Below are 41,265 nucleotides of genomic sequence, written 5' to 3'. Positions count from 1 at the left end.
GTTGCCGTTGCCGTTGCCGTTGCCGTTGCCGTTGCCGTTGCCGTTGCCGTTGCCGTTGTTACATCGGCCCATACCATGTGCGCAACACGGGAGAATAAGAAGCAGAATCAGTCGATCAAATAGCTGTCGTCCATATGCGGATCGGGCGAGAAGCGGGGGCCAGTATAGCGAATTTCCCCGACTTGCAAAGGCGGCGCATCAATCCGATCGAGCGCCGCATTGGCGGCGTTGCATTGCACGAGACTGAGATAGAAGCGATATTTGTCGAGCGTGTTGCGCGGCGCATGGAAATTGTCGACCGTTGCCCGCGTCAGCGCCTCGACCGCGTCGACGATCGGCTGACGCCGCACCCGCGGACGCAACAGCGGGATGATGTCGAGCGTGCGATCCTCGGACACGACCAGCGCCATCCGCGCGACGCTGCCATTGCCGACATAGCGCACCGCGGAATTGTAGCGCGCACCGCGCGACGGAGTACACTCGGCATTGGCTTGGCCGTCGAGGATGACGCCGATCGCATGGCAGATGCCAGCGGGGTCAACGAGGATCGTGCCATCGATGCGCGACGCCCGCGCCATCAGCTCGGGCGTGAGCGCCACCGGCTCGATATGCGTCCCTTGCAAGTCGAGCCGCGCCGCTTCGCTTGCCGCGTCGTCGGCGATAATCACCATGCTGCCATGGTCCTGCTCGCCCATTTGATCGAGCACCGCCCGATGACTCGCAATGGCCGCATCGGTAATGCCGGGAAAAAGGCGCTGCAGATTCTCGGCGAACCGCTCGGTGGCGATAACTTCCTGCGGCAGCCTGGGCTCGCCGAAGCGCGTCCGCAGCAGTAGCTGCTCGCCGCGGCGGAATTCCCATTCATGCTGGTCGAGAAAATCGACGCAGAAAGGCTGGGTGGCGAAGTTCGGCACGCGGGCGAGACCCCAGATGGACTGATAATTCGCCACCAGCACGGTCTCGCGTGTCGCCATTTGCAGCAATTTGCGAACCCAGCGGGTCTGGCTGAACGGCACCGCCTTTTGCAGGCGCAGGACATAGTCGATCGCCGGATCATTGGGTTTGGCCAGTACCAACCTGCCCAGCCCCTTCGTCCCTTCATACATTAGTTGAGACAGCTGGTTGAACGCGCGGAACATGTCGGAATGCGCGAATTCGCCCGGGATCACCGGCACGCGCAGGAAGGATTCCGCCGCTTCGCGAATCAACTCGTCGGCAGGCCGCATCTCGCCGCTTCCGCTTGCGCTTCTCCCCGGATCGGGGCCGGTTAGTGCGCGCTCCGCATCGGCAAGGACGGCGCGGATGCAGCGCAGCAAGAAGCTGGCTTCCTGCTGCTCGCCCATCCAGGTGTAGGGAAATGGAGGAAAGGGTTCGAACGGCGCTTCGGGAAGCTGCAACACACAGACGACATAATGGCCTTCGACAAGTGTCGGGGTACTGCAGAATATGCGCAGGCCGCGCCCGGCTTCCGCTATATCGAGTGCAGCCTTGACCTCGCTGCTGATGCACGCGCGCCGGATATGCTCCGGCTTGTCGTTCATGCTCTGTTCGTCCCCATACACTAGATGCTGGTCGGGGTGGGCCCGCCAAGCCTGCTCGATCTTGGCATGGATATCGGGGAACATTACCGGCGACCAGCGCTCGTCATCGGGCTCGATACAGAGCGGATGCTGGTCCTCGACACCGTCGCGGCGCACCCCGATTAGGAGTGCGACCGGCTCGACATCCAAGCCGATACGTTTGAGCACTTGCTCGGCGCGTAAGCGCAGCGAAACTCGAAAATGGCGCTGATAGCCCCACATGAACTGCTCGATCACATGCTGCCTCATGACGTCCGCGACTGTGGCATTGCTCAATACTCTTCCCAGAAGCGCGCCAGCGCGGTGAGAAATGTCTCAAACGCGGCCTCGCGCCAGCACACGGAGTGTCCCTCACGCAACAGCCAGTGGATGCCGTTGGCACAGGTCAGCAGGCTAGGATCTGCGTTGCGAAGCCAGCCCACCGCGCATGCGACCATATCCTGATAGCTGGCGCCGAAGCAGCGGTCTGGCACGTTGGAGAGCATGCCTTCGAGAAAATAGGAGGGTGCCAACCCCTCGGCCACATAGCCACGCTGCACCATCGCGTTGCGCAAATTCTTGAAGACGCGGACGCTTGGCTTGAACCGGCGATTGCTGCTGAGGTTCTTCGCCACACAATTATCGGCATGCTGGCGCGGGTAATTCTCAATTCGCGTGGCGCCCGACCAGAAGCAGATGCCCTTGCGGTAATCGTCGCTATGCGGGCGCGCGTACGAAAAGAACTCGCGAAATTCTGCGCAGGCAAGGACATCGGCATCGCGGCGCCCGCCGCCGGCCGGTACATAGATCGCCTTGCCGCTGGCATCGACGCCGCCACCGAATTGCGTAGCGAGCCAGGCGGCGACCTCGCCCTTAAAATCGGCAAGCTCATAGCCGGCCGCGTACCAGTCGGCGGTGCGCCTAGCGCGATCCTCGGCGCTCAGCGCGTCGGTGTCCTCGTAAAAGGTCGAGGTCAGGCAAATAACCACATCGACGTCGCTATCGGCATAGATATTGGTATCGTTGCCATAGGAGCCTTGCAGGAAAATATCGAAGCCGTGTGCAGCGAAGGGCGCGCGCGAGTCGAGCAGGGCCTCGCGGATCCGGCGATAGGTGTCGGCCGACTGGACCGTGGAACCCTGGTGCGACCAGGTCTCGAGTTGCGCCTCGGGGATCGCCATCAATTTAACTCCAGAAGCGAGCGCAGCTCGGCCTCGCGCTTCGCAAAGGATTCCGCGCCCGAGCGGCGCAGCAGGCTAAGCTTATCGAGGTCATGCTCGAACATGTCGGTGGCGAGGTCGGGGCGCTCGAACGTGTCGCTGATGCGAACCGTCGCAACGTCGCCGAACAGGATCTGGCGCAGCTGCTCCATTGAAGCGGTGTTGACCTCAAGCGTCTTCTGGAGGAGCTGGACGCTGACCAATTGTCCCAGCGCCCAGCCCAGCGCGCTTCGGCTAGGCTGCGGATATTGTCCGACCCCGACGCTGACGACGCGCAGCGCCGAGCGCGCCTGACCCTTTACCTTGAGACCGTCGGCGATCGCGTAGAGGGTGGGATTGTTGGCGCAGTAGCCGCCGTCGATCAGCAGCAATTTGTCGCCCTTGGGATTGGTCAGCCGCTTCTTCTCGAAAAAGGGATAGGCCGAGCAGGACGCTTCGACGGCATCGGCGAGCGTGCAGCCAAAGCCCGGCTCGAAGCTGGCTTGGCGGCCGTGCGCCTGGGCCGGATCGGCCTTGAAGATCATTGGTCGCTCGGTTTCCCAATTGGTCGCAACGATGCCGATGCCGGTCTTCAAGGCGTCAAACTTCTGGTCGCCGAACACCGAGCCGGCAAGGTCGCGCAGCGCCTTGGTCTTGCCGCCCTTGGTCCGAGCCTTCATGATGGTCGGGACATTGTCGCGGTAGAGGCTGTGGATGGTGTCGACTGAATAACCGAGCGCCAGCAAGGTGGCGATGATCGATCCGGTGCTGGTGCCGAAGATCAAGGGGAAGACGTCGCACAGCCGCTTGCCCGCCATCGCTTCTATCTCGCGCAGCACGCCGAGCGTGTAGAAGCCCTTGGCGCCGCCGCCATCGAGGCTCAGGATGCGAAAGGTGGCGGCGGAGTCGGGGATCTCGGTCATCGCCCCTCCTTATAACAGCCCGGCACCGCTCGGCGATCTTGCTCAGCCATGCGAATCGACCGCGACGATCTCGCCGCTTGCGCTGTCGAAGGTAACCAGCACCACACCGTCGATGGGCTTGTGCTCGAGCAAGGGCTGCAGCCGTGCTTCGTCGATCGTCCCGGCATGTATGTCACGGAGTAAGTCGAGAAACGCCTCGACGCCCGAGGCTGCGTCATCCTGCGCGATCTCGGTCGAGAGGATCAGCTTGAAGCTCAGGCCTGAGACGAGCTCGCCGACGATCGAATAGGCCAGCGAATATTTACGCGCTGCGGAGATTTTGCCTGACGAGCCGATCGCAGCCACCCGGACGCTCGCCAAGCGCGCGTACATCGATTTCGCGGTCTGTTTCAATAGATCGTAATGATCCTCACCGGCCTTCTGGAAGAAATCGGTGAAATAAGCGGTGCCGATGCACACCATCACCGCGGTCGGCAGATACAGTTCAAGCCCGGCAAAGGGCCCACTCGGCACACGACGCGTGACGACGCGCAAGCCTGGCGCTGCGAGCTTGTCAATATCGGCATCGGCAAAGCCTTCAGGCAGCACCACGCTGGTCAACACTGCAATGTCGGGTTTCACGTCTGGTGCGTCCACCGGGTAGTTCCTCCACGCCCAAGCCCCTCAAGCGCGGCACGCCGCAAGGCGGCTTACGGCGGTCGGCAGGCGAAAATCCGCATATCACGCACGCCACACGAAACAAAAAAGGAACATGCATTTTTGCATCTGATTCTCGCGGCTTCGTTCAAATCGCTTGTCGATCGGCCACCGCAGAGAAGGTCATCAGGCACGGCATGCGCCATCTTTTGCGCACATTCTGCAAAGCGGTGTTACTCGTCTCCCATTCTCCTTGGCACCTCAACCGAAAGCGTGACCTAGCGTTCCGTGGGAAAGTTCGCTCTTGAAGTTATCGTTATTGTGTATGAGCGACAGCAATTAGAGCGCGTAGCTTCTATTGCGAACTTCATGAACGAACGTCCGCTTTCGCCCTCTGGGCGCTCGAAAGCGAACCGACCGCACCCCTGAAGATTTCGGGCGCCGGCAGGCGTACGGAAGTCCGGGAGGCCCGAACCCGCGGGCCGCAGGCGGCGCGCTATGGGGATTTCGGGTTTGGCCTGGTTTGAGGGCCGCGCGCGACACCGCGGATGTCGCCATCCATCGAAGCGGGCCGGCCGAATTTGAGGGTCCGTAGTCGTCGCGAAAGTGCACGGTGCGCATCGTGCGGGTCGCGACCTTGGTGTAGAAGGCGGTCGTGTCGAGCCGGGCATGACCGAGCAGCGCCTGGATGACGCGGACGTCTACGCCGTCCTCGAGGAGGTGGGTCGCGAAACAGTGCCGCAGGGTGTGCGGCCCGATGTGCTTGTCGATGCCCGCCGCCTAGCCGGCCCCGACGACGATGCGGTGGAGCGGACGCGTGCTCAGCGGCTTGAGATAGTGCTGGCCGGGGAACAGCCGGCCGTCGGGGTGCATCACGCCCAGCTGCCGTCCCGCCTTCCACCATGCCCGGAGCAGCGAGAGCAGGCCGACCGGGAGCATGGCGTTGCGATACTGCCCGCCCTTGCCCCGCTCGACCCGGAGCAGCATCCGCTCACTGTCGATATCGCGCACCTTGAGCGCCGTCACCTCCGACGCGCGCAGACTCGAGCCGTAGGCGACCGATAGCGCCGCCTGATGCTTGAGGCAGGTGGTGGCCGCTAGCAGCCGCGCCACCTCGTCCTGGCTCAGCACCACGGGCAGCTTGCGGGCATGCCCCGTGCGCACCAGCCGACGTGCTAGGTCCGGCCGGTCAAGCGCCTGGGTGAAGAAGAACCGCAGCGCCGACACCATGCTGTTCATGGTCGGCACCGGCACGCCCAGGTCGCGCTGCTCGACTTGAAAACGGCGCACCTCCTCGGCGGTCGCCGTGTCGGGCGGCCGACCCAGGAACGTGGCGAACCGGCCGACGTCGCGGATGTAATTGCGCTGCGTCTCGCGGCCGAACCGGCGCATCTGCATCTCGTCGATGAGGCGCTGGCGCAACGGGCTGGCGGCAACGGGGCTGAGGGTCGTCATGGTGAGGCTCCTTCTCGTGGAGCCCCGATGCTCTGCCTGTGGCGAGCAGCGCTCAACCGACGCGCTACACCCGCAATGTCACCTCAACTCCGCCCCACACGGCCCTCCCGCGCAGCGGGTTCGTGCTCCCACCCCGGCAGACGCTCAAGCCCTCTCCCCTGCCCGCTGAACGAACGGCGGCTTTCGCCGGCCGGCGCCCGAAAGTGGACGGCAGCTAACCACCCGACGCAAGCTCGTCGGCATGCCGGACGCGCGTCCCTCGCGTTGTCACCCTCGCAGGGTCGCACCGCGCGGAGCCGGCGCCATAGCCCACGCCCCTGTGTCTTGCCTGCGGCGGCCGCATCGTAAGCCGGACGGCGATGAAGGGCCGCGATTTAGCCCTCCGATTTTTGGAGCTACGCAGTCTATTTCACGTTGTCGCCGGACTAAAGCGATCTGAGCAGAAGCTCATCCATCGTACGCTGCGTCCACTACCGTTGCCTGCCCAGACAAGGGGGCGCCGACCACCGGCTCAGCGACTGCGCGAACCGACTGCCTGTCGCACCCGGCATCGGTGGTCTTCCTCCGGTCATCCGGCGTCGTTTATGCAAGCTCGTTCAAGGTCCCGCGATGGTTGCGAGCATGTTGCCTTCGGCGCGTCGCTGACTGTCGCGTTGATTCGCGCGGACGATCCTGATCTCGAGAGCCATATCGGCTCAGCGCACGACATAGGCGTCGTCGAGACGATAGCACGTCCTCAGGCGTTCAAGCGCCTCGCCAAAGGTTTCGTCTCCGACTGCTCTCCGCACACCAGCCAGCCACCGTGCCGAAGCGTAAGGATGTCGGCTTATCCACAAACCTCGTGCGAGATCGGCCGCCGCAAGCAACAACCATCCCACGAGCGCTACAAGCAGTACGAGCGCCGACGTCCTATCGTCGAAAAGGTCACCGTCAGCGAAGCTATCAGCATCAAGCCGGAAATTGGGAGATGGATGATCCCCGGCATGCTGCTGAGTGGCCCCACCTCCTAAGCTGCGAGTGCCCGGTCGGCCGCTGTCACGCGGTCAGTCGCGCCAGGAATCATGACCGCCTCCAATGCTGTTCCATGAGCCGCTATCGTGCCAATGCGACGGGCTGTCGTGAAAGCCTGGAGACGCACTGTAGCTTGCAGAATGCCAGTCGTCGTGACGGTGCGCAGACAGGTCGGTACCGAAGGGATTGCCGAGCACATCAACGCCGCCGATCCCGCCGGTCATCGGCAGGCCGTTAGCGGGGTTGATAGCAGGTTCACTGGGCGCCGAGAGGCTCGGCGAGGCATGCCAATCGTCGAACAATGAGGTGATCCGATCCAGCAGTCCCATGGGTCAGAAATCCTTCACCAATGAGTTCGCAGTGACGCCCATCTGACGCCAACAACGTCCATCCAAGGCGGCCGGGTTCGCGCTCGCTGACGGAGATCGTCGCTCGACCTCTTACGCAAAGTTCGGGTTCACGTCGTTCGCCGTTGCATCCAACCTGGAGGCAAGCGCCGAGCTCGTCGCAGCGTCCAACATGTGCCCGCCGGATAGTGATGTCTGAGCCACGCAGGCCTTCCTCTGACACGATCGCTGATCCAAAGAACACGGGGCCGAAGCGGGATCGCCAGCGATCTTTGATCCTGCAGAGATCGGACGGCCGATCTGCTATGCTGATGATATCCTGACGGCCAGCCGGCGAGCGGCATACCGCCTCGCACCCAGTCGCTCGAGACGGCCTTCCGCGTCGAATCTTGAACGCGAAGCGGAAGCCGCCGTCGCCAGAAGCGGTTCAAAGCCCGTGAAGGCGCCGGGCGAGCTTGGCGCCCTCTAAATTCCGGTTTTACAAACGTCGTCGCACGCCATTTGCGCTCGCTTGTCGCGACAAAGCCGGCTTCAGTGAGCGTCGCTCGCGCGTGCCGCTCAAGCCCTCAAAGTGGCTTCTAGCTGCAGCTCCCACAGCAGCGCACGTGGGCCAAACCTTTCATCGAAGGCTTTGAAGGCGTTCGGGTACCGCCATGGCGTATGGAATAGCAGCGGAGCGACTGCGCTTTAAGGTGCTCCAGGCGATCGCAAGTACTTCGGATCCTTGTGATGGCTATTTGATCCCCAAAGCGGGCCAAAGAGGGAACAGGCCGCGTTGGAGAGCGCTGTGGAGCGGCATTGAGGCGCGCTGTCCCGCGCGCCTAAGCCCCTGCAGAAAGGCGATAATCAGGCCGTATTCGACGCTTTGTACGTCCGCCCTATTCGCGCGTACCATGTGCTGAATTGACAGCACACCCTACGCAAGCTTTCAGAAGTGGGATTATCGTCGCGAACTAGCGAAACCTTCACTTCAAAGCGTGCCACTTATCTCTCCAATTCTTGCTAATCTGCCGCGCGGAAGCGCCATCGTTCCGCATTCGACGCCGGAACGTGCTCAAGCCCCTTCCATACCCGCTGAACGAACATCTGGTTTTCTCATCCGGCTGCTCGATTGCGGACGGGCAGCTATCCACCCCGAAACCGCCACTTTCATTCACGGAACTGATGTCCGCGAACAGCAGCGACGCCCTCTAGGATACCATCGACGACAAAGGCCGGTGCTTCATGCGGCAGCCCGTGCCCCGCTCGCGCAGCAACGTTCTGGCGCGCGTTGGTCGACAGCGAGAGGAATTGCTTCTGCATGCGCTGGGTCGCGTCTTCCAACCGAACAGCGATCGGCTCCGACAATCCAGGCACCATGCGAAAGCGTGGGCTATGCGTCAGCACGATCACCGGCTTCTTACCTAGCGAAGTCAGCTGGTGCGCCTCGCGGGCGCTCGCTCGCATGTCCAAGCGCTCCTCGTTCTTGCTCGGATCCGTTTGCATGCCGGTGAGGAACGAGCGAGCCTCCGTAACCGCCTTTTCCTCGCCCGGCGCCGGAGGAGGCAAGAGCGCGAGCCATGTCGCGACCTGATCGGGATGCGTCGAGGACACCAGCACGAGACCGGCCGTTTCAGCAGGGTACTGCGCAGCGAATACCTGGGCATGGAGCCCGCCGATCGAGTGGCCGACAAGAAGGTACGGGCCCTTCACCTCTGCTGCTGACAATGCGGCATGCAGATCGTGAGCGGCGTCTGAGCTGGAGCGTGGACCAGCCGGAGCCGGATCGCTGGTCCCGAGACCCGCCCGGTCATACAAGCAGACGCGAGTCACTGATCCCACTTGCGCAGCGATCGCCTGCCAACCTGGGTCTTCGACCGGCGCCGTCCCCATCCCAGCGTCGATCACCACCGTCGGTGCTCCCGTACCCGCGCAGGAGAGACGGATCGAGCGGCCCCCGACATCGAAGCGCCCGTCAGCAGGCGTTTGCGGAGCCGCCACTACCTGGCCAAGCGCGCTGCAAGTGATGCAGGACAAGAGCACCGCGGCAGACAGGGCACGCATGTAAGCCTCTCACTCAGGAACGATGATGTAAGCCTGCTCGCGCTCCAATCACAACGTCTGATTGCCGGTTGAGCCAGCTGGCAACTTACCAACCTCACCGTTCAACAAAAGCACGCGAACCGCTGGACTTCACCTGCACCCAGAGCGACAGCACAGCTCGACTCAGGCGCTGGTGCGGCCGGGTCGCTGCCCCGCCGACACGATCGCCGGGGCTGTGGGTGGTGGGAGCGGCACTGGCGCCGCTCTCCTCGAGAACGAGGACCCACCATGCCAAAGCTCACCGACACCCACACGCTCCTGCTCGCCCATGCCGCACAGCGCGACAGCGGCAGCCTGTTCCCCCTCCCCGAGGCGCTCGCCGGCACGGCGCGGACGATCAAGGCGATCGCGGCGCTGCTGCGCCAGGGCCTCGTTGCCGAGCAGGAAGCGCGTGTCGCGGCCGAGATCGCGCGACAGGATGACGACCGCCGCGTCGGCGTCTTCATCACGACAGCAGGCCTCGCCGCCATCAACGCCAACGATGGTGACGGCGCCGCAGTCAGCGACGTTGCGAGCGACACCGATGCCGCCACGCCGCGCACGAAGGTGTCGACGGTGGTGGCGCTGCTCGAGCGCGACGAGGGCGCGACGCTGCCGGACCTCATCGCCGCGACGGGCTGGCTGCCGCACACCACCCGTGCCGCGCTGACGGGCCTACGCAAGAAGGGTCACGCCATCGAGCGCGCCCGCCGCGACGAGCTCACCTGCTACCGCATCGTGCGGAGCCGCTGACGATGGCGGACGATCAGATCGCGGCGCTGGAGGCACTGTCCTCCAGCGAACTGCGCCAGCGCTGGACCGAGGTGACCGGCAGCGCGGTGCCGAAGGTCAGCCCCAAACTGCTGCGGCTCGCGCTCGCCTGGGAGCTGCAGGCGCGAGCGCAAGGCGGCCTCTCGCGCGAGACCACACGCGAGCTCGACCAGCGCAGCCGCGGACACACCAGGACGGCACGACCGTCCGCCGGCATGCGGCTGGCGCGCGAGTGGCAGGGCCGCCTGCATGTCGTGACCGTCGGCGAGGATCAGGTGGTGCGCTGGGATGGTCGCGAGTGGCGTTCGCTGAGCGAGGTCGCGCGCGCGATCACGGGCACGCGCTGGTCGGGGCCGGCGTTCTTCGGGCTCAAGAAGAAGGTGGCGGCATGACCGCGCTGCGCTGTGCCATCTACACCCGCAAGTCGAGCGATGAGGGGCTGGAGCAGAGCTTCAACAGCCTCGACGCGCAGCATGAGGCCTGCTCGGCCTACATCCTCTCGCAGGCCTCACACGGCTGGTGTGAGGTCGAGACGCGCTACGACGACGGCGGGCTCTCGGGCGGCACGCTCGAGCGCCCCGCGCTGCAGCGTCTGCTCGCCGACGTCGCCGCGGGTCGCATCGACATCATCGTTGTCTACAAGGTCGACCGTCTTACCCGTTCGCTGCTCGACTTTGCCAAGCTGGTGGAGGCGTTCGACCGCGCTAACACCAGCTTCGTCTCGGTGACGCAGTCGTTCAACACCACCACCAGCATGGGCCGGCTCACGCTTAACATGCTGCTGTCCTTCGCGCAGTTCGAGCGCGAGGTCACCGCCGAGCGCATCCGCGACAAGATCGCGGCCAGCAAGGCACGCGGCATGTGGATGGGCGGCACACCGCCGCTCGGCTACCGGCCGGACGGTCGCAGCCTGGCGGTGGTGGAGGAGCATGCCGCGCTCGTGCGCCACATCTTCGCGCGCTACCTTGCGCTCGGCACCGTGCGGCTGCTCGAGGCCGAGCTGAAGCAGCACGGCATCCGCGTGCCCGCGCGCGCGACCGCCGGCGGTAAGCCGCTCGGTGGCGGCTGGTTCTCGCGCGGCGCGCTGTACCTGATGCTGCGGCGGGTCACCTATGACGGCCGCATCGCGCACGGCGACAAGAGCTACCCGGGCACGCATCCTGCCATCATCCCCGCTGACACCTTCGCGCGGGTGCAGGCGATGCTCTCCGACCACGTACAGGGCAATCGCAGCGCACCGCGCGCCAGCAACCCCAGCCTGCTCGCCGGCATGATCCTGGACGACGCAGGCGAGCCGCTGGTGGCGACGCACGCGACCAAGGGCAAGGCACGCTACCGCTACTATGTCAGCCGGGCGCTCCACACCGGCGCCAGCGGCACAGGCCTGCGCGTCCCCGCGCGCGAGATCGAGCGCGTTGTCGCCGAGCGGCTGGCGACCCAGTTCGACGACCCGCTCGCACTCACTGCTGCGGCGTGGCTTGATGTACCAGCCGACCGCTTCGCGAGCCTGGCGGAGCGCTGCGGCGACATCGCCGCCAAATTGCGCCGCCTGTGTCCGAGCAGCATCGAAGCGCTGGTCGCGCAAGTGCGCATCGCGGATGCGCGAGTGCACGTCGACTGCCGCAACGACGCGGTCGCCACGCTACTAGGCTGCGAGCAGCACGAGGACGCTCCGGCCCAGCTGACGCTAACCGCCGAGGTACGCCTCACCCGCTCGGGCACCGCGATGCGGCTGGTGCAGCGCGACGGCAGCGCCAGCACTGCCACGGTCGACGCCTCGCTAACACGCCAGCTGCTGCTCGCGCGCGCCTGGTGGAAGGAATTGCGCGGCGGCCAGATCGACATCACGCGGCTGGCCACGCGCGAAGGCCTCACCGCTTCCTATGTCACGCGGGTGCTGCGGCTCGCCTTCCTGGCGCCCAGCGTCACCCAGGCGATCCTCGCCGGGCGGCTGCGCGCCGGCGTCAGCGCGGCCACGCTCACTGCTACCAGCGGCGTGGATGCGAGTTGGCACACGCAGGAGGCGCGGCTGCTGCCGACGCCCGCAGGCGCCGGCACGCGGTGAGCCTAGGAGCGGATGCCCAGCGTCTTGCGCGCTGACGCCAGCGCGGCCTTGCCGCGCTTCCCCGCCTTGGCGACGACCTCCTCGGCCACCTGCTCGACGGCGGCGCCCGCCTCCTCGACAGCGGTCACCGCCTTGCGACCGAGACCGATCTGCTTGGCGAGCGCGCGGCGGCCCTCGCTGTAGCCCGGCGCCACCATCGGATAGTCGGCCTTGAGGCCGAAGCGCGCGCGGTATTCGTCCGGCGTGAGCCCGTGAGCGGTGAGGTGGCGCTTCAAGCTGGCGTAAGGCTTGCCGTCGATCATGCTGATGATGCGGTCCCGGTTGGCGAGCGACTTGCGCACCGACACCGCGGGTGTGTGCTCGGACGTCGCCGGCACGGCCTGCTCAGATGTCGGCGCCGTCAGCGACAGGACTGCCTCATGCATCGACTGTAACATAGCCGGCACGTCGCTGGCGCTCACGCGCGTGTGCGGGTTGGCGAGCCACGCCATCGTCACCGCGGCGGCCAGGCCGACGGTGTCATTCTGTTCTTCGCCGCTCATCTCGTTATCCGAACTCATCGCCATTCCTTCGTCGTAGCACGCGCACTGCTGGTCGGTCACGGACAACTTGGGCCAGCTTGCACCAGGCCGTATCAGATCAGGAGCGAGTGTTAACCATCACTTCGCCTGACGGCGTCTACAACATCCGCGATGGTCGTGAGTTCATTTACTAGGCGGCGCAGGTCACCGACGCGCTCCGGTGCCAGAGGATCGAGCACGACCTTGGCCGAAACATCCTCCATCAGCATCCCGGCAGCCGTCATATAGCTGCGGATCAGATCGTCGTTCACGCGCGCCCTCCTGCGTGGCGACAGAGCCGTGGGTGCGCGCAGAAGTCGAGCCGCAGCTTTCAGCCGCGGGGGTCAGCCGAGCAGGTCGCTCGCCGTGAGCGTGAAGGGCGCAGCGAGCTTCTCGACGACCGTGATCGTCGGGTTGCGCGCGCCGCGCTCGATGTCGCTCACATAGGTGCGGTGAACGCCGGCACGGTCGGCATAATCCTCCTGGCTCCAGCCCTGTTCGAGCCGCAGGCGACGCAGATTGGCGGAGAGGCGCTGGCGGACGTCCACGAAGGTCTGAAGAGCGCGATGTCGACGAACGATCTACAGACGATGAGAGACATTCCAGTTGATTTGACGCCCGTGTCGAGCATGACGTCGGTCACTGATCGTCGACACACAGGTCGACGGCAGCAGGGAGTGTCATGACCCAGTTCATCCTGTTTATCGACGACGTCGGTGCCGAGTTCACCAAGGGGCGCGTTACCCGCCGCGACGTGACCGCTCTCTACGAGTGGAAGGCGATCCAGTTCGTGCCCGTCGAGGTTCGCCCGCTCGAGGTGACAGCCGAGGGCGGTGCGGGCAAGCGCGCGGCCGGCGGCTTCCTCCTGCTGGGTCCCGTCGGTGCTGCGGCCGGCGTGCTCCTCGGCAAGGGGCCAAAGGTCGTGTTCGAGTTCGTGCTGCGCGACGGTACGACCCGCAAGGGCGTGGTGCACCAGCGCCAGTATCCTGCGCTGCGGCGCCAGGTCGCCGCCGTCCAGACGTACACGCCCGGCCAGCTGCGCAAGCAGCTCGCCACCGTCTTGATCGTCCTGCTGCTCGTGCCACTCTGCATCGGCCTGGGGCTGGTCGGCAGCGTCGTGCTCCTGGCGCTCATCATCGGCGTGACGACGCTTGTGCGCTACCTACGCCGCAGCGACACTGAGGTGACGGCATGAGGCGGGCGGGAGCCGCCGCGCTCGCGCTTGGCGCGCTCCTGAGCGGCTGTGCCGCCACACCGTGGGACTTTCCGGTCCCGACCATGATCGGCGACAAGCAGGGCGTGTCGATGACCGGGTTCATGAAGACCGACAGCGAGGACGAGGTACGCCGGCGCCTGACCGAGCGCATGCGCTGCCCGCATGGTCTCGAGTTCGCCTCGCTCACCACCCGGCGCGCCGACAACAAGCTCGGTACCCACATCCTCCAGTATCAGGCGGTGATGCGGTGTAGCGATGCTCCCCCCGCCTGATGTCGCGCAGCACATGCGAGAGGGGCCCGGTCGCTGATGCGACCGGGCCCCTCTGCCCTCCTCAGCGTGGACGCGGCGGATCAAGTCGGCTCGTCGTACTGCCGTCCCACGGACGATGGCGATGCTCCTGACGAATGGGGCGGCCGCTGGCGCCATATTCCGTCACGACCCAGCGCCAATGGATCTTCTGATGGTTGATGAACTGGCTCATGCTGTCGACCTGGTCGTCGTGCTTCCCCAGCGGAAAGGCGCGTAGCTCCTGCCGGAAGGTCTCGAGCCACGGCGCCTCAGTCGGGAGCAGGATGTGTCCCGCCTCGATCTCACCGAAGCAGCCGGTGAAGCGCGTCTCCTTGTCGACGGACACGTTACACATCATCGGGCGGAACTGGCCGCGTAGGCGGATTTCATGGCCGAGCGGGATACCGGATCCCGCCTTCTCGATGAGCACGCGGTCGGGCTTCCAGGTGCGCCACAGCCGCATCACGGCATCGCGCAGGTCTGGAAAGTCGAGACGCTGCCGAAAGACATCGAGCAGGTACCACCGATCCTCCCTGAAGCCCCATGTGGTGCAGACCGAGAAGTCGCTCGTCGGCGCGGCGCTCATGCCCGTGTCCCAGCTCTGTACGACCTTCGTGAACCATGTCCGCGCAGGCGTCTCGTCGAAGGTCTTGAACCACTCCATGCGGATCGAATTGCCTTCGGGCACGACCGGGTTCTGCTGGTACTGCGCCGAGAACACTGCCGGTCCCAGCTCGCGGCGAAGTTCATCCAGTACCACCTTGTCCTCGCGCACCGGGTTGAGCAGGTCGCCCACCACGCGGCGATGCACGCGCCCGACACCGATCGGTACCTCCTCCTCGCGCTCGGCGATCGCGGGCAGGTTGAGGTGGCGGTAGCCGCGCTCGAGCAGCATCGCGGGCAGATCATCCTCGTGCAGCCGCTGCTGGATCGAGAGGATACGCCCGCGCTGCTTGTCGTTGAGGCGCGTCAGCAGCGTGTTGCCGAACCAGCCCTTCACCTCGTCTCGCGCCGCCACGCTTCGGACCTCGTCCGCCTTCATGCAGTCGTCGACGATGATGAGGTCGGCACCGAAGCCGGTCACCGAGCCGCCGACCGACACACCCTTGCGCACACCGCCCTGCGTGGTGACGACCTCGAGCGCGCGGTTGCCGCCGTCGCTGATGCGGGTGTTGGGGAAGAGCTGCTGGTACCATCGCGCCTCAAGCAGCGTGCGGCACTGGGTGGCGTGCTGCCGCGACAGCTCTTGGCTGTAGCTCGCCACCATGATCTTGAGCGCTGGGTTGCGCCCCAGCGCCCATGCCACAAACGCCACCGAGGCGGTGACCGACTTCAGGTGGCGCGGCGGCACGGTAATGACCAGCCGCCGCTCCTCACCGCGCTCCATCTGCTCGAGCGCATGGCACATCGCCTGGATGTACCAGCCGCAGTCGAGCGGCCGCTCGCCGGGGTGCAGCGTCTCGAACGCTTTCACGAGGAAGAGGCTGAGGCGCTGGCGGCGGGCCGCCGCCAGCGCACTGTGCTCAAGGAGGGTCATGACGTGCCTCCTTCACCCGGTTGCAGCTCCGCCAGCATCAGCTCGCGCAGCAGCGCGAGGCTCGCCGCGTCGGCCTCGCTAACGTCCTGCGCCGGCGCGTCCTCCGCTGCTGCCTGCGCTGCCACGGCCGCTTGCGCGACGGCATACTGCCGCAGCAGCTGCTCCATCGCTTTGGTGTTGCCCTTCGCCGCCACCTCGATGAGCTTGCGCAGCAGCACCTCGATGCGCGCTACGTGACGCCGCCCCGTCGGCGTGTTGATCGGGATGCGCTCGTCGAGCAGCTCGCGCACGAGCGTGTTGAGGTTTTTGGAGCCCTTGGCGCGGCCCTTCGGATTGCCCGACTGACCCTTCTGGAATTGATGTTCCTTCGGCGGCTTGCCGTAGCCGACGTCATAGTCGGCCTGCCGCGGTGGGCTCGGCGGGCTCGGCGGGCTCGGCGTGGGCGCCGGTGGCGGCGCGCTGACGGGCTTGGGAACCGGTCGGGTGCGGTGGCGTGCCGGCGGCAGATGATCATGCGGCGACATGGCTCACCTCCATCTGCTCGCGGACCATCTCTCGCGTGTTGGCGTCAACGAGCGCATCGACGCGCCGTTCGGCTGCGACCTGCGCCCAGCTGCGTCCATCGCCGTCGAGGGTGGCGCTGCCGCCGGTCATCTCCTCCCAACGCCGCACCGCCACGTCGATGTAGCGCGGCTCGATCTCGGTGCCGTAGCCAACCCGGCCGGTCCGCTCCGCCGCGAGCAGCGTCGTGCCCGAGCCCATGAACGCGTCGAGCACGATGTCGCCGACATGGGTCACGTCGCGGATCGCGTCGGCCACCAGCGCGATGGGCTTGACGGTGGGATGGTCGGCGAGATCACGGTCGCGACTGGCACCGAAGCTGTTGGCGCCGGCATATTCCCACACGTTGGTGCGATAACGACCGTTGGCGCCGAGTTCGACGTTGTTAATGTGCGGCGCACGCCCTACCTTGGTGATGGCCACCAACTCATATTTTGAGCGGTATAGCGAGCCCATTCCCCCGTTGGACTTGGCCCAGCAGCACAGGTTGAGCATCGTCAGCTTGTTGTTGTCGATGGACGCGAGCAGCTCGCGCAAGTGTCGCCAGTCCATGCAGATGTCGACCACGCCGCCGTCGCGCACATGCGGCAGCATCGCGGCGAGATAGTCGGTGAGGAAGGCCGTGAACTCGGCCTGCGTCATCTCGCCTGACGCCTGTGCGAACTCCTGGTGCTTGGCTTTGCCCAAGCCACTGACATGGCCGTTCACCTTCACGTTGAAGGGCGGATCGGTGAAGATCATGCCAGCCTGCTGATCGCCCAACAGGCGCTGCCACGACGCTGCTTCGAGGGCCGAGCCGCAGAGCAGCCGATGGCGTCCGAGGATCCACAGGTCGCCCGACTTTGCAACAGGTTGCAACGGCGTCTCGGGGATCGCGTCGGCGGGATCATTGTCACCGTCGATCTCGGCTTGCGCCGTCAGCAGCACGTCCATCTCCGCAGTCGACCAGCCGAGGCTCTCGATCTCGATCTCGTCGAGTGCGATGATCTCCTCGAGCTCGGCGGCGAGCGCGTCGAGGTCCCACGTCGCCAGTTCGGGCAGGCGGTTGTCGGCGAGCCGGTACGCCTTGACCTGCGCCGGCGAGAGGTGATCCGCCGAGATCGTCGGGATCTCGCTCAAGCCCACCCGCTTGGCGGCTTCCACCCGGGCGTGACCCGCAATGATCTCTCCGTCACTCGCGATGAGCACGGGCACGTTGAAGCCATACTCGCGCATCGATGCGGCGAGCGCGACGAGCTGGCGTTCGGGGTGTTTGCGCGCGTTGCGCTTGTACGCGACCAGTTCGTCTGGTCGGCGGTAGGTGATGGGACCCAGACGAGCGAAGAGGTTGCTGCTGTCGGGCTGTCGATGCGTCTTTCCTTTGTGCGACATGGCGCTGGCTCCAGTGAGCGCCGGCCAAGCACGAGCTCGCACGTCTCCCAAGCCACTGTCACCAGCGACCAGGTCAGCGTGGCCCTCGTGTCGGGCAACGGCGATGATGTAATCGGTGATGCCGCTGACGTTTACGTCGCGGACTGCCCCTGGGCCGATTGGCTTGGCCGGAAACTGGGTATGTCGATTGGACTTGACAAGCGCCGGATCGACAAAAATCCATCGAGTCGATCGAACAGGGTACCGCTATCCCACATCGCCGGCTTTCCAGCGTCAGATTTCCCTGCTCCGCCGTGTAGGGAATTCGGCTCCGAGACCGCGGTTTGCAGCCACGTTCGGCCAACTGCGATCCCCGCTCTCAGACGTCGAATCGACAGATTGCCTGCAGATCGCGGGTAAATGGGAAATCAGCGGCGTCAGAACAGGGAACCGTACTGTCGGCCATGCCCGCAGAGAATGCAGGGAAAAACGGCGCACCGTTCTCCGCTCTCAGCGCTCTCCCACTACGGACAGAGCAGCGAAATGGCGCGGAACTGCGCCGCTTTCGCGGGAGTGCTCTGCAGGGAAAAAGGTGTCGCAGACTGGGTGGCGGAGCGGGAGGGATTCGAACCCTCGATACGCTTTTGGCGTATACTCACTTTCCAGGCGAGCGCCTTCGACCACTCGGCCACCGCTCCGCATACCCGGAAGCCCGCCCGCCTAAAGGCTCGCGCGCCCGCGCGCAAGCCGCCTCGCGCGCGGGCGCTCGGATCAGCGCTGCCCCGCCACCCAGTCGGCAACCTGCTGCGCGACTTGGTTGGCCGCTTGGCTCAGCGCGGCGCCGGCCGAAGGCGCGTCGAGCGCCGCCACCGGAACGCGCGCCTCGAAGCGCCGCTTCTCGACGTTCGTCGCGCCCGCCGGGGTCAGCGCGGCATCATACACCACCACTGCCTGGCGCTGCGTCGCGTCGAGACCGAACCAGCGCAGCTCGCCTGCCAAATTGGCGCTAGGATCGCTGAACGACTGCGCCGGCGACAGCACCACCATGTTGGCACGTGCCGTAACCGTATCGGCGAGCAGCCGCGCGAAGAGGCGCGCGGGCGGCTCCGCCCATTGCGCGTCCTTGACGTAGGCGATCGTCGTGTCCGTCTCCTGCACCGGCACGCGCGTCGTCGCGATCGCGGTCGGCACCACGGGCACCTGCACCACGATCGAGCGCGCGGTGGCGGAGTTCTGCGCCGCGCCCGGTTGCGGCTGCGACTGGGCCGCGATCGTCAGCAGCGAGGGCGGCGGCTCGGCGCCGAACCGCACGCAGCCCGCCAGCAGCACCGGCACCGCCGCCACGAGGAGAGTCTTGGCCACCGATCGCACGATCATTTCCCCTTGTAGTCCGGCAGCTTCTGTTGCCCGATCAGGGAGCCGGCGCCGCCCTGCTCGACTCGTTCGGAGATCGCCGACAGCGACGCGGTGGTGACGCGCAGGTCGCGCACCAGCTGGTTGATCTGCGGGATCGTCTGCTTGCTGAAGGTGGTCAGCCCCGGCCGCGCGTCACCGATCGCGCTGTTGAGCGTGTCCGCGCTGGCCTGCGCCGAGGTGATCGCCTTGTTCAGGTTCGCCATCGCAGGCTGCACGTCATTGGCGAGCACGCCGTTGGTGGTCTGCGCCAGCTCGCCGATCTGCTGCGCGGCATTGCCCGCCTGCGCGATCGCCACACGGGTCTGCGCCAGCGTGGCGGCGATCTCGGGCCCGCGATCGGCGAGTGCGTCGGTCAGCCGGTTGGTGTTGTCGAGGATGCCCGCGATCGAGGCCTGGTTGCGGTCGCTCAGCATGCCGGTCAGCCGCTCGGTCAGCGTCGAGAGGCGCTCGAGCAGCTGCGGCGCCGAGTTGAGGATCGCGCCGATGCCGCCGGTCTTGGTCGGGATCACCGGCTTGCCGAGCGGGCAGATGTTGCCCGCGTTGTTCTCCGGGCAGGCGATCGGCGGGGCACCCTTGACCGCGCCGTCGAGGCTCACCGTGCTGGTGCCGGTGAAGCTGCCCTGGATCGTCGCGGTGGTGCCGCGCAGGATCGGCGTGTCGCCGTTGACGCTGATGCGGACGCGGACGAACTGCGGGTCGGGCTGCCACAGCGAGATCGACTTCACCTGCCCCGATGGCACGCCCGAGAAGGTGACCGACGAGCCCTTGGCGAGCCCGTCAACCGCCTGACGGAAGAAGATGTCATATTCGCGCTCCTCGTTGCCGCCGATGCGCGCGATCCACACCGTGAAGATGGCGACCATCGCCAGCAGGATCAGCACGACGGCGCCGACGAGGACGTGGTTCGATCGCGTTTCCATCACTCTGCCCCTGCGGCCCCGCGGGCCCTGTTGTCGGCGAGGCCGCCCTGGCTGTGCTGCCCGGTGACTCGCTCGCTCACGTCGGTCGGGTGCGCGCGCGCGTCGGCGGCGGCGGCGTCGACCCGCTCCGCCGCCGCGCTCTGGGACGCGACCGCGGCGCGCCCGCGCGGCCCGTTGAAATATTCCTGGATCCAGGGGTGATCGAGTGCGAGCAGCTCGTCGATCGTGCCGACCGCGATCACCCTCCTGTCGGCGAGCACCGCGACGCGGTCGCAGATCGCGTACAAGGTGTCGAGGTCGTGCGTGATCAGGAAGACGGTCAGCCCCAGTGTCCGCTGCAGCGCACGGGTGAGCTCATCGAACGCCGCCGCGCCGATCGGATCGAGCCCGGCGGTGGGCTCGTCGAGGAACAGCAGCTCGGGATCGAGCGCGAGCGCGCGCGCGAGGCCGGCGCGCTTCTTCATCCCGCCCGACAGCTCGGCCGGATATTTCGGCCCGGCATCGGCCGGCAGGCCCGTCATCACCACCTTGTACGAGGCGATCTCGTCAAGCAGCGCGAGGTTCAGCTCGGGATAGAATTCGCGCAGCGGCACCTGCACGTTCTCGGCGACCGTCAGCGTCGAGAAGAGCGCGCCGCCCTGGAAGAGCACGCCCCAGCGCTTGCGGATCTCCACCGTCTCGTGCTCCGAGCGGCCGAGCGTCGGCTCGCCGAACACCTCGACCTCGCCGTGATCGGGTGATTGCAGCCCGATGATCGAGCGCATCAGCACCGACTTGCCCGTGCCCGAACCGCCGACCACCCCGAGGATCTCGCCGCGGCGCACCTCCAGATCGAGATTGTCGTGGATCACCGCGTCGCCGAAGCTGTTGCGCAGCCCCTGCACGCGGATGATCGGCTCGTCGCGCCGGTGGGTGTCACGCCGCGCCATCAGATCCAGCCGATCTGTTCGAAGAAGACCGCGAAGAAGGCGTCCACCACGATCACCATGAAGATCGCCTGCACCACCGCCGAGGTCGTCTTGAGGCCGACCTGCTCGGCATCCCCCTTCACCTGCATGCCCTGAAAACAGCCCGCGATCGCGATGATCGCGCCGAACACCGGCGCCTTGATTAGGCCGACGAAAAGGTCGGTGATCGGCACCACCTCACGGATCCGCGCGACGTACGCGACCGGCGGAATGTCGAGCGCGAACCAGCACAGCAGCCCGCCGCCGATGATTGCGATCACCGATGAGTAGAAGCCGAGCAGTGGCATCAGCACGATCGCGGCGAGCGTGCGCGGCAGCACCAGCGCCTCCATCGGCGAGACGCCAATCGTGCGCATCGCGTCGATCTCCTCGGTCAGCTGCATCGTGCCGAGCTGCGCCGCGAACGCCGAGCCCGAGCGGCCGGCGACCATGATCGCGGTCATCAGCACGCCGAGCTCGCGCAGCGTAATGCGGCCGACGAGGTTGATCGTGAACGCCTCGGCGCCGAACTGACGCAGCTGCACCGCGCCCTGTTGCGCGATGACGATACCGATCAGGAAGCTCATCACCCCGACGATGCCGAGGGCGGAGACGCCCACCACCTCAAAGCGCTGCACGGTGGCGTTGAAGCGGAAGCGGCTGGGATGGCGGATCACGCCGCCGAACGCCGCGATCGTCGCGCCCATGAAGCCGAGCAGACCGAGCGAGGTGCGCGCAGCGTTGCTGGTCGCCTCGCCGATTTCGCCGAGTACTCGGCGGAACGACGAGCCGGACTGCGGCCGCATCTGCACCGGCTGGTCCGCAGCCTCGACCTGCTCGAACAGGTGGCGCGCGTCCTCGTCCAGCCCCTTGATCTCGGCGTCGTGCTGGCGCGCGAAGCGATGGATCACCCACGCGCCGATCGTGTCGATGCGATCGACGTCGGAGAGGTCGACGGTGGCGACCGCTCCCTGCACGTTGCCGAGCCGATCGGGCAGGTTGCCGAGCCTTGCGAGCGAAAGGTCGCCGGTGAAGCGCAGCACGGGCGCCTGGCCGTCTCTTTCCTCGCTGAAATCAGCTGCCGCGGTCATCTGTTTTCCCATGCGGCAAAGCTCATCTCGCCACAAGCGCTCGGACACGCAGTTCGTTCCGCGCGCGTATCTCTCGGCGCTGATGCGGGTCGGCGCGCACGCGATCATGACCCTTTTTATCGTGCTTCGGCGGAGGCCGGGGCCCAGCTGGAACAGCGGAGACGATGTTCGGGCACGTCGCCCAACTGGGCCCCGGCCTCCGCCGAGGCACAGCACGGCGCTGATCGCCCTCACAACATGACGTCGACCGCGTGGATCAGCACCCCGACCAGCCCACCCACCAGCGTGCCGTTCACCCGGATGAACTGCAGGTCCTTGCCTACCGCATGCTCCAGCCGCGCGGTGATGGTGCGCGAATCCCAGCCGCGCACGGTCTCCGACACCAGCCGCACGATCGAGTCGCCATAGTCCGCCGCCGCCCCCACCGCGGCGCGGCGCACGAAGCGGTTGATCGTGCGCCCCAGCCGCGGCTCATCGCGCAGGGTCGCGCCGAGCTGGCGCAGCGCGTCGCCAAGGCCGCCGCGCAGGATCGCCTCGGGGTCGCGCGCGGCACGCAGCATCGCCGCGCGCGCCTGTTCCCACAGGCCGTTGATCCAGTCCTGCATCGCGGGGTTCTCGAGCAGCTCGAGCTTGAGCGTCTCGACGCGCGCGTGCGTCGCCGGATCGTGCTGGAGCCGCTCGGCAAGTTGCGCCAGCGCCTCCTCGGCTTTGAGCCGCAGCGGGTGTTCGCGGTTCTCCGCCATCTCCGCGACCATCTTGTCGAGCCCGTCGACGATCTTGTTCGCCAGCGTCTCGTCGAGCCCGGTCCAGCGCAGGATCGAGCCGGCACGGTCGTGCACCATCGCGCGGATCAAATGCTCGTTGCTGGCCAGCGCGTCGCGCGCCCAGAGGATCAGGCTATCGATCACCGCGAGGTGGCGTCCCTCTGCCAGCGCCGCGGCGAGCGCACGGCCCAGCATCGGCGCAAGCTGTGCCTCGCGCACGCGCGCCACCAGCATCGCACGGACCATGCCGCCGAGCCGCTCCTGATCGAGCGACTGGAGCACCTCGACCGACAGGCGCGACACGCCGCGCGTCAGTCGACTGCCCGCGCCCGGTGGATTTGCGAGCCAGCGCCCCGCCGCCCCGGCGACGTCGACCCGCCCCATGCGCCGCGCCACCACCGCGGGCACGAGGAAATATTCGCGCAGGAACTGGGCGAGCTGGTCGCCGATCCGGTCCTTGTTGCGCGGGATGATCGCGGTGTGCGGGATCGGCAGCCCGAGCGGGTGACGGAACAGCGCGGTCACCGCGAACCAGTCCGCCAGCCCGCCGACCATCGCCGCCTCGGCGAAGGCGCGGACGAAGCCCCAGGCGGCGTGGTTCGGCTCGAGCGCGCGCGAGAGGAGGAACACGCCCGCCATCAGCACCAGCAGTCCGGTCGCGACCAGCCGCATCCGCACCAGGGCGGGCGGCGGCACGGTGGATCGGGCGAGTGCTGGCATCAGCGGGACAATTCGCGACCGGGGCGAATGTTCAAGCGGTACGGGGCTTGGCCGGCTAAGACACGCTCACGCGCCGCGCCGGCGCTCGCGTTCACGCCACTCGCGCCGCAGCGCCGCGGGGGCGTCGTCGCGCTCGCTTCTCGCCTCTTCGTTCCCCGGCGAAGGCAGGGGCCCAGGTGGGAAGGCCGATGTGGGAGCCACCAGCGTCCCCCGACTGGGTCCGGCCTTTGCCGGGGGCACGGGAAGGCAAGAGCATCCAGCCTCTCGCCCCTCACTCCGCGGGGCTGGTACCGTCCTCGTGGAAGCCGATCCGGCCCGGCGGTGCCGGTATCGCGGGGTGTGGCGCATGCTCGATCAGCGTGCCCTCGTCGCCGGGGCGGTAGGTGAGCAAGCGGCGGCCCAGCCACGGCCCGACGCGGCGCTCCACCCCGATCGCCAGCGAGAAGGCCGCGGGCACGATCAGCAGCGTCAGCATGGTCGAGACGGTCAACCCGCCGATCACGACGATTCCCATCGGCGCGCGCCACGCGCCGTCGCCCGACAGCGACAGCGCGGTCGGCACCATCCCCGCCACCATCGCGACGGTGGTCATCACGATCGGCTGCGCGCGCTTGCGCCCGGCGTCCATGATCGCCGCATAGGGCGCCACACCCGCGGTCATCTCCTCCAGCGCGAAATCGATCAGCAGGATCGAGTTCTTGGCGACGATGCCGAGCAGCATCAGCAGCCCGATAAACACCGGCATCGACAAAGCGTCGCCCGAGATCAGCAGCGCGAGCAACCCGCCCAGCGGCGCCAGCAGCAGCGAGCCCATGTTGACCAGCGGCGGCAGCAGCCGGCGGTACAGCAGCACCAGCACAGAGAAGACGAGGAACACGCCCGACACCACCGCGGTGACGAAGTTCATCAGCATCTCGAGCTGCCACTTGGCCTGGCCGACGTTGAGCTCCTGCACCCCCACCGGCAGCGACTTCATCGCCGGCAGCTGCTTGATTTTTGGCAGAGCGACGCTGGTCGCCACGCCGGGCTGGAGATCGGCGCCGATGGTCAGCTGGCGCTGCTGGTTGATCCGCTGGATGCGGGTCGGGCCCGAGCCGAAGCCGATCTCGGCGACGAGGCTGAGTGGCACCGAGCCGCCGCTCTGCGTCTGCACCGGCAGGTTCTGGATCGTCGCCAGCCGCGAGCGCGAGCTCTGCTCGAGCGCGACACGGATCGGGATCTGGCGATCGCTCAGCGAGAAGCGCGCGCTGTTCTGGTCGATGTCGCCGATCGTGGCGATGCGGATCGCGTTGGACAAAGCCGCGGTGGTCACGCCCAGGTTCGCGGCGAGGTCGGAGCGCGGCTTGATGATGATCTCGGGCCGGTTGAGATCGCCCGCGATGCGCGGCGCGATCAGCCCCGGCATCTTCGCCATGTCCTGCACGACCCGGTCGGCGGCCTGGCGCAGTACGACGGGGTCGTCGCCGCCAAGCGTCACCGAGATGTCGCGGTTGTTGTCGCCGAAGCCGAACTGCGACTGGAAGTTGACTCGCGCGTCGGCGATCTTGGCGAGCTGCGGCGCCAGACCGCGCTCGAATTCGGTCGAGGTCTTGTCGCGCTTCTCGCGCAGCTGCGCGGTGACGCGGCCCGAACCCACCAACGTGCGAGTGTAGACGCTCTCCACCTCGGGCTGCTTGCGGATCAGCTCATAGACCTGGTCGACCACGCCCTGGGTGGTCTCCAACGTGCTGCCCGGCGGCATGGTAATCGTCACCGTGCTGCGCGGCTGGTCCGACGCGGGCTGGAACGACATCGGGATCTGCGTGAACAGGAAGAGCGTGAAGAGGAAAGCGCCCACGCCCATCATCACCACCCAGAAGCGATGATCGCGCCAATAGCCGAGCGCGCGATGCACGCCGCCCTTCGCGCGCGCCGCAGGCGCCCCGCCCTCGTCGAGCGTCCAGGCGAGCACGCGCCGGTAGAAGTTCATCACCGGCCCGCCGCCATGCTCGACATGCCCACCGGCGCGCAGGAAATAGGCTGCGATCATCGGCGTGATCAGCCGCGCGACGGCGAGGCTCATCAGTACCGCCACCACCACGGTGAGCCCAAAGTTCTTGAAGAATTGCCCGGAGATGCCCGGCATGAGGCCGACCGGCAGGAACACCCCGACGATCGCCATGGTCGTCGCCAGCACCGCCAGCCCGATCTCGTCGGCGGCGTCGATCGACGCCTGATAGGCGGTCTTGCCCATGCGCATGTGGCGGACGATGTTTTCGATCTCGACGATCGCGTCGTCGACCAGCACGCCCGCCACCAGGCTCAAAGCGAGCATGGTCATCTCATTGAGCGTGAAGTTCATCAACTCCATGAACCAGAAGGTGGGAATGGCCGAGAGCGGGATCGCCAGCGCCGAGATCACGGTGGCGCGCCAGTCGCGCAGGAACAGGAACACGACGACGACGGCGAGGATGGCGCCCTCCAGCATCGCATGGATCGCTGACTTATATTGCTCCAGCGGGTATTTCGAGCCATCGACGCGGAGCCGGAACTTGACCCGCGGGTTGCGCTTCTCGAGCTCCTCGAGCTTCTTCTTGCCCTCGCGGAAGACGGTGACGTCGGACGAGCCCTTGGCGCGCTTGAAGTCAAAGCTCAGCACCGGCTTGCCGTCGACTGCCGCGGCGGAGCGCTGCTCGGCGTAAAGGTCGCGCACGGTGGCGACGTCCGAGAGACGGATGGTGCGGCCGTCGCCGACGTTGATCTGCGTCTGGCCGAGGTCATAGGCGGTGCGCGCATTGCCGAGCACGCGGACCGACTGTTCGGCCCCCGCGATCTCGGCGCGGCCGCCCGGCGCATCAAGGTTCACCTGGCGCAGCTGGTTGTTGATCTGGCTCGCGGTGAGCCCCTGCGCCGCCAGCCGGGCGGGATCGAGGATCACGCGGATCTCGCGGCTGACGCCGCCGTTGCGCTCCACGCCGCCCATGCCTGGGACCGAGAGCAGCTCCTTGGTCACGGTATTGTCGATGTACCAGCTGAGCTGCTCGATCGTCATGTCGGTGGCGATCGCGCTGTAGCTGCCGAGATCATTGTCGTTGATCTTAACACGGCTGACCTGGGGCTCCAGGATCCCCTCCGGCAGGTTGCCGCGGATCTGCGTGACCGCGTCGCGCGCCTCGTTGACGGCGCGATCGACCGACTGGCCGATCGCCATCTGCACGATCGTCGTGGAATTGCCCTCGGACACGAACGACTGGATCTCGTCGACGCCCTCGAGCGTGCGCACCGCGGCCTCGATCCGCTGCGTCACCTGGGTCTCGAGCTCGCTCGGTGCGGCGCCCGGCTGGGTGATGGTGATCGACACCGCCGGGAAGTCGATGTCCGGCGAGTCGTTGATGTCCATGCGAATGAAGCTGACGATCCCGGCGACCGTCAGCATCACGAACAGGACGATCGCCGGTACCGGGTTGCGGATCGACCAGGCGGAGATGTTGCGAAAGCCCATGGATCTTGATCCCGCTCTACTGGCCCGCGACTCGCGCCCGCACCGGTTTGACCTTCTGGCCAGGGTTGAGGAACGCGCCCGCCGACTGCACCACGCGCTCGTCGCCCTTGAGCCCGCTGGCGATCGCAACCCGATCCTCGGTCACCGTGCCGAGCTTCACGTCGCGACGCTGCGCGCGATCCTCGGCGTCGATGATGTACACGTAATTGCCGCGGTCGTCGCTCAGCAAAGCGGATTGCGGCAGCGACGGCTCGCTCTCCGCGCCCGCGGTGATCGTCGCCGAGGCGAAGCCGCCCGGGCGCAGCGCCGGGTCATAGCTGAGCTGGATGCGCGCGATGCCCTGACGCGTCTGCGTGTCGATCACCGGCGCGATCTGCCATACCCGCCCGGCGAAGGAGCGCGTGTCGCCGACCGGCGTCACCTGCGCCGCGGAGCCGACACGGACGCCCTGCAGGTCGTTCTCGGCGAGCTGCGCGCGCATCTCCATCTCGCCGTCGCGCGCCATGCGGAACAGCGTGCCCGAGGCCGAGCTGACGATCTGCCCCGGCTCGACGCCGCGGGTCAGGATGAGACCTTTGGCGGGCGCGCGGATGTCGAGCCGGGCGTTGCGCGCGCGCTGCTCCGAATAGGTCGCGCCCGCCACCTTGAGCCGCGCCGCGGCGGCGTCGCGCGTGGCGATGCGGCGCTGCACGTCCGCCTTGGAGATGAAGCCGCGGTCGACCAGGCTCTGCGCGCGCTCCAGCTCAGCCTGCGCCAGCACCACATCGGAGCGCGCCACCGCGATCTGCGAGGCGAGCGACTCGGCGGTCTGCACCTGCACCGAGCGGTCGATCGTGGCGAGCACCTGCCCGGCCTGAACCCATTGGCCGGGCTCGACCAGAACGCGGCTGACCATGCCGCCCTCGCCCGCGACGCCGACCGGCATCTCGCGTTTGGCGGCGAGCGAGCCGGTCGCGCTGACCTGACGCGCCACCGCCGCCGCGCCCGGCACCAGCACGGTGACGGTGGGCGCCTGGTCGGCCGGCGCGGCGTGCGGCACGTCCTTGTGGCGTGTGAGGAAATAGCCGGCGAGCGCGGCGACGAGCAGCGCGATGCCGGCGATCAGGATCCAGCGACGCCGACGCCGCGGCGTGCCGTCCTCGATCATCAGCTGCTCGCCCTGCAGAGTACCAGCCTCGTACGTCATCCATCCCCCTCCGGCCGGCGTGTATTACCCGCATACATCACCGCGTACAAGTCCGGCGCTGCCCGAGCGCGACATTTTGTGCAAGCGACAACGTAGGTTATCGCGTTCAGCTTGCGTTTCATCGCGGTCTAACACAGCGCAAGTTGTTGAACTGTGGGAGGCTGGGAAGATGAATCGGGCATTGGTTGGCTTGGCGTTGTCGCTCGCTACGCCACCCGTCATGGCGAGCGCGCAGGCGCCGCTGCCGATGGCGACGGTGGTGCCCGAGGGCACGATCCTTGACGTCACCGCAGTCGGCAAGGTCTCGCGCGTGCCCGATCTCGCCACCGTGCGCGCGGGCGTGGTGACGCAGGACGCGGTCGCCGCGACCGCGATGCAACAGAACGCCGACCGCATGGCCGCGGTGGTGGCCGCGCTGAAGAAGGCCGGGATTGCGCCGCGCGACATCGCCACCAATCGCGTCGCGCTCTCGCCGCAATATCGCTACGCCGAGAACCAGCCGCCCGCGATCACTGGCTATCAGGCGAGCAACGCGGTGACGGTGCGTTTCCGCGACGTCGCCAAGGCGGGGCCGGTACTCGACGCTTTGGTGCGCGCCGGCGCCAACCAGATCGACGGGCCGACGTTGTCGCTCGCCGACGCGGCGGGTGCGCTCGACGAGGCGCGCGCGGATGCGGTGGCGCGCGCGCGGGCGCGGGCGACGCTCTATGCCAAGGCGGCCGGGCTGACGGTGGCGCGGATCGTATCGATCGGCGAGGCCGGCGAAAGCGATGGTGAGCCGCCGCGCCCGTTCACGCAAATGCGTATGGCGGCGGGGCCCGCGGCCGCCGACAGCGCGGTGCTGCCGGGCGAGAGTGAGCTGAGCGCGACGCTCAACGTGCGCTTTCTGCTGAAGTGAGAGGGCGGGGCAAGGTTTCAAGCCGATAGCAGGTCGGCAAGATCCTCCCCGCTCGCCGGGAGGATTGTTCCCAAACGAGAGAGGCGGCCGCCCCGCGAAGGGCGACCGCCTCGATCAGCTCAGCGCGCGCCGCAGGTGCGACGCCGGCTCAGCGCTCAGGCGCTCAGCGCACCCGGCCGCGACGGACCAGGTTGACGATCGCGAGCAGCACGACCGCGCCGACCAGCGAGACCAGGAACGAGTAGATCGTGAGCGGGGCGTTGTTGATCGAGCCGCCGGTGAACAGCAGGCCACCGAGGAACGCACCCACCACGCCGACGATGATGTTCAGGAAGATGCCCTGCTGCGCATCGGTGCGCATGATGATGCTGGCGAGCCAGCCGATGACACCGCCGATGACGAGCCAGATGATGATACCCATGATGTTACTCCCCTGCGATACGCCCACACGGTGACGGGCTCTGCCGGGGAATACTCACGAGGCCGGCGCATTGTTCCGGCCCCGTAATTCTGAAAATGGGACGTCGGCGTTAGAAGTTCTGCTGTCGCTCGTAAAGCGTCTTATAGTGCTGAATCCGCGTCACGCGCAGCCCCGGCATGCCCGATCGATCGATCGCACGCTGCCAGCCGGCGAATTCCTCCACCGTCAGGCCATAGCGCTGGCACACCTCGTCGACGGACAGCAGGCCGCCGTTGACGGCGGCGACCACCTCCGCCTTGCGCCGCACCACCCAGCGGGTGGTGTCCGCCGGCGGCAGCGAATCAAGCGTGAGCGGCTCGCCGAGCGGGCCGATCACCTTGGCCGGACGGATTTTCTGGTTCTCGATCATTCCTTACCTCGGTTCCGGGGGTTTTCCCCCTCGCTACGTTGGACCCTTGTTGTGTCTCTTCCGTAACGGACGCTGGTTGAACACGCTCTAAAGTGGACCGGTAAACGCGTTATTCACGCCTGCTCCAGTCACTCAAAACGGCGGCGGCGGTGGCGTTGAACGTGCCGCTCGCGCCGCGCTCGCCCGGCGCCGTGTCGAGCGCACGCGCGACCTGGGCGGTACGCGACGCGAGCTGGCGCTGGCGCAGCGCGGTGAGCAGCGGAGGGTCGTTATGGGTCGGTTCGAGTGACATGCTGGCTGCTGTAGCGCCGATGGTCTGAAGGTCGCGTAAAGTGCGCCGCAACGCTTCGTTCATTTCGGTTTACGCGGCGGGCCCGGAGGGAGTATCCGCTGGCGCATCATGGACAGCGTGGATTTCCAGCTCGCGCCCGGCGCGCGGCGCATCGTCGTGGCGATGTCGGGCGGGGTCGACAGCTCGGTCGTCGCCGCGCTCGCCGCGCGCAGCGGTGCAGAGGTGATCGGCGTCACGCTCCAGCTCTACGATCATGGCGAGGCGACGAAACGCGCGGGCGCCTGTTGCGCCGGGCGCGACATCCGCGACGCGCGTGCGGTCGCTGATCGGCTCGGCATCGCGCACTACGTCTTCGATCATGAGAGCAGCTTCCGCACCGGTGTGATCGACCAGTTCGCCGACGATTATCTTGCCGGGCGCACGCCGATCCCGTGCGTCCAGTGCAACATGGGTCCCAAATTCACCGATCTGCTAGCGCTCGCGCGCGATCTCGGTGCCGACTGCCTCGCCACCGGCCATTATGTCCGCCGCGTCATCGGCGCGGGCGGCGCGGAGCTGCACCGCGCCGCCGATCCGGCGCGCGACCAAAGCTATTTCCTGTTCGCGACGACACAGGCGCAGCTCGATTATCTGCGCTTCCCGCTCGGCGCGCTGCCCAAGCCGCGCGTCCGCGCGATCGCGACCGACATGGGGCTGCTCGTCGCTGACAAGCCCGACAGCCAGGACATCTGCTTCGTCCCCGACGGCGACTATGCCGGACTCGTCAAGAAGCTGCGCCCCGCGGCGGCGACGGCCGGCGACATCGTCGACCTCGCCGGGCGCAAGCTGGGCGAGCATCGCGGGTTGGTCCATTACACCGTCGGCCAGCGCCGCGGGCTCGAAATCGGCGGCAGCGTCGAGCCGCTCTACGTCGTGCGGCTCGAGCCGGCGGCGCAGCGCGTCGTGGTCGGCCCGCGCGCGGCGCTCGCGGTCGCGGCGGCGCGGCTCGAGCGGATGAACGTGCTCGGGCCGTTGCAGGGTGCGCTCACCGCCAAGGTGCGCTCGATGGCCAAGCCGGTGCCGGCGCGGCTCGACCGCGACCGGTTGGTGTTCGACTCGCCCGAATATGGCGTGGCGCCGGGCCAGGCGGCGGTGCTGTACGACGGCGATCGCGTGCTGGGTGGCGGTTGGATCGCCGCGACCGAGGCCGCGCTCGTGGCGGCGTGATGCGTCACCTCTAACCCAGCACTCGCCATGATGCCGGACCTTTTCACGGGATCCATCTTGCCGCGCGCCCGCCAGCCTTAGCGGAACAAGAGAGCGCCAAACGGGATCAATGCGACCTTCCTGTGCTCCTGCGAAGGCACGAGCACGGGTTAGCCACATCATAATGCGTGTCTCGTGCGGGCCTGCGTCCCGGCCTCCGCCGGAACACGGATACGCGACACGCAATTGGAGCAATGTCGCAACGATCTCCGGAACAGGTGCGGGGCGACGGAGTGGATGAAGGCCCGGTCCCCCGAAATTGTTAGACAATTAGCTTGCTGCATGTTCGCGACGGCCTAGACTGTCGTTCCGGGAGGGAGACGAGCAGTGGCGAACGGAGAGCGTCGAGGACCCGCGCATGTCACGCTCGCGCGCACGCTCGGGGTCGCCATCGTCACGGGCGAGTTTCCCAGCGGAACAGTGTTGCCGGGCGAGCTCGAGCTGGCCGGCCAGTTCGGCGTGTCGCGCAGCGTCATCCGTGAGTCTCTGCGCATGCTGAGTGCCAAGGGACTGGTCGAGAGCCGCCCCAAGGCCGGCACGCGCGTGCGCGAGCGCGCGCAGTGGAATCTGCTCGACCCCGAGCTGCTCGCCTGGATGTTCGAGGGCGCGCCCTCACTCGGCTTCGTGCGCAGCCTGTTCCAGCTGCGTATGATCGTCGAGCCCGCCGCCGCCGAGCTCGCCGCGGTGCAGCGCAGCGCGGCGCAACTGTCGCGCATGGGTCATGCCGTGGAGGTGATGGCGCAGCAGGGCCTGCGCACGCAGGATGGGCAGACCGCCGACCAGCGCTTCCACGCCGCGATCTTGGAGGCGACGGGCAACGAGCTGCTGGTGAGCCTGTCGAGCAGCATCGCCGCGGCGGTACGCTGGACCACCTTCTTCAAATATCGCGTGCCGCTCCAGTACCGCGACCCGATCCCGCTCCACCGCGAACTGTTCGAGGCGATCGCCAACGGCGACGCCAGTGCGGCACGCGGCACGACCGAGCGGCTGATCGCGCAGGCGGGGCTAGATACAGAGCGCGCGCTGGTGGCGTGACGATGTCCTAAAATCCTCCCCGGCCCGGGGAGGTGGCAGCGCGAAGCGCTGACGGAGCGGGCTGTCCGCGGACGCAACGCTCCTGGAGAACCCCCTCCACCACCCGGCTGCGCCGGGCGGTCCCCGTCCCCGCCTCGCGGGGAGGAGCTTCCTGTCACGCCGCCGCGGCGGCCTCCGTCTCGGCGACCGCGCGATAGCGGCGGCGCAGCGTGATCTTGTCGATCTTCTCGGTCCCGAGCCGTGGCAGCGGTGCGTCCTCGATCCACAGCCGCGCGGGCACCTTGAAGGCGGCGACATGCTGCGCGAGAAAGGCGAGCAGGTCCTCGCCCGTCACGCCGCCCGGCTCGCTCAGATGCACCACCGCGCCCGGCACCTCGCCGTAACGCGCGTCCGCCAGCCCGAACACCGCTGCCTCGGCCACCAGCGGATGCGCGTACAGCGCCGCTTCGACCTCCTGGCAGCTGATGTTCTCGCCGCCGCGAATGATGATGTCCTTCTTGCGGTCGACGATGAAGAGATAGCCGTCCGCGTCGAGATAGCCGAGGTCGCCGGTGCGGAAGAAGCCGTCGGCGGTGAAGGCCGCCGCGGTATCGTCGGGCCGGCCCCAATATTCCTGGAAATTGGCGGCCGAGCGAATGCCGATCTCGCCGGTCGCACCCGGCGCCAGCGCGGTGCCGTCGTCGCCCAGGATCGCCAGCTCGACCAGCGGCGCCGAGGCGCGCCCGGCGCTGTCGGGCTTGGCGATATAGTTGCTGCGCCAGTTACCGGTGCCGATCGCGTTGGTCTCGGTGAGACCGTAGCCGATCAGCGGCGCGCCGGTCAGCTCGGCGTCGAGCCGGCGGACATGCTCGACCGGGCGCGGCGCGCCACCCGCGGCGAAGTCGGTGACGGTCGACAGATCGTAGCGCGCCCGCTCGGGATGGTTGACCATCTCGTAGCTCATCAGCGGCACGCCGACGAAATAGGTCACCTTCTCGCGTTCGATCAGCCGCATCGCCTCCTCGGCGTCCCATTTGCGCATGAGCACCAGCTTGCGCCCCATCGCGAAGCTCTGGAGCAACGTCGGCACCATCGCCGTGACATGGAACAGCGGCAGGTTGAGCAGGGTCGCGGGTTGCAGCCCCGTCAAAGCCCCGTCCTGCGCCGCGATCCCCATCATCATCAGCGCCGAGGCAAGAAAATTGAACGTGCCCTGCAGCACCTGACGATGGGTCGACAGCGCCCCCTTCGACCGACCGGTCGAACCCGAGGTGAACAGGATCGTGGCATGATCGTCCCCGTTCAGCGCGGGCAGCATCGCGCCGGCACCATTGCCGAGATCGTCCTCCGCATGCGCCAGCACTTCGGCGAGCGCGGTCTCGATCGGCTGGAGATCGTCGAAGATCTCGACCCGCACCGCCGCGCCGCCCGGGATCGCGGCGAGCCGGCGCGCGCGCGGCGCGTCGGCGAAGACCAGCGCGACCTCGACCTCGTCGAGCGCGGCGGCCATCTCCTCGGCCTGCCACCAGCCGTTGAGCAGCGTCGCCACGCCGCCCGCCATGATGATCGCCATGTACAGCACGATCCACGACGGCGAGTTGCGCGCCGCGATCGCCACCCGGTCGCCGCGGCGCACGCCATAGCCCGCGACCAGCGCGCGCGCGGCGCGACTCGCAAGATCGTGGACGGTGCAGAAGCTCAGCCGCTCGTCACCCGCAACCAGGAACTCGACGTCGCGGTGCTGCTGGCAGAAATGCGCGAAATAGGCGGGCAGAGTCGGCGGCGCGGCCGCGATGAACGGCAGCGTCCAGCCGAAACGCTCGACCTGTCCGAGCGGTAGCTGGCCACCGTCGCCGGTCAGCGCCGCCATCACCGCGTCCATCCGCCGGTCGAGCTCGGAAGCCATCACTCTCTCCGCTTGGGTTTGTGCTTTCCTCCCCTTATGCAGGCGCCATTGAGAAGGGGAAAGCCTTGTTCCTGTCCGCCCTCGCCGCCGCTGCTCCGGGTGCCGGCGCCGCCACCGGCCACGTCCGTTTCGCCGATCTCGGGCTGCACCCCGACGTCTTCTCGATCGGCGTCTTCACGCTGCGCTGGTATAGTCTGGCTTATATCGCGGGCATCGTCGTCGGCTGGTGGTATCTGCTGAAATTGCTGGCCCAGCCCGGCGCGCCGATGGCGCGGCGCCACGCCGACGATCTCGTCTTCTACGCCACGCTCGGGATCATCCTCGGCGGGCGGATCGGCTATGTCCTGTTCTACGCGCCGGAAATGCTGACGCGGCCGCTGTCGATCCTGCGGCTGTGGGACGGCGGCATGTCGTTCCACGGCGGCGTGATCGGCACCTCGCTCGGGCTCATCTGGTTCGCCCGGAAGAACGGGCTCAACTGGCTGCGCGTCCACGACTATGTCGCCTGCGCGGTGCCCTTCGGCCTGTTCTTCGGGCGGCTCGCCAACTTCGTCAACGGCGAGCTGTGGGGCAAGCCCGCCAGCGTGCCCTGGGCGATCGTGTTCGAGCGCACCGTCCCCTACGGCGTACCCGAGCCGGCGCGGCACCCGAGCCAGCTCTACGAGGCGGGACTCGAGGGGATCGCCTTGTTCCTGCTGCTCTGGTTCTTCTTCTGGCGCACCGACGCGCGCTACCAGCCGGGCAAGTTGGTCGGTCTGTTCCTCGCCGGCTACGGCGTGGCGCGCTTCACCGTCGAGTTCTTCCGCGAGCCCGACGCGCAGCTGCGCGCCTTCGCCGAGCAGACCGGGCTGCACATGGGCCAGTGGCTGTGCGTGCCGATGATCCTGGCGGGACTAGCGCTGATCGTCACCGCGCCGCGCCGTCGCCAGCGCGTCGAGCCCACGGTCGGGCTGGACAGCGTGGCGTGAGCAGCGCGCTGCTCGCCGAGCGGCTGGCGCGCGCGATCACGCTGGGCGGGCCGATCCCGGTCAGCCAGTTCATGGCCGCCGCCAACGCGCATTATTACGCGACGCGCGACCCGCTTGGCGCGGCGGGCGACTTCACCACCGCGCCCGAGATCAGCCAGATGTTCGGCGAGCTGATCGGCGCCTGGGCGGCCGACCTGTGGGACCGCGCCGGGCGCCCCGCGGTCGCCTGGGTCGAGCTTGGGCCGGGACGCGGCACGCTCAGCGCCGACGCGCTGCGGGTGATGGCGCGCGCGGGGCTGACGCCGCAGGTCCATCTGGTCGAGACCAGCGAGACCTTGCGCAGGGCCCAGGCCGAGCGGCTGCCCGGCGCAACCTGGCACGATTCGCTCAACACCTTGCCCGAGGACGTCCCGCTCCTCGTCGTGGCGAACGAGTTCTTCGACGCGCTGCCGATCCGCCAGCTGGTCCGCCGCGGCGACGCGTGGCACGAGCGGCTGGTGGCGTGCCAGGACACGTTGTTCGTGCCGGTCGCGGGCGCCGCCGTACCCGACACGATCGTGCCGCCCAGCTTGCGCGACGCTGCGCCGGGCGCGGTGATCGAGACCTCGCCCGCCAGCGTCGCGGTGATGGCCGATCTCGCCGCGCGGATCGTCGCGCAGGGCGGCGCGGCGCTGGTGATCGACTATGGCTATGAAGGGCCGGCGATCGGCGACACGCTTCAGGCGGTGCGCGCGCACGCCTTCGCCAACCCGTTCGAGGCGCCGGGCGAGCAGGACCTCACCGCGCACGTCGACGTGGCGACGCTGGGGCTGGTCGCCACCGCCTCGGGCGCGCGGCTCGCCGGGCCGGTCGAGCAGGGCGCGTTCCTGCGCGCGCTCGGGATCGACCAGCGCGCCGCGGCGCTCGGCGAACGGGTAACACAGGATCGCGACCGATTGGTCGAACAGATGGGGGAGTTGTTCAAGGTGATTGCCGTGACTCACGACCAATGGCCGCGCCCGGCGGGCCTCGCATGATGCCGCGCCCGACGCTCCGTCCCGCCACCGTGAAGGACGCGGCCAGCCTCGCCGGCGTGGCGCGCGCCACCTTCACCGAGACGTTCGGCACGCTCTACTCGGCCGCCGACCTCGCCACCTTCCTCGAGCAGCACACGCCCGAGGACTGGGCGCGCGAGGTCGCCGATCCGGCCTATGCGGTGCAGATCGTCGAGATGGGTCATGTCGCGGTGGGTTACATCAAGCTCGGCCCGCCCAAGCTGCCCTTCACCCCGCCCGAGGGCGCGATAGAGCTGCGGCAATTCTACCTGCTCCAGCCGTGGCAGGGCTCGGGGCTCGGGCCCGAGATGATGGAATGGGCGCTGGCCGAGGCGCGCGCGCGCGGCCACCAGGCGATCTACCTCTCGGTGTTCACCGACAATCACCGCGCGCGGCGCTTCTACGCCAAATATGGCTTCGAGGACGTCGGCCCCTACCATTTCATGGTCGGCGACCACGCCGACGAGGACATCGTCATGCGCTTGGCGCTGTGATCGCGCCCCAGCCCTTCCGCGCCCGACTGCTCGGCGCGGTGCCGCACGGCTTCCTCGGCCGTGTGAGCGGCGTCTCGGAAGGGCTGTACGCCGGGCTCAACTGCGGGATCGGCTCGGACGACGATCCCGCCGCCGTCGCCGCCAACCGTGAGGCGGCGCTGGCGGCGGTGGCGCCGGGCGCATGTCTGCTGACGCCTTACCAGGTCCACTCGGCCGACTGCGTCACGGTCGACGCCCCCTTCGCCGAGCGGCCCCGCGCCGACGCGCTCGCCACCGCGACGCCGGGGCTGGCCCTGGGGGTGGTCACCGCCGACTGCGCCCCGGTGCTGCTCGCTGACCCGGTCGCGGGCGTGGTCGGCGCGGCGCACGCGGGGTGGAAGGGGGCGCTCGCGGGGGTGACCGACTCCACCGTCGCGGCGATGGTGGCGCTGGGCGCGTCGCGCGAGCGGATCGTCGCGTCGGTCGGGCCGTGCATCGCGCGCGCCAGCTACGAGGTGGACGCGGGCTTCTGCACGCGCTTCCTCGACGACGATGCGGCCAACGAGCGCTTCTTCGCCGACGGCCGCGCCGGGCACGCGCGCTTCGACCTCGAAGGCTATGTCGCGCATCGGCTCGCCGCGGCGGGGGTGGTGCGGGTCGAGACACTCGGGCTCGACACCTATGCCGACGGGCGCCGCTTCTTCAGCTATCGCCGCGCGACGCATCGCGGCGAGCCGGGCTACGGCCGCCAGATCGCGATCATCGCGGCCGGTTAGGCGCTGGCGCGACCGCTCGCTCTCTCGCGAGACAATCCCCAGCCACCACTCCGGCGGACGCCGGGGTCCAGATGGGGGACGTCAATGATTTTCATTCCGGCCTTCCCAACTGGACCCCGGCGTTCGCCGGGGTAATACTCCGGGAGGGCACCCTCCACGCGCGCCGCGCCCCGCCTCACTCCGCCTCACAGCACGAAGCGACTGAGGTCCGAGTTGCGCGCCACGCTCGCCAGCTGCTGGTCGACATAGGCCGCATCCACCACCAGCGCCTCGCCGGCGCGGTCCTCGGCGTCGAAGCTCACCTCCTCGAGCAATTTCTCCATCACGGTCTGGAGCCGGCGCGCGCCGATGTTCTCGATCTCGCCGTTCACCTCGGCCGCGATCCGCGCCACCGCGCGGATGCCGTCCTCGGTGAAGCTGACGTCGACCCCCTCGGTCGCGATCAGCGCGCGATACTGCGCTGGCAGCGACGCCTTGGTGTCCGACAGGATCGCGACGAAATCGTCCTCGCTCAGACCCTTGAGCTCGACGCGGATCGGCAGACGACCTTGCAGCTCGGGCAGCAGGTCGCTCGGCTTGGCGACATGGAAGGCGCCCGACGCGATGAAGAGAATATGGTCGGTCTTCATCGGCCCGTATTTGGTCGAGACGGTGGTGCCCTCGATCAGCGGCAGCAGGTCGCGCTGCACGCCCTCGCGGCTGACCGAGCCGCCGCGCACGTCGCTCACCGCGATCTTGTCGATCTCGTCGAGGAAGACGATGCCGTTGGCCTCGGCATCGGCGAGCGCGACGCGGCTGACCTCGTCCTGGTCGAGGCGCTTGTCCGCCTCCTCCTCGACCAATTTCTCCCACGCCGCCGGCACCAGCAGCTTGCGCCGCTGCTTCGGCCCGCCGCCGAACGCCTTGCCCATCATCTCGGACAGGTTGATCATGCCGACCGACCCCTGCCCGCCGGGCAGCTCGAACGGCATCGCCGGCGCCTGCTGGAGCTCCAGCTCGATCTCGGTCTCGGACAGATGGCCGTCGCGGAAGCGCTGCTTGAAGCTCTCGCGCGTCGCCTGGCTCGAGTCCTTGCCCACCAGCGCGTCGAGCAGCCGGTCCATCGCCGCGGCCTCGGCCTTGTCCTTCACCGCCAGGCGACGGCGCTCCTTCTCGAGTCGCACCGCCTCCTCGACCAGGTCGCGCGCGATCTGCTCGACGTCGCGGCCGACATAGCCGACCTCGGTGAACTTGGTCGCCTCCACCTTGACGAACGGCGCGTCGGCCAGCTTGGCGAGGCGGCGGCTGATCTCGGTCTTGCCGCAGCCGGTCGGCCCGATCATCAGGATGTTCTTGGGCGTCACCTCGTCGCGCAGGTCGGGCGCCAGCTTCTGCCGCCGCCAGCGGTTGCGCAGCGCCACCGCGACCGCGCGCTTGGCCTCCTTCTGGCCGATGATGTGCGCGTCGAGCGCGGCGACGATCGCCTTCGGAGTGAGATTATCATTCATGCGGAATCAAAGCCTTCGCCGGCGAATGTTGAGTAAGTTGAGTCGCTGCGCGGTATCGCGCGCGGCTCAGTTGGCGCTGTCGAGCGTCTCGATCGTCAGCCGGTCATTGGTGTAGACGCATACCTCCGCGGCGATCGCCATCGCGCGACGGCAGATCGTCTCGGCGTCCTGCTCATAGTCGACCAAAGCGCGCGCCGCGGCGAGCGCGTAATTGCCGCCAGAACCGATCGCGGCGATCCCCGCCTCGGGTTCGAGCACGTCGCCGTTGCCGGTGAGGATCAGCGTCACCTCCTTGTCGGCGACGATCATCATCGCCTCCAGGTTGCGGAGGTATTTGTCGGTGCGCCAGTCCTTCGCCAGCTCGACCGCGGCGCGCATCAGATGACCGCCGTGGCGCTCCAGCTTCGACTCGAGCCGTTCGAACAAGGTGAAGGCGTCGGCGGTCGCGCCCGCGAAGCCGCCGATCACCTTGCCGTCGCCCAAGGTTCGCACCTTGCGCGCGTTGGGCTTCATCACGGTCTGGCCCATCGAGACCTGGCCGTCGCCGATCACGACGACCTTGCCGCCGCGTCGAACCGATAGGATGGTGGTGCCGTGCCAGACCGGCGCGGCGTGTGGATCGTTCCCGCTCATGCCGCGCGATATGGGGACCGTGGCGGGGTCTCGGCAAGTGTGCCCGGAAAGGACGAAATCGGTGACTCACGCTGTGGCAGGACGACGCGAACCGCGGCATAGCGGGCGCCGGAGAGTGAGTAGCGATGATCACCGACAGGGACCGGCTGTATTTCCAGAGCCGCGCCGAGGCCGAACTCAAGCTGGCCGCCGAGGCACAGAGCCAAGCGGTCTGCCAGGCGCACTACCAGATGGCGACCCATTATCTCGAGGCGGCGCACGGCGCGCACATGCGCCTGCCCCCCGATCCGCAGCGCATGGCGCGACACGGGTGAAGTCGAGCTTATCCTCCCCGCTTGGCGGGTAGGGGGACTGCCGCGAAGCGGTGGTGGAGGGGGATCTCCACGCAGCTCAACGCCTGAGGAAGCCCCCCTCCACCAGCCTGAAGCTGGTCCCCCTCCCCGCCATGCGGGGAGGATCTAGCGGATCCACTCCTCGCTTTGCGGGAAGGAGCTACTCCGTCACCGCCCCTTCGCCTTGCCCCACTCTCGCGCCACGGTGTAGCCGAGATAACCCGTGGCGAAGAGCGTGTAGAGCGGCTCGGGCAAGCCCGCGAGATAGGCGTTCATGCCGCGCGCGATGGCGCTCGCCATGTCGGGCCGGGTCGCCGCGATTAGCCCCATGGGGATGCTCCACAACAGCAGTGCGTACATGACGTAGAGGAAGCTCGGGCGTGCCCGGCTGGTCCAGGGGTCGGCCGACTGCGCCTCGGTGACCACCGCGGCGAGCTGCGCCTTGACCTGCTCCAGCTCCTGCGTGCCCTCGAGCCGCAGCAGCTCCAGCTTGGCAGCCTCGCGCGCGCGCGGGTCGGGGATCAGTTTGTCGAGCAGGCCGGCGACCGGCGCGACGAGTCCGTCGAGAAGTGCCATGTGCGCCTCCCCTCAGCCGACGCGCTGGGCGAGCCAGCCGTACAGGAACGCCTCGTCGGCGGGGCGCTTCTCGGCGAGCGAGAGGTAGCGCTCGCCCTGGAGCGAGTCGATCGCCTTGACCAGCACCGCCTGCGCCGCCGTGCCGCGGGTGGCGAGGAAGCGGTCGAGCGCGGCGAGCGTCGCCGGGCCGACGCGACCGTCGAGCGGCACGTCGGGATAGTCGCTCGCGCCGCGGTTGAGCGCGTTGAGCGCACGCTGGAGGAAGGTCACCGCGGTCGCCGGCCCCATGTTGACGCCGGTGTCAAACAGCTCGGCGGCGAGCTTGGGCGCGCGCGTCGCGACGCGGTCGAGGCCGGGCTGCTGCCAATACGCGCGACGGTAGATCGCCATCGCGGCGGGGCGCGCGAACTGGCGCATGTCGCCGACATAGCCGTTGGCGCGTGCGACCGCCTCGGTGATGCCGTAGCGGGTCGCGCCGCCGCGGTCGGCGGGGTGGCGGACATAGCCGCCCTCGCGGTCGATCACCGCGTCGATGAGCTCGTCGATCATGCGTCCTCCTGGTAGGGTGGAGGCGGGAACATAGCGGGAACGATGGCGTGTAGGACAGCCTCAATCCTCCCCGCTCGGGGGGAGGGGGACCAGTCGCGGAGCGAATGGTGGCTGGGGCCGGCCGCGCAATATCCGCTCGTGGACCCCCCCCCTTCACCATGCCGCTGCGCGGCGCAGTCTCCCTCC

Annotated in this window: 41 protein-coding genes, 1 tRNA gene and 1 pseudogene; 14 read left to right on the top strand and 29 right to left on the bottom strand. The window is 67.7% G+C overall.

Annotation, left to right across the window (positions count from 1 at the left end):
- Nucleotides 1-107: 107 nt before the first annotated feature.
- From QBJ89_RS18195 to QBJ89_RS18175, 5 genes and pseudogenes are all read right to left on the bottom strand, one after another.
- Entirely contained in the window at nucleotides 108-1,817 is a 1,710-nt protein-coding gene (locus QBJ89_RS18195) for a hypothetical protein (protein ID WP_277981885.1), read from the bottom strand.
- A gap of 35 nt (nucleotides 1,818-1,852) precedes the next feature.
- Nucleotides 1,853-2,740, bottom strand: coding sequence for a nucleotidyltransferase domain-containing protein (locus QBJ89_RS18190; RefSeq protein ID WP_277981884.1), 888 nt, complete (start codon nucleotides 2,738-2,740; stop codon nucleotides 1,853-1,855).
- Nucleotides 2,740-3,681 carry a patatin-like phospholipase family protein gene (locus QBJ89_RS18185; RefSeq protein ID WP_277981883.1) on the bottom strand — a complete coding sequence of 314 codons (942 nt, stop codon included), beginning with the start codon at nucleotides 3,679-3,681 and terminating at the stop codon, nucleotides 2,740-2,742. Before QBJ89_RS18185 ends, QBJ89_RS18190 begins: the two co-directional genes overlap by 1 nt.
- 42 nt (nucleotides 3,682-3,723) lie before the next feature.
- A complete protein-coding gene (locus QBJ89_RS18180; protein WP_277981882.1) occupies nucleotides 3,724-4,317 on the bottom strand; it encodes a hypothetical protein in 594 nt (197 codons plus the stop codon).
- Between the two features lie 609 nt (nucleotides 4,318-4,926).
- A pseudogene (locus QBJ89_RS18175) lies at nucleotides 4,927-5,772 on the bottom strand (tyrosine-type recombinase/integrase); the annotation flags it as partial.
- Between the two features lie 584 nt (nucleotides 5,773-6,356).
- Between QBJ89_RS18175 and QBJ89_RS18170 the strand changes: the two are divergent.
- Nucleotides 6,357-6,782 carry a hypothetical protein gene (locus QBJ89_RS18170; RefSeq protein ID WP_277981881.1) on the top strand — a complete coding sequence of 142 codons (426 nt, stop codon included), beginning with the start codon at nucleotides 6,357-6,359 and terminating at the stop codon, nucleotides 6,780-6,782.
- 33 nt (nucleotides 6,783-6,815) lie between these two features.
- Here QBJ89_RS18170 and QBJ89_RS18165 read toward each other — a convergent pair whose 3' ends face one another.
- Both QBJ89_RS18165 and QBJ89_RS18160 read right to left on the bottom strand, forming a co-directional pair.
- Nucleotides 6,816-7,112, bottom strand: coding sequence for a hypothetical protein (locus QBJ89_RS18165; protein ID WP_277981880.1), 297 nt, complete (start codon nucleotides 7,110-7,112; stop codon nucleotides 6,816-6,818).
- A gap of 1,167 nt (nucleotides 7,113-8,279) precedes the next feature.
- Nucleotides 8,280-9,173 carry an alpha/beta fold hydrolase gene (locus QBJ89_RS18160; RefSeq protein WP_277981879.1) on the bottom strand — a complete coding sequence of 298 codons (894 nt, stop codon included), beginning with the start codon at nucleotides 9,171-9,173 and terminating at the stop codon, nucleotides 8,280-8,282.
- A 267-nt stretch (nucleotides 9,174-9,440) separates the two neighbouring features.
- Between QBJ89_RS18160 and QBJ89_RS18155 the strand changes: the two genes are divergently transcribed.
- The 3 genes from QBJ89_RS18155 to QBJ89_RS18145 are packed head-to-tail and all read left to right on the top strand — an operon-like array spanning nucleotide 9,441 to nucleotide 12,027.
- On the top strand, nucleotides 9,441-9,944 hold the full coding sequence (locus tag QBJ89_RS18155) for a DUF3489 domain-containing protein (RefSeq protein WP_277981878.1): 504 nt from the start codon (nucleotides 9,441-9,443) through the stop codon (nucleotides 9,942-9,944).
- Between the two features lie 2 nt (nucleotides 9,945-9,946).
- On the top strand, nucleotides 9,947-10,354 hold the full coding sequence (locus QBJ89_RS18150) for a DUF2924 domain-containing protein (RefSeq protein ID WP_277981877.1): 408 nt from the start codon (nucleotides 9,947-9,949) through the stop codon (nucleotides 10,352-10,354).
- A complete protein-coding gene (locus QBJ89_RS18145) occupies nucleotides 10,351-12,027 on the top strand; it encodes a recombinase family protein (protein ID WP_277981876.1) in 1,677 nt (558 codons plus the stop codon). The genes QBJ89_RS18150 and QBJ89_RS18145 overlap by 4 nt, the downstream gene beginning before the upstream one ends.
- Before the next feature lie 2 nt (nucleotides 12,028-12,029).
- On the opposite strand, the gene QBJ89_RS18140 is transcribed toward QBJ89_RS18145, so the two are convergent.
- From QBJ89_RS18140 to QBJ89_RS18130, 3 genes are all read right to left on the bottom strand, one after another.
- A complete protein-coding gene (locus QBJ89_RS18140; RefSeq protein WP_277981887.1) occupies nucleotides 12,030-12,569 on the bottom strand; it encodes a MucR family transcriptional regulator in 540 nt (179 codons plus the stop codon).
- A gap of 110 nt (nucleotides 12,570-12,679) precedes the next feature.
- A complete protein-coding gene (locus QBJ89_RS18135) occupies nucleotides 12,680-12,859 on the bottom strand; it encodes a hypothetical protein (RefSeq protein ID WP_277981875.1) in 180 nt (59 codons plus the stop codon).
- Between the two features lie 72 nt (nucleotides 12,860-12,931).
- Nucleotides 12,932-13,135, bottom strand: coding sequence for a helix-turn-helix domain-containing protein (locus QBJ89_RS18130; RefSeq protein ID WP_277981874.1), 204 nt, complete (start codon nucleotides 13,133-13,135; stop codon nucleotides 12,932-12,934).
- Nucleotides 13,136-13,269: 134 nt separating this feature from the next.
- On the opposite strand from QBJ89_RS18130, the gene QBJ89_RS18125 reads away from it, so the two are divergent.
- Nucleotides 13,270-13,782 (top strand): hypothetical protein, encoded by a 513-nt coding sequence (locus tag QBJ89_RS18125; protein ID WP_277981873.1) that lies wholly within the window; start codon nucleotides 13,270-13,272, stop codon nucleotides 13,780-13,782.
- The gene (locus tag QBJ89_RS18120) at nucleotides 13,779-14,075 is read left to right on the top strand and encodes a hypothetical protein (RefSeq protein ID WP_277981872.1); all 297 of its coding nucleotides are present in this window, start codon (nucleotides 13,779-13,781) and stop codon (nucleotides 14,073-14,075) included. The genes QBJ89_RS18125 and QBJ89_RS18120 overlap by 4 nt, the downstream gene beginning before the upstream one ends.
- Nucleotides 14,076-14,136: 61 nt before the next feature.
- Here the strand turns inward: QBJ89_RS18120 and terL are convergent, their stop codons facing one another.
- From terL to QBJ89_RS18065, 11 genes are all read right to left on the bottom strand, one after another.
- Nucleotides 14,137-15,630 carry a phage terminase large subunit gene (gene terL, locus QBJ89_RS18115; RefSeq protein ID WP_277981871.1) on the bottom strand — a complete coding sequence of 498 codons (1,494 nt, stop codon included), beginning with the start codon at nucleotides 15,628-15,630 and terminating at the stop codon, nucleotides 14,137-14,139.
- On the bottom strand, nucleotides 15,627-16,154 hold the full coding sequence (locus QBJ89_RS18110; RefSeq protein ID WP_277981870.1) for a DUF5681 domain-containing protein: 528 nt from the start codon (nucleotides 16,152-16,154) through the stop codon (nucleotides 15,627-15,629). The genes terL and QBJ89_RS18110 overlap by 4 nt, the downstream gene beginning before the upstream one ends.
- Nucleotides 16,141-17,562 (bottom strand): site-specific DNA-methyltransferase, encoded by a 1,422-nt coding sequence (locus QBJ89_RS18105; RefSeq protein WP_277981869.1) that lies wholly within the window; start codon nucleotides 17,560-17,562, stop codon nucleotides 16,141-16,143. Before QBJ89_RS18105 ends, QBJ89_RS18110 begins: the two co-directional genes overlap by 14 nt.
- 586 nt (nucleotides 17,563-18,148) lie before the next feature.
- A tRNA-Ser gene (locus QBJ89_RS18100) sits at nucleotides 18,149-18,239 on the bottom strand.
- A gap of 73 nt (nucleotides 18,240-18,312) precedes the next feature.
- Nucleotides 18,313-18,918, bottom strand: coding sequence for an ABC-type transport auxiliary lipoprotein family protein (locus QBJ89_RS18095; protein ID WP_277981868.1), 606 nt, complete (start codon nucleotides 18,916-18,918; stop codon nucleotides 18,313-18,315).
- Nucleotides 18,915-19,877 (bottom strand): MlaD family protein, encoded by a 963-nt coding sequence (locus QBJ89_RS18090; RefSeq protein WP_277981867.1) that lies wholly within the window; start codon nucleotides 19,875-19,877, stop codon nucleotides 18,915-18,917. Before QBJ89_RS18090 ends, QBJ89_RS18095 begins: the two co-directional genes overlap by 4 nt.
- Nucleotides 19,877-20,806: an ABC transporter ATP-binding protein gene (locus tag QBJ89_RS18085; RefSeq protein WP_277981866.1), complete on the bottom strand. Its 930-nt coding sequence runs from the start codon at nucleotides 20,804-20,806 to the stop codon at nucleotides 19,877-19,879. The genes QBJ89_RS18090 and QBJ89_RS18085 overlap by 1 nt, the downstream gene beginning before the upstream one ends.
- The gene (locus QBJ89_RS18080) at nucleotides 20,806-21,915 is read right to left on the bottom strand and encodes an ABC transporter permease (RefSeq protein WP_277981865.1); all 1,110 of its coding nucleotides are present in this window, start codon (nucleotides 21,913-21,915) and stop codon (nucleotides 20,806-20,808) included. The genes QBJ89_RS18085 and QBJ89_RS18080 overlap by 1 nt, the downstream gene beginning before the upstream one ends.
- Nucleotides 21,916-22,145: 230 nt before the next feature.
- Entirely contained in the window at nucleotides 22,146-23,351 is a 1,206-nt protein-coding gene (locus tag QBJ89_RS18075) for a DUF445 domain-containing protein (protein ID WP_431522554.1), read from the bottom strand.
- A gap of 319 nt (nucleotides 23,352-23,670) precedes the next feature.
- Entirely contained in the window at nucleotides 23,671-26,880 is a 3,210-nt protein-coding gene (locus tag QBJ89_RS18070) for an efflux RND transporter permease subunit (protein WP_277981863.1), read from the bottom strand.
- A gap of 16 nt (nucleotides 26,881-26,896) precedes the next feature.
- Nucleotides 26,897-28,066 carry an efflux RND transporter periplasmic adaptor subunit gene (locus tag QBJ89_RS18065; RefSeq protein WP_277981862.1) on the bottom strand — a complete coding sequence of 390 codons (1,170 nt, stop codon included), beginning with the start codon at nucleotides 28,064-28,066 and terminating at the stop codon, nucleotides 26,897-26,899.
- A gap of 220 nt (nucleotides 28,067-28,286) precedes the next feature.
- On the opposite strand from QBJ89_RS18065, the gene QBJ89_RS18060 reads away from it, so the two are divergent.
- Nucleotides 28,287-28,964 carry an SIMPL domain-containing protein gene (locus QBJ89_RS18060; RefSeq protein WP_277981861.1) on the top strand — a complete coding sequence of 226 codons (678 nt, stop codon included), beginning with the start codon at nucleotides 28,287-28,289 and terminating at the stop codon, nucleotides 28,962-28,964.
- A 163-nt stretch (nucleotides 28,965-29,127) separates the two neighbouring features.
- On the opposite strand, the gene QBJ89_RS18055 is transcribed toward QBJ89_RS18060, so the two are convergent.
- The 3 genes from QBJ89_RS18055 to QBJ89_RS18045 all read right to left on the bottom strand — a co-directional run bounded on the left by QBJ89_RS18055 (nucleotide 29,128) and on the right by QBJ89_RS18045 (nucleotide 30,149).
- A complete protein-coding gene (locus QBJ89_RS18055; protein ID WP_277981860.1) occupies nucleotides 29,128-29,385 on the bottom strand; it encodes a GlsB/YeaQ/YmgE family stress response membrane protein in 258 nt (85 codons plus the stop codon).
- 109 nt (nucleotides 29,386-29,494) lie between these two features.
- The gene (locus QBJ89_RS18050) at nucleotides 29,495-29,794 is read right to left on the bottom strand and encodes a DUF1153 domain-containing protein (protein WP_183921615.1); all 300 of its coding nucleotides are present in this window, start codon (nucleotides 29,792-29,794) and stop codon (nucleotides 29,495-29,497) included.
- Between the two features lie 109 nt (nucleotides 29,795-29,903).
- Complete coding sequence (locus QBJ89_RS18045; RefSeq protein ID WP_277981859.1) at nucleotides 29,904-30,149, bottom strand: hypothetical protein; 246 nt, start codon at nucleotides 30,147-30,149, stop codon at nucleotides 29,904-29,906.
- Between the two features lie 45 nt (nucleotides 30,150-30,194).
- On the opposite strand from QBJ89_RS18045, the gene mnmA reads away from it, so the two are divergent.
- Together mnmA and QBJ89_RS18035 are read left to right on the top strand one after the other, a co-directional pair.
- Nucleotides 30,195-31,292, top strand: coding sequence for a tRNA 2-thiouridine(34) synthase MnmA (gene mnmA, locus QBJ89_RS18040; RefSeq protein WP_277981858.1), 1,098 nt, complete (start codon nucleotides 30,195-30,197; stop codon nucleotides 31,290-31,292).
- A 366-nt stretch (nucleotides 31,293-31,658) separates the two neighbouring features.
- Entirely contained in the window at nucleotides 31,659-32,366 is a 708-nt protein-coding gene (locus QBJ89_RS18035; protein ID WP_277981857.1) for a FadR/GntR family transcriptional regulator, read from the top strand.
- Between the two features lie 154 nt (nucleotides 32,367-32,520).
- Here the strand turns inward: QBJ89_RS18035 and QBJ89_RS18030 are convergent, their stop codons facing one another.
- A complete protein-coding gene (locus tag QBJ89_RS18030; protein ID WP_277981856.1) occupies nucleotides 32,521-34,251 on the bottom strand; it encodes a class I adenylate-forming enzyme family protein in 1,731 nt (576 codons plus the stop codon).
- 65 nt (nucleotides 34,252-34,316) lie between these two features.
- Here QBJ89_RS18030 and lgt point away from each other — a divergent pair, with 65 nt between their 5' ends.
- The 4 genes from lgt to pgeF are packed head-to-tail and all read left to right on the top strand — an operon-like array spanning nucleotide 34,317 to nucleotide 37,502.
- Nucleotides 34,317-35,219 (top strand): prolipoprotein diacylglyceryl transferase, encoded by a 903-nt coding sequence (gene lgt / locus QBJ89_RS18025; protein WP_277981855.1) that lies wholly within the window; start codon nucleotides 34,317-34,319, stop codon nucleotides 35,217-35,219.
- Complete coding sequence (locus QBJ89_RS18020; protein WP_431522553.1) at nucleotides 35,216-36,235, top strand: class I SAM-dependent methyltransferase; 1,020 nt, start codon at nucleotides 35,216-35,218, stop codon at nucleotides 36,233-36,235. The genes lgt and QBJ89_RS18020 overlap by 4 nt, the downstream gene beginning before the upstream one ends.
- Complete coding sequence (locus QBJ89_RS18015; RefSeq protein WP_277981854.1) at nucleotides 36,232-36,747, top strand: GNAT family N-acetyltransferase; 516 nt, start codon at nucleotides 36,232-36,234, stop codon at nucleotides 36,745-36,747. The genes QBJ89_RS18020 and QBJ89_RS18015 overlap by 4 nt, the downstream gene beginning before the upstream one ends.
- The gene (pgeF, locus tag QBJ89_RS18010) at nucleotides 36,744-37,502 is read left to right on the top strand and encodes a peptidoglycan editing factor PgeF (RefSeq protein WP_277981853.1); all 759 of its coding nucleotides are present in this window, start codon (nucleotides 36,744-36,746) and stop codon (nucleotides 37,500-37,502) included. Before QBJ89_RS18015 ends, pgeF begins: the two co-directional genes overlap by 4 nt.
- Before the next feature lie 185 nt (nucleotides 37,503-37,687).
- Here the strand turns inward: pgeF and hslU are convergent, their stop codons facing one another.
- Both hslU and hslV read right to left on the bottom strand, forming a co-directional pair.
- Nucleotides 37,688-38,989, bottom strand: a complete 1,302-nt coding sequence (hslU, locus tag QBJ89_RS18005; RefSeq protein ID WP_277981852.1) for an ATP-dependent protease ATPase subunit HslU — start codon at nucleotides 38,987-38,989, stop codon at nucleotides 37,688-37,690.
- A 66-nt stretch (nucleotides 38,990-39,055) separates the two neighbouring features.
- On the bottom strand, nucleotides 39,056-39,622 hold the full coding sequence (hslV, locus tag QBJ89_RS18000; protein WP_223011923.1) for an ATP-dependent protease subunit HslV: 567 nt from the start codon (nucleotides 39,620-39,622) through the stop codon (nucleotides 39,056-39,058).
- A gap of 125 nt (nucleotides 39,623-39,747) precedes the next feature.
- Here hslV and QBJ89_RS17995 point away from each other — a divergent pair, with 125 nt between their 5' ends.
- Complete coding sequence (locus QBJ89_RS17995; protein WP_223011922.1) at nucleotides 39,748-39,936, top strand: hypothetical protein; 189 nt, start codon at nucleotides 39,748-39,750, stop codon at nucleotides 39,934-39,936.
- 186 nt (nucleotides 39,937-40,122) lie between these two features.
- On the opposite strand, the gene QBJ89_RS17990 is transcribed toward QBJ89_RS17995, so the two are convergent.
- Both QBJ89_RS17990 and QBJ89_RS17985 read right to left on the bottom strand, forming a co-directional pair.
- On the bottom strand, nucleotides 40,123-40,530 hold the full coding sequence (locus QBJ89_RS17990) for a holin family protein (RefSeq protein WP_277981851.1): 408 nt from the start codon (nucleotides 40,528-40,530) through the stop codon (nucleotides 40,123-40,125).
- A gap of 12 nt (nucleotides 40,531-40,542) precedes the next feature.
- Entirely contained in the window at nucleotides 40,543-41,079 is a 537-nt protein-coding gene (locus QBJ89_RS17985; RefSeq protein WP_277981850.1) for a glycoside hydrolase family 108 protein, read from the bottom strand.
- Between the last annotated feature and the right edge of the window lie 186 nt (nucleotides 41,080-41,265).

The sequence above is a fragment of the Sphingomonas phyllosphaerae genome (assembly GCF_029623345.1).
Classification (GTDB): Bacteria; Pseudomonadota; Alphaproteobacteria; order Sphingomonadales; family Sphingomonadaceae; genus Sphingomonas; species Sphingomonas phyllosphaerae_C.
The sequence above is the reverse complement of the archived record's forward strand: the minus strand, read 5'-3'. Positions and strand labels throughout refer to the sequence as shown.

What these genes read in the sequence shown, in the direction of transcription:
- QBJ89_RS18190 (WP_277981884.1), bottom strand. Translation starts at nt 2,740, where the DNA reads ATGGCGATCCCCGAGGCGCAACTCGAGACCTGGTCGCACCAGGGTTCC.
- QBJ89_RS18045 (WP_277981859.1), bottom strand. Translation starts at nt 30,149, where the DNA reads ATGAACGAAGCGTTGCGGCGCACTTTACGCGACCTTCAGACCATCGGC.
- hslV (WP_223011923.1), bottom strand. Translation starts at nt 39,622, where the DNA reads ATGAGCGGGAACGATCCACACGCCGCGCCGGTCTGGCACGGCACCACC.
- QBJ89_RS18145 (WP_277981876.1), top strand. Translation starts at nt 10,351, where the DNA reads ATGACCGCGCTGCGCTGTGCCATCTACACCCGCAAGTCGAGCGATGAG.
- QBJ89_RS18155 (WP_277981878.1), top strand. Translation starts at nt 9,441, where the DNA reads ATGCCAAAGCTCACCGACACCCACACGCTCCTGCTCGCCCATGCCGCA.
- QBJ89_RS18140 (WP_277981887.1), bottom strand. Translation starts at nt 12,569, where the DNA reads ATGAGCGGCGAAGAACAGAATGACACCGTCGGCCTGGCCGCCGCGGTG.
- QBJ89_RS18165 (WP_277981880.1), bottom strand. Translation starts at nt 7,112, where the DNA reads ATGGGACTGCTGGATCGGATCACCTCATTGTTCGACGATTGGCATGCC.
- QBJ89_RS18185 (WP_277981883.1), bottom strand. Translation starts at nt 3,681, where the DNA reads ATGACCGAGATCCCCGACTCCGCCGCCACCTTTCGCATCCTGAGCCTC.
- QBJ89_RS17990 (WP_277981851.1), bottom strand. Translation starts at nt 40,530, where the DNA reads ATGGCACTTCTCGACGGACTCGTCGCGCCGGTCGCCGGCCTGCTCGAC.
- QBJ89_RS18065 (WP_277981862.1), bottom strand. Translation starts at nt 28,066, where the DNA reads ATGACGTACGAGGCTGGTACTCTGCAGGGCGAGCAGCTGATGATCGAG.
- QBJ89_RS18105 (WP_277981869.1), bottom strand. Translation starts at nt 17,562, where the DNA reads ATGTCGCACAAAGGAAAGACGCATCGACAGCCCGACAGCAGCAACCTC.
- QBJ89_RS18060 (WP_277981861.1), top strand. Translation starts at nt 28,287, where the DNA reads ATGGCGAGCGCGCAGGCGCCGCTGCCGATGGCGACGGTGGTGCCCGAG.
- QBJ89_RS17995 (WP_223011922.1), top strand. Translation starts at nt 39,748, where the DNA reads ATGATCACCGACAGGGACCGGCTGTATTTCCAGAGCCGCGCCGAGGCC.
- QBJ89_RS18090 (WP_277981867.1), bottom strand. Translation starts at nt 19,877, where the DNA reads ATGGAAACGCGATCGAACCACGTCCTCGTCGGCGCCGTCGTGCTGATC.
- QBJ89_RS18075 (WP_431522554.1), bottom strand. Translation starts at nt 23,351, where the DNA reads ATGCGGCTGGTCGCGACCGGACTGCTGGTGCTGATGGCGGGCGTGTTC.
- QBJ89_RS18150 (WP_277981877.1), top strand. Translation starts at nt 9,947, where the DNA reads ATGGCGGACGATCAGATCGCGGCGCTGGAGGCACTGTCCTCCAGCGAA.
- QBJ89_RS18170 (WP_277981881.1), top strand. Translation starts at nt 6,357, where the DNA reads ATGCAAGCTCGTTCAAGGTCCCGCGATGGTTGCGAGCATGTTGCCTTC.
- QBJ89_RS18160 (WP_277981879.1), bottom strand. Translation starts at nt 9,173, where the DNA reads ATGCGTGCCCTGTCTGCCGCGGTGCTCTTGTCCTGCATCACTTGCAGC.
- QBJ89_RS18085 (WP_277981866.1), bottom strand. Translation starts at nt 20,806, where the DNA reads ATGGCGCGGCGTGACACCCACCGGCGCGACGAGCCGATCATCCGCGTG.
- QBJ89_RS17985 (WP_277981850.1), bottom strand. Translation starts at nt 41,079, where the DNA reads ATGATCGACGAGCTCATCGACGCGGTGATCGACCGCGAGGGCGGCTAT.
- QBJ89_RS18120 (WP_277981872.1), top strand. Translation starts at nt 13,779, where the DNA reads ATGAGGCGGGCGGGAGCCGCCGCGCTCGCGCTTGGCGCGCTCCTGAGC.
- QBJ89_RS18110 (WP_277981870.1), bottom strand. Translation starts at nt 16,154, where the DNA reads ATGTCGCCGCATGATCATCTGCCGCCGGCACGCCACCGCACCCGACCG.
- QBJ89_RS18055 (WP_277981860.1), bottom strand. Translation starts at nt 29,385, where the DNA reads ATGGGTATCATCATCTGGCTCGTCATCGGCGGTGTCATCGGCTGGCTC.
- mnmA (WP_277981858.1), top strand. Translation starts at nt 30,195, where the DNA reads ATGGACAGCGTGGATTTCCAGCTCGCGCCCGGCGCGCGGCGCATCGTC.
- QBJ89_RS18030 (WP_277981856.1), bottom strand. Translation starts at nt 34,251, where the DNA reads ATGGCTTCCGAGCTCGACCGGCGGATGGACGCGGTGATGGCGGCGCTG.
- hslU (WP_277981852.1), bottom strand. Translation starts at nt 38,989, where the DNA reads ATGAATGATAATCTCACTCCGAAGGCGATCGTCGCCGCGCTCGACGCG.
- QBJ89_RS18080 (WP_277981865.1), bottom strand. Translation starts at nt 21,915, where the DNA reads ATGACCGCGGCAGCTGATTTCAGCGAGGAAAGAGACGGCCAGGCGCCC.
- QBJ89_RS18125 (WP_277981873.1), top strand. Translation starts at nt 13,270, where the DNA reads ATGACCCAGTTCATCCTGTTTATCGACGACGTCGGTGCCGAGTTCACC.
- QBJ89_RS18050 (WP_183921615.1), bottom strand. Translation starts at nt 29,794, where the DNA reads ATGATCGAGAACCAGAAAATCCGTCCGGCCAAGGTGATCGGCCCGCTC.
- QBJ89_RS18095 (WP_277981868.1), bottom strand. Translation starts at nt 18,918, where the DNA reads ATGATCGTGCGATCGGTGGCCAAGACTCTCCTCGTGGCGGCGGTGCCG.
- QBJ89_RS18015 (WP_277981854.1), top strand. Translation starts at nt 36,232, where the DNA reads ATGATGCCGCGCCCGACGCTCCGTCCCGCCACCGTGAAGGACGCGGCC.
- QBJ89_RS18070 (WP_277981863.1), bottom strand. Translation starts at nt 26,880, where the DNA reads ATGGGCTTTCGCAACATCTCCGCCTGGTCGATCCGCAACCCGGTACCG.
- terL (WP_277981871.1), bottom strand. Translation starts at nt 15,630, where the DNA reads ATGACCCTCCTTGAGCACAGTGCGCTGGCGGCGGCCCGCCGCCAGCGC.